Source organism: Streptomyces monomycini (assembly GCF_022271435.1).
Taxonomy (GTDB): domain Bacteria; phylum Actinomycetota; class Actinomycetes; order Streptomycetales; family Streptomycetaceae; genus Streptomyces; species Streptomyces monomycini.
Genome location: NZ_JAFIQY010000008.1, coordinates 171,533 through 228,762, shown reverse-complemented (window position 1 = coordinate 228,762; position 57,230 = coordinate 171,533). Strand labels below are relative to the sequence as shown.

Here is a 57,230-nt window from a genome sequence, read left to right as displayed (position 1 = left end):
ACGCGGGTGGCCCGGTCGGCGGCGGCGCGGTGGCGCAGCACGGTCTCGGCGGCCTGCCAGGCGGAGTGCAGGGTACGGGCGTCGTTCAGCTCGCGGCGCTGGGCGGCGGCGCCCTTCTCGGCGGCGGCGAGCGCCAGCGACGCGTGCCGGTAGGAGATCTCGGCGGAGATCAGCGCGCGGCGCTCGCGGACCCGTTCGGCGTCGGTGACCGCGTGCGCGGCGGTGGCGACCTGCTCGGCGAACTCGGCGGCGCGGCCGCGCTCCTCGGTGCCGCGGGCGTGCAGCCGCCGGGCGAGGGTGCGGGTGCGGCGTTCGGCGCCGGCGTGCACGTCACGGGCGGTCTCGCGCTGCTCGGCGGCGTCCGCGATGCGCGACAGGAGGTCCAGCGAACCGGCGGTGAAGTCGCGCTCGGCGGTCAGTTCGGCGCGGCGGCCGAGCTTGTGCGCGAAGCCGTGCACGAGGTCGGCGAGGCCGTCGGTGTCGCGGGTGTCGGTGACCGCGCGCAGCAGCAGGTCGGTGAAGTCGGAGTCGTTCTTGACGGCGAAGAGGCCGGCGGCCTCGCCCTCGTCGGCGTTCATCTCCCGCTGGTAGCGGAAGAGTTCGGGGTCCAGGCCCAGTTCGCCGAGGTGCTCGTTCCACCGCTCGTGGATCTCGACCCAGGAGACGTCCAGGTTGGGGTAGTTCTTGCCGGCCTCGACCAGGGCGTCGCGGAAGCCCTTCATCGTACGGCGGCGGCCCCGGGCACCGGAGAAGCCCTCGGCGGGCTCGCCGCGCGGCCGGACGACGGTGGCCTCGGCGACCGGCAGCGAGTCCAGGCTCATCCCGGGCCCCGGACGGAAGCTGTACCAGGCCTCGGCGAACTTGCGCGGGTCGTTGGAGACCTGCCGGCCGCGCCACTCGCTGACCTTGCCGACGACGATGGACTCGCCGGTGAGGGTGTGCTGCCACTCCAGGGCGACATGGCCGCAGTCGTCGGCGAGCAGGAACTTGCGCAGCACGCCGGAGCTGGCGCCGCCCAGGGTGTTGCGGTGGCCGGGCAGCATCACCGAGAAGATGAGCTTGAGCAGGACGGACTTGCCGCCGCCGTTCTCCAGGAAGAGGACGCCGGCGGGGGCGGGGCGGCGCGGCGGGCCGACCGGTTCGTCCTCGAAGAAGTCCGCCTGCGCCGGCGCCGGGTCGGGCACGGGCGCGCCGACTCCGCGCAGGTCCAGCACGGTGTCGGCGTAGCGCGCACCGGCGGGCCCGATGGAGTAGAGGCGGACCCGGGACAGCTCGTACATGGCGGCGGACTCTCGTTGTGTGGGCGGTCGGTGGTCGGTGGACCTGCGGTCGGTGTGTCCGGTGGCCGGGTGGTGCCCGGCGCCGGGTGGCTAGGAGGAGTGGAAGGGCAGTCCCGCGTCGGAGACCAGGTCGAGGTCGTCGGTGTCCTCGGCGGGCAGCAGGCTGGCGCTGCCGTCGCCGACGGGGACGACGCCCAGCTCCAGCAGTTCGGCCATGGCGGCGCTGCCCGCCATGTCACGCACCTGGAGCTGGTAGCGGGCGGTGGTGCGGTAGGCGCCGCCGGAGTCGTCGCCGGTGCGCTGGAGGAAGCCGGAGTCGACGAGGAAGGCGACGGCCTTGGCGATGATGCCGGTGGTCGAACCGGCGAGCCGCCGCGCGTCCTTGGTGGCGCCGGTGGCGCTGCGCCGCGCGTAGGTCCGCCAGGCGGCTTCGAGGCCGGGCGCGTCGGTGGCCGGGTCGGTGTTCTCGCCCTGTTCCTCGGCGCGCTCCTCCAGGCGGCGGCACGCCTGCCGGACGAACGCGTCCACGCCGTTGACGGTGATCCGGCCGATGTACCCGTCGTCGGCGAGGTCCTCGGGGCGCGGGAAGGCCATGGCGGCCACGGCGAGGTGGGCGAGGCCGTGCAGGAAGCGGTCGGCGGAGTCGGCGGACGCGCGGCGGGCGTAGTCACCCATGCGTACGGCGAAGACGGAGTCCTCGTCGGCGGTGACGGCCATGCCGGCGCGCGGGGAGACCTCCAGGACGACCAGGCCGAGGCCGGTCGCGACGGCATCGGCCAGACGCGCGAAGGCGGGCTCGTCACGGTAGCGGCGGAGCAGTTCGCCGTACTCGGCGTCCCGGGCGGGCAGCAGCTTGGGCTGGAGCCCGAAGGAGACCAGGCGCGCGGCGTCCGCGGCGTCGGCGGGCGTCACGGGCGCGGGGCCCGAAGGCGCGGCGGCGGGGCCGGGCACGGACCATCCCGGGTGCTCCGCCCCGGCGGCCGGGTCCCCCTGCGCCGGGGCTTCGGCGCCGTCCTCGACGCCCGTTCCGTACTCACTCACGCCCGTACCTCCATGCGAACTTCCTTGTGCCGCCGTGCTGTCGGCGTCCTGCGCGCGCCCTGTCCGGCCGCCGGCATCACGCCACCTCCGAGCGGTCGGCGGCCATGCCCGCCGCGTCCAGCAGGGCCTTGCCGACGATGAGGTCGGCGCCGCCGAACTCCTCGTCCTCCAGCACGGTGCCGTCGTCGACGGCGAAGAGCAGCTGCTGTTCACCCTGGCGGTAGGCGGTGCCGACCGGCGGGCTGGCCGCGTGCACCGCCAGCAGGGCGACCAGGTACGGCAGGTCCGGATCGCTGCGGCGGGCCTCGGCGAGCAGTCCGGACAGCCGGCGGGGCGCGTCGGCGGGCAGGTCGAGCAGGGCCTGGGCGGCTTCCAGCTGTTCCTCGGAGAAGCGGCTGTCGTCCGGGGTGGCGATCAGGTCCGGCTCGGGCATCTCGGCGCCGAGGTGCTCGCGCTCGACGGGCGGCTGGAACAGCAGGCCGACCAGGTCGCCGAGCCGTACGGAGGTGCCCGTACGGAAGCCCGTGCCGCGCGCGAAGAAGGCGTCGGTGACCCGGATCGCCTGCTCGACGGGGAGCGGCAGCACCGGGGCGACCAGCTGGCCGTACAGGTCGAGGCCGGAGCGGCCGGCGGGCGGCGCGAACGCCTGACGGTCCTGCTCGGCGCGGAAGAGCGGGCCCGCCTCCAGCAGCCGGGACTGGAGCTGGGTGTGCCGGCGGATGCAGTCCCTGACGATGTCGACCAGCTCGGCGGCGCGCCGCTTGTTCTCCTGGTCCTCGGTCTCGTCGCGGGCCTTGCGGATGTTGGTGAGGATCGCGTTCTCGTGGCGGTAGCGGTCGGCGACGTGGTCGAGGGCTTCGGCGATCATGTCGGGGACGGCGCGCAGCCAGTCCACCGCGCGGACGTTGCGGCGGGTGGCATCCAGGGTGCGGCGCAGCGTCTCGGCGTACTGCACGGTGCGGTAGCGGGCCTGCTCGGCGGCGAGCTGGGCGTCCGCCAGCCGGCCGCGGCTGATGAGCACCTCCAGCTTGACCTCGGCGGCGATCTGGGCGCTCGTCACGTCCGTGTCGAGGGCGCCGACCAGGACGTTGACGGCTTCGTCGGTCGTCCGGAGGTAGACCCCGCCGCCCGGCCCCGGGACCTCCTCGATGAGCTTGAAGTCGTAGTCCCGGCGGACGTACTCGCCCTCGGGGCCGAACGTGCCGTACACGGCGCGGAAGCCGCGGTCGACGCTGCCGACGTTGATCAGATTCTCCAGCACCCAGCGGGCGACGCGCTCGTGTTCGGCCGCGGGGCGGCGCGGGGTCTGCGCGGCGATGCGCGGGAGCAGCCTGGCCACTATCTGCTCGTGGTCGGCGCCGGTGTCGAAGTCCATGTGGAGGGTGACCAGGTCGATGGCGGCGAGCGCCACCTCCGCCATCGCGTACACCCCGTACTCACCGGCGAGGTTGGCCTTGCGCGCGTCCAGGTCGTGCAGCGGCGCGGTGCACGCGAGGGCGCGCAGCCGGCGGGCCAGGCCCTCGTCGGCGGCCGGGCCCGGCGCGGGCCGGGAGGGTCCTTCGGACCGGGCCACGCCGTTGAGCTGGGACGCAGCGGTCCCCGGGGCAGGAAAAGTCACGTCGCACAGCGTAGGCGCTCGCACTGACAACGGACGAAACGGCACGGGGCCGAGGTCAGTGCGTGGCGCCTCCGACGGCCTTGATGTCCGTATTTGTACGCGCTGCGGTGGCGGCGATCACACGCAGCCCCTCGGCGACGGCGCTCACCGCGAGTGAGGGCAGCGACCGGCCGGCGACCTGATGGGGAGCGTACGGCACGTGCACGAAGCCGCCGCGCAGCGCGGGCCGCTCGGTCGCGATCAGGTGCATCAGGTCGTAGAAGACGTGGTTGCAGACGAAGGTGCCCGCGGTGTTGGAGACGGAGGCGGGCACCCCCGCCTCCCGTACGGCGGCCACGCACGCCTTGACCGGCAGCGCGGCGAAGTACGCCGCGGGGCCGCCGGGGACGATCGGCTCGTCGATGGGCTGGGCGCCCGCGACGTCGGGGATGCGGGCGTCGTCGATGTTGACGGCGACCCGCTCCACCGTCAGGTCGGGCCGGCCGCCCGCCTGGCCGACGCAGAGCACGATGTCGGGGTCGTGCGCCGCGACGGCCTCGCGCAGGGCGGTGCGCGAGCGCCCGTAGACGCAGGGCAGTTCGACGGCGGTGATCTCCAGCCCGGCCGGTGGCTCGGCGGCGGCGGCCCGCACCGCCTCCCAGGAGGGGTTGGAGCTCTCGCCGCCGAAGGGCTCGAATCCGGTGAGCAGGATGCGGGTCGTCCGCGTCATGGCGTTCCCTGTGGTTCGTGAGCCGCGCGGTGCCCCCCGGTCCGTGTGCGGTTCGTGTCGTGCGGTGCGTGTCGTGCGGTGCGTGCGGTGTGTGTCGTGCAGTGGTGAGCGGGGCGGGCGGGCGCGGTCAGAAGGCGAACAGGGCCATGACCACGATGTTGCAGCCGAGCAGCACGCCGGCCGTGGGCAGTTGGGCCTTGATCGGCCCGTACTGGTCCTTCAGCTCCAGCAGCGCCGACGGGACGATGTTGAAGTTGGCCGCCATCGGGGTGACCAGCGTCCCGCAGAACCCGGCGAGCATGCCGATGGCCAGGACGGCGGGCGCGTCGCCGTGGAAGTGCTCGATGAGCACCGGCCAGCCGACCGCCGCGGTCATCACGGGGAAGGCGGCGAACGCGTTGCCCATGATCACGGTGAACAGGGCCATGCCGATGCAGTAGACGACGACCGCGACGTACAGGGAGTCCTCCGGCAGGACCGAGGTGGCGAGCTTGCCGACCTGGGTGCCGACACCGGAGAGCTGGAAGATGGTGCCCAGGGTGGCGAGCAGCTGCGGCAGCAGCATCGCCCAGCCCATCGACTCCAGCATGGAGCGCCCGGCCTGCACGGGGACCGATATCCGCTTCTCGCGCAGCATGATCATGCCGACGACGAGGGCGACGACGGCGCCGATGCCGAGCCCCAGGATGGTCTCGCTGCCCTCCTGGAGGATCGGTTCGCCGCCGATCGAGAGCTTTTTGACGAGGACCGCGCACACCAGCGCGACGACCGGGATGGCCAGCGCGGGCACGAACAGCTTGTTGCCCAGCTTCAGGGCGCTGGCATCGCGCTGTTCGGGCGTGGTGGTGCGCGGCGTACCGCGTCCGGTGAAGCCGAAGCCGGCCAGCAGCACCATGATCAGGACGGCCGCGCCCAGCGGTTCGGCCGGGGCCTTCTTCTCGACGACCCAGCTGCTGTAGATGAAGCCGGCGCCGAGCAGGCCCCAGAAGGCGGTGGTGCCCAGCCGCTTGGGGTTGCTGCGGTCGGTGAGCATCTGGGAGGCCATCACCAGGAAGCTCAGGCCGACGAGCCAGTAGAACCACTCTGCTTTGATCACTTGGCTGCTCCCTCGGCGACGGGCTCGATGTTGGCGGCGACCAGTTCGCGTTCCAGGTACCGGTCCAGGCGCAGCAGCCGCCAGCCGTGCACGGCGAAGGCGCACAGCGCGGAGGGGATCGCCCACAGCGCCAGGTGCAGCGGCTCCAGGTGGGTGTTGTACGTGGTGTTGACGAAGCTGGTGATCAGCAGGATCGAGCCGACCGCGAGGAAGACGTCCTCGCCGAAGAACAGCCCCACGTTGTCGGCGCTCGCGGAGAACGAGCGGACCTTCTCCCGGCCCTTCTCGGTCAGCCGCCCGTGCTTGCGCTCGGCGGCGCCCTCGGCCATCGGCACCGCCAGCGGGCGCACGGTCTGCGCGTGTCCGAAGACGTGCGTCAGCCCGACGGCCGCGCCGATCTGCCGCATGCCCAGGTAGAGGGCGAGGAAGCGGCCGGTGGTCAGCTTGGCGAAGCGGGCGATCAGCCGGCGGGCCTGCTCCTGGAGGCCGTAGCGCTCCAGCAGGCCGATCACCGGGAGGGTGATCGCGAAGATCGTCACCGCCCGGCTGCTCGCGAAGCCGGTGCCGAAGGCCGCCAGGACCTCCTGCGGCGACAGGCCGCCGAGCAGACCGGTGACGATGCCCGCCACGCCCACGACCAGCAGGGCATTGCGTTTGGTGGCGAAGCCGACCACGACCACGAGCACGCCGAGAAGCACGATCATGGGTCCGCCTTCCGCATACGGGACCCCACGCGGACCGTGAGGAGGATGCGAGGAGGTTAGGCGATTGTTCAACGATCCGACAAGGGGTTGACGGGAGCGAAACGTGAGTGCTCCTACACGCCCTCCTGCGCCGCTATGCGCTGGGCGTACGCCCCGGAGAGCTGCACCCGGGAATCCTCCAGATAGGCCTCCAGCAGCAGCTCCGCGGCGGCCCCGTTCCCGGCCTGGAGCTCTTCCAGGATCTGCCGGTTGCGGGTCAGGTACGGCGCGTGGAACCGGCGTGGATCGTCCATCACGTGGAAGACCAGCCGCAGTTCCGCGAGCACCCCGCGCATCAGCTCGTCGGTGCGCGGACTGCCCGCCAGGCCCGCCACCGCCTGATGGAAGCGGAGGTTCGCGGTGCCCAGATCACGCCAGGCGCGCTCCTCGAAGGCGGACTCGCCGGCCACCACGGCCGCCTCCATCGCCCCCACCGGGTGCGGCGGCTCGCCCAGGCCGCGTACCGCGGCGCACTCCACGAGCGTACGGACCCGGTAGATGTCGTCCAGGTCCGCCACCGTCACGATGCGCACGAAAACCCCGCGGTTGAGCTGGTGCACCAGCAGGCGCTCGTGCGTGAGCAGGCGGAACGCCTCCCGCAGGGTGTTGCGCGAGACCCCCAGGGCCCCGCCGATGCTCTCCTCGGACAGCCGCGCGCCGGGTGGGAAGTAGCCCTCGGTGATGCGGTCCCGGAGAATGTCGGCGACCCGCTCCGCGGTGCTGGAGCGCCCGAGGAGCACCCGGTCGCCCGCCAGCTCCGAGACCTCGGCGAGCCTGTGCCGGTCGCCCCGTGTCATCCCGCCCGCCATCGTCGTCCCCGCTTTCGCCCCGTACGTGCACCCCGTGTGCTGTGAGCGGCAGTCAATCCCAGATGGCAGAACGAGACAACACACCTCTTGTCGGATCGTTGAACGATCGCTTACGTTGGCCTGACCACCGGCCGGCCCGAGTGCCCTCAGGGGGAGAGCCACTACGGATACGGGCCGGCCGGCCTCGAACCTCTGCGAACTGTGCGCCGGCCCGTGCGGCGGCCACCTCCGGAACGGACTTGCGACTTCTATGAGCGACCCGGTGACCACCCCCCTCGTCGACCTCAACGCCGACCTCGGGGAAGGCTTCGGACGCTGGGAGCTCACCGACGACGAGGCCCTGCTGTCCGTCGTCACGAGCGCCAACGTGGCCTGCGGTTTCCACGCCGGGGACCCCAGCACCATGCGCCGGGTCTGCGAGCTGGCCGCCGAGCGCGGCGTGGTCGTCGGTGCCCAGGTCTCCTACCGCGACCTGGCGGGCTTCGGACGCCGCACCATGGACGTACCGCCGCGCGAACTGGCCGACGAGATCGCGTACCAGATCGGCGCGCTGGAGGTCTTCGCCCGCGCCGCCGGCACCCGGGTCGCCTACGTCAAGCCGCACGGCGCGCTCTACAACCGCTGCGTCCACGACGAGGCCCAGTCCGCCGCCGTCCTGGAGGGCGTACGGACCGCCGGCACCCCGCTGCCCATCCTCGGCCTGCCCGGCTCCCAGCTGCACGAGGCGGCCCGCCGCGTCGGTCTGCCCGTCGTCGGCGAGGCGTTCGCCGACCGCGCCTACACCCCCGAAGGCACCCTGGTCTCCCGCCGTGAACCGGGCGCCGTCGTCCACGACCCCGACGAGGTCGTCAAGCGCGCGCTGGGCATGGCCACGGAAGGCACCGTGACCGCCGTCGACGGCAGCACCGTGCGGATCGAGGCGCGCTCGCTGTGCCTGCACGGCGACACCCCCGGCGCCGCGGACCTCGCGCGACGGGTGCGCGACGAGCTGACCGCGGCCGGCGTGCGGATCGGCAGCTTCGCGTGAGCACCGGCACCACCGGCGGCCGTGCCCCGGCCGGCCGGTCGCGGCTGCCCCTGCGCCCCCTGCCGGTCGGCGACCACGGGCTGCTGGTCGAACTGGACGACGACACGGCCGTCGAGGCGTTCCACGCCGAGCTGCTGCGCCGGGCTGCCGCCGGCACCCTGCCCGCGGTCCGCGAGATCGTCCCAGCCGCCCGTACGGTCCTGCTCGACGGGCTGGCCGACCCGGGACGGCTGGCCGCCGAACTGCCCGGCTGGGACATTCCGCCGGCCACCGCCGGCGACCGGCCCGCCATCGAGATCCCGGTGCGCTACGACGGCCCCGACCTCGCCGACGTGGCCGCCCTGTGGGACACCACGCCCGAGGACGTGGTCCGTATCCACTCCGGTACCGAATTCCACGTCGCCTTCTGCGGGTTCGCGCCCGGCTTCGGCTATCTGACGGGCCTGCCGGAGCGCCACCACGTGCCGCGCCGCGCCACCCCGCGCACCAAGGTCCCGGTCGGTTCGGTCGCCCTGGCGGGCCCGTACACCGGCGTCTATCCGCGCTCGTCGCCCGGCGGCTGGCAGCTCATCGGCACCAGCGACGTCGAACTGTGGAATCCGGACCGCGATCCGGCGGCCCTGTTCTCCCCCGGCACCCGCGTCCGCTTCATCCCGGTTTCGACGGAATCCCAGGAGGCCTGATGACCGACCGTGCCTTCTGCGTCGTACGCGCCGGAGCCCTCACCACCGTCCAGGACCTCGGCCGCGCGGGCCACGCCCACCTCGGCGTGCCGCGCGCGGGCGCCCTGGACGAGCCCGCCCACCGGTACGCCAACCGCCTCGTGGGCAACCCGGAGACGTCCGCCACCCTGGAGACGACCCTTACCGGCTGCGCCGTACGGGTCCGCACGGACACCGTGGCCGCGGTGACCGGCGCGCCCTGCCCGGTCACGGTCGACGGCCGCCCCGCCGCCTGGGGCGCGCCGGTACGCGTCCCGGCGGGCGCGGTGCTGGACGCCGGACCGGCCACCGCCGGCCTCCGCTCGTACCTCGCCTTCGCCGGCGGCGTCGACGCGGAGCCGGTGCTCGGCAGCCGCGCCGCCGACCTGCTCTCCGGCCTCGGGCCCGCTCCGCTGTCCGACGGCGGCGTGCTGCCGCTCGGCACCCCGTACGGCCCGCCCGCCACCGTGGACGCCGTCCCGCGCTCGGGGCTGCCGCTCAAGGAACTGGTGCTGCCCTGCGTACTGGGTCCGCGTGACGACTGGTTCACCGACGCGTGCCTGCGCACGCTCGCCACCGGCCGTTTCCGCGTCTCCTCGGCGAGCAACCGCATCGGCCTGCGCACGGAAGGGCCGTCCCTGGAACGTCGCAAGGACGGGGAGCTGCCCAGTGAGGGCATGCCGCTGGGAGCGCTTCAGGTCCCCCCGAACGGCCTGCCCGTACTCTTCCTCAACGACCATCCGACGACGGGCGGCTACCCGGTCGTCGGCGCCGTGCCGGAGCGTTTCCTCGCCGCGGCGGCCCAGGCCGCACCGGGCACGTCCGTCCGATTCGTCCCCCGGCGCTCACGCGCCTCCGGCTGATCCCTCCGGCGTGCCGTAACCGCCGCCGCCCGGCGTACGGATCACCAGCACGTCCCCCGCGCCGATCTCCGCCACGTCGCAGCCCTCCAGGGCTTCCTCCGTGCCGTCGGCGCGGCGGACCAGGTTGGCGCCGGTCGCGCCGGGCCCGCCGCCCGCCATCCCGTAGGGCGGCACCCGGCGGTGGCCCGTGAGCAGCGCCACCGTCACGGGTTCCAGGAAGCGCAGGCGGCGTTCGACGCCCCGGCCGCCCCGCCAGCGGCCGTCACCGCCGCTGTCCTCGCGCACGGAGAAGCTCTCCACCCGTACGGGGTAGCGCCACTCCAGGACCTCGGGGTCGGTCAGCCGGGAGTTGGTCATGTGGGTCTGCACGGCGTCCGCGCCGTCGAAGCCGTCGCCCGCGCCCGCGCCGCTGGCGACGGTCTCGTAGTACTGCACCCGGTCGTTGCCGAAGGTGAGGTTGTTCATCGTGCCCGAGCCCTCGGCCTGCACGCCGAGCGCCGCGTAGAGCGCGCCGGTGACGGCCTGCGAGGTCTCCACGTTGCCCGCGACCGTGGCGGCGGGGAATTCCGGCGCGAGCATCGAGCCGGGCGGGATGCGTACCTCGACGGGTTTCAGGCAGCCGCTGTTGAGGGGGATGTCCTCGGCGACGAGCGTACGGAAGACGTAGAGCACCGCCGCCATCACCACCGAGCTGGGCGCGTTGGCGTTGCCGGGCAGCTGCTCCGAGGTCCCGGCGAAGTCCAGTACGGCGCTGCGGGCCGTACGGTCCACGGTCAGCGTGACCTGGATCACGGCGCCGCCGTCGGTCTCGTAGCGGTACGAGCCGTCCGCCAGGTGGGCGATGATCCGGCGAACCGATTCCTCGGCGTTGTCCTGGACGTGTCCCATGTAGGCGCGCACCACGTCCAGGCCGAACTGACCGATCATCTTGCGCAGTTCGCGGATGCCCTTCTCGTTGGCGGCGATCTGGGCCCGCAGGTCCGCGATGTTGGCGTCCGGCGCCCGGGACGGATACGGCCCGGCGGCGAGCAGGGCACGCGTCTCATCCTCGCGCAGCCGGCCGTCCCGTACCAGCAGCCAGTTGTCGAAGAGGACGCCCTCCTCCTGGATGGTGCGGCTGAAGGCGGGCATCGAGCCCGGGGTGATGCCGCCGATCTCGGCGTGGTGGCCGCGCGAGGCCACCAGGAACAGCAGCTCCGCACCGGCCTCGTCGAAGACCGGGGTGACGACGGTGACGTCCGGCAGGTGCGTCCCCCCGTGGTAGGGGTCGTTGACCGCGTACACATCACCGGGCCGCAGGTCTCCGTCCGGGCCGCGCCGCCGCCTGAGCACCTCCTTGATCGACTCCCCCATCGACCCGAGATGCACGGGAATGTGCGGGGCGTTGGCGATGAGGTTGCCTTCGTGATCGAAGAGAGCACAGGAGAAGTCCAGCCGCTCCTTGATGTTGACCGAGTGGGCGGTGTTCTCCAGACGGACGCCCATCTGCTCGGCGATCGCCATGAAGAGACTGTTGAACACTTCCAGCATCACCGGATCGGCGTCCGTGCCGACCGCCGGGGCGCCCGCGCGGGGCCCCGCCCGGGTCAGCAGCAGATGACCGCGCTCCCCCGCGCGGGCCTGCCAGCCGGGGTCCAGGACCGTCGTGGCGTCGTCCTCCGCGATGATCGCGGGGCCGGTGAGCGTGTCACCGGGACGCAGGTCGCCGCGGGCGAACAGGCCGGTGTCCTGCCGGCGTCCCTGCGCGAACATCCGTACCGTCGCGACCGGCCGCAGCGCCCCCGCCCGCTCTCCCGTCGGCACCTCGTGCCCGGCCGTGCCGCCCGCCGCGCCCACCGCCTCCACCGACACGGCCTCGGCGATCAGCGGCTTGTCCATCGTGAACCCGTACCGCGCGCGGTGCGCCCGGACGAACGCGGCGGCCATCGCCCGCGGCGTCTCCAGTGCCACGCCGATCGCGGAGTCCGTCCCGGCATAGCGGAGCATCACCCGCCCCCGGGTGGTGACGCTCTCCTCCGGGACACCGTCGTCGAGCAGCTCGCGGCGGGTACGGGCGGCCAGCCGGCCGCAGACGCCGTGCACCTCGGCGAGGTCCGTCGCGTCCGACTCCGGGTCGATCTCCACCTCGACGGCCTGTTCCCGCATGGCCGTCGCGTCGGCGACCCCGATGCCGTACGCGGACAGCACTCCGGCCAGCGGCGGTACGACGACCGTGCCGATGCCCAGGGCGTCGGCGACCGCGCAGGCGTGCTGGCCGCCCGCGCCGCCGAAGCTGGTGAGCGCGTAGCGCGTGACGTCGTAACCGCGCTGGACGGAGATCTTCTTGACCGCGTTGGCCATGTTCAGCACGGCGATGTCCAGGAAGCCGGCCGCGACCTCCTCGGGTCCGCGCCGGTCGCCGGTGGCCTCGGCCGCCTCCTCGGCCAGCCGGACGAAACGCTCCCGTACCGTCGCGTCGTCCAGCGGCTGGTCGCCGTCGGGCCCGAACACCGCGGGGAAGTGCGCGGGCTGCACGCGCCCCAGCATCACGTTGGCGTCCGTGACGGTCAGCCGGCCGCCGCGCCGGTAGCAGGCCGGGCCGGGGACCGCGCCGGCCGAGTCCGGGCCGACGCGGTAGCGCCGCCCGTCGAAGTGCAGCACCGAGCCGCCGCCCGCCGCGACGGTGTGGATGTTCATCATGGGCGCCCGCATCCGTACGCCCGCGACCTCGTTGCCGAAGATCCGCTCGAAGGAGCCCGCGTAGTGCGACACGTCGGTGGAGGTACCGCCCATGTCGAAGCCGATCACCCGGTCGTACCCGTCGCCCGCCTCGGCCGAGGAGCGGGCCATCCCGACGACGCCGCCCGCCGGGCCGGAGAGTACCGCGTCCTTGCCGCGGAAGTGCGCCGCCTCCCGCAGCCCGCCGTTGGACTGCATGAACATCAGCCGGACGCCGGGGAGTTGGCGGGCCACCTCGGTCACGTACCGGCCGAGGATCGGCGACAGGTAGGCGTCCACGACGGTGGTGTCGCCGCGCGGCACCAGTTTCATCAGCGGGCTGACCTCGTGCGAGCAGCTGATCTGTGTGAACCCGGCCTCCTTCGCCAGGGCGGCGACGGCCTTCTCGTGGTCGGCGCAGCGGTAGCCGTGCAGCAGGACGACCGCCGCGCTGCGCAGCCCGTCCCTGTGGGCCCGCGCCAGCTCCGCCCGCACCGCGTCCGTCTGCGGCGGCTTGACGACCGTGCCCCGCGCGTCCACCCGTTCCGGGACCTCGATCACCCGCTCGTACAGCGCCTCGGGCAGCACGATCCGCCGGTCGAAGATCCGCGGCCGGTTCTGGTAGGCGATGCGCAGCGCGTCCCGGAAGCCCTCGGTGGTGACCAGGACGGTCGGCTCGCCCGTGCGCTCCAGCAGGGCGTTGGTCGCCACGGTCGTGCCCATCTTGACGACGGCGATCCGCTCGGCGGGCACCGGTGCGCCGGGGGCGAGCCCCAGCATCGCCCGGATGCCGGCGACGGCGGCGTCCTCGGTGCTGCCGGGGCGGTGCGAGAGCAGCTTGCCGGTCACCAGCCGCCCGTCCGGCCGCCGCCCCACCACGTCCGTGAACGTGCCGCCCCGGTCGATCCAGAACTCCCAGCGTCCGGTCATGCCGCCATTGTGGCAGCGGGCCGGGCGGCGCCGGCGTTTCCGGCCACCGGCCCGCCGGGCGGGCACCGGTCCGCCGGGCGGACACCGGTCCGCCGGGCGGGCACCGCGGGCCGTCCGGAAACAGCCGGCGGCCTCCGGCGTAATTCATCTCATCGGTTTTACGCTCCCGCGATCCCCGCGCGGAAACGTCACTTCCGCGGTACGTCCATCACCTCGTAATAATTCCCGAATACCCTCCGCCACCTGCGGATTCTACTCAAACGGGTGTTGCTTCCCGGAATCCTTTTACTCTCCCTTGGTTTCCTGGGACCGTCGGGTCAAGAACACCCCAAGGACCCGCGCCTTGCGGGCCCGAGAGGCAGGAGAACCATGCAGCACGGCAGCGCCTTGCGCGAGGCGGTCGGGTCGCCTCGCACCACACCGCTCATCGGTATCTACGACATGTATTCGGCGTCCATCGCGGCCCAGCACTACGACGGCATGTTCGTCTCCGGATTCGGTTTCGCGGCATCCTATTACGGCCTGCCCGACATCGGATTCATCGCCTGGCCGGACATGGTGCAGTTCACCGAACGGCTGCGCCTGGCCTTTCCGTCCCACCACCTGCTGGTGGACATCGACGACGGCTATGTGGACCCCGAGGTCGCCTGCCACGTCGTCCAGAGCCTGGAGCGCGCCGGGGCCTCCGGCGTGATCCTGGAGGACCAGAAGCGCCCCCGCCGCTGCGGTCACGCGGACGGCAAGCTGATCCTCCCCCTGGAGGAGTACCTGGACAAGCTCAACCTGGTGCTGAGCAGCCGCACGGACCTGGTCGTGGTGGCCCGTACGGACGCCACGGAGGAGGCGGAGATCCTCCGGCGGGCCGCGGCGCTCGCCGAGACGGACGCGGACGTGGTCCTCGTGGACGGGGTGCGCAGCGTGGAGTGGATCGAACGCATCCGGACCGTCGTGGGCAGCAAACCCCTGCTGTTCAACCAGATCGCGGGCGGCAAGTCGCCCCGCCTGTCGCTGACCGAACTCACCGATCTCGGCGTGGACGTGGCGATCTACAGCACCCCCTGCCTGTTCGCCGCGCACGGCGCGATCGACGGAGCGCTGGCCGACCTGAAGAACGCCGACGGCCGGCTGCCCGTCACGGGCCAGACGGGCAGCGTCGAACTGCGGTGCGCCACCGAGCTGCTGGAGAAGAACATCAGCAGGCATCACGCCCACCGCGCACCGGCCCCCGTCTGAGAAGAGGCTGACCGTATGGCACCGAACCCCTTCCGGGGCGGCGCCGGGCGGCTCCGGGACCGCGGCACGCGGTCCCGGGCCGTGCGCCCGTCCACGCTGTCCCTCGCCGTCGCGACCGTACTGAGCGTGCTGTGGGGCGGCGCCGCCCAGGCCGCGGCACCGGGGCCGACGGTCCCGCCGCCGGCCCCGCCGTGCGACTCCCAGGACGACGAGGACGAGACCCCGCCGCCGCCCCGCGCGGGAACGTCCGTCGGCCTGCTGGTCGTCGACAACTCCTCGGCGGACTCCTGGCTGGAGGTCGACCGGACGCTCAACACCCTGCTCGCCGGCAAGGGGACGGCGGGCAGCGACCACGACGGAGGCGGCGGCGCCATCGACGTACGCACCCGGGACGCCAACGGCCCCGGCGCCGACCCGTCCCGCGTCGGCCACCCGCCCTGGCAGACCGGTGACGATGAGTGACCCGACACCGGCCGCCCGCACGGCGCGCCGGCTGGCACGGGCGGTCGATCCCTATGTGGCGGCCCTGCTCGGCACCGTCCTGTTCGCCACCGCGCTGCCCGCGACCGGAGCGGGCGCCGTGGCCGTGGACACCGCCGCCGACCTCGCCATCGGCCTGCTCTTCTTCCTCTACGGAGCGCGGCTGTCCACCCGCGAGGCACTGCACGGACTCCGGCAGTGGAAGCTCCACCTGCTGACCGGGGCCAGCACCTTCGTCCTGTTCCCGCTGCTCGGCCTGGCGGCCGGCGGCCTCGTCCCGTTCCTGCTCTCCGACCGGCTGTACACGGGACTGCTGTTCCTGTGCGTCGTCCCCTCGACCGTCCAGTCCTCGATCGCCCTGACCTCCACGGCCCGCGGCAACGTCCCGGCCGCCATCTGCGCCGGTACGTACTCCAGCCTGTTCGGCATGGCGGCCACCCCGCTGCTCGCGGCCTGGCTGATCGGCTCCGCCCTCAGCTTCTCGGTGGCGGGCCTGCTCTCCATCGCCACCCATCTGCTGCTGCCCTTCCTCGCCGGGCAGGTGCTGCGCCGCTGGCTCGGCGGCCTCCTCGGCCGTCACAAGAGACCCCTCGGCCTCCTGGACCGCGGCTCGATCCTCCTCGTCGTCTACACCGCCTTCAGCCAGGGCATGGAGCAGGGGATCTGGCACCAGGTCACCCCCGTCCGGCTGCTCGCCCTGCTGCTCCTGGCCGCGGGCCTGCTGGCCACCGCCCTCCTCACGACCTCGCTGGCCGCCCGACGGCTGGGCTTCTGCCGGGCGGACCGCATCACGATCGTGTTCTGCGGTGCGAACAAGAGCCTCGCCACCGGGCTGCCGATGGCCGCGGTGCTCTTCGGCGGCGCGGCCGGCCTGGTCGTCCTGCCGCTGATGCTCTACCACCAGCTCCAGTTGATGGTCTGTGCGGTCGTCGCCGCCCGCTGGGCCCGTCAGCCGGAAGGCACCCCGGCCACTCCGGAGCCGTCGCTGCGGCTGGGGCCGAGGACGGTCGAGGGCGAACCGTCGGCCTGAAACCCCCGTACGGGCGGGCGTTCGGGCGTAGGTGCGGACGCGGGTACGGGCGGCACGGCGGCGTCGTGGGCCGCGAGGAACGCTGCCACCGCCGGCTGCCACCCGTAGCCCTCCGCGCGCTGCCGGGCCGCCGCGCGGCGCTGCGCTTCGGGACGTCCCAGGACCCGCAGCACCGCGTCCGCGAAGGAGGGGCCGTCGTCGAGGGCGGTGTCACCACCGGGCCCGACCAGCCCCGCGAGGGCCGACGCGGCACTCGCCACGACCGGCGTCCCGCAGGCGAGCGCCTCCAGGGCCGCCAGTGCGAACGTCTCCGCCGGGCCGGGCGCCAGCGCAACGTCCGCACCGGCTTGGAGGGCGGCCAGCTCCCCCTGGTCGGCGACATGCCCGAGGAACGCCACGGGCAGCCGTTCCGTACGGGCCCGGGCCGTCAGGCGGGACCGCAGCGGCCCCTCCCCCGCGACCACCAGCGCCGCGTCGACACCGCGCCACCGCAGCTCCGCCAGCGCGTCCAGCGCACGCCCCGGCCGCTTCTCCGGTGACAGCCGCGAGCACAAGAGCAGGAGCACCTCGGCGCCGCCCGCGCACCGGCGCCGCAGTAGCGGGCTGCGCAGGGCGGGGTGCCGGGCCGTCAGGTCGACGCCCAGCGGCGCCCGTACGACGTTGCGCGCGCCGACCCGGGCGAACTCGGCCGCCGCCCATTCCGTCGTGCACACCACCCGGCTGTAGGTGTGTGCGGTCCGGGCGTTGATCCGGTCGGCGGCGGCGCGCGCCGGTCCGCGCGGTACGCCCCAGGTACGGAACACACCGTCCACGCTCTCGTGCGCCACCGCCACCGCCGGGACGCGGGCCCGCCGCGCCCATGCGCCGGTCCACCGCAGCGTCGTCCGGTCGGAGACCTCCAGGCGGTCGGGGGCCAGCGTCTCCAGGAGGCGCCGGACGTGGCGCCGGTCGGCCAGCACGCGGCACCCGCCCGTGCCGGGCAGGACCGGGCCGGGCAGCGTGATCACCCGTCCCTGACCGGTGTCCTCGTCGCCTGCGGCCGGTCCCGGCACGATCAGGACCGGATCGTGCCCGGCGGCTCGGTAACCGGCGCCCAGGGCCTCCAGGGCGGTACGCAGCCCGCCCGGCTCCGGCGTCACGAAGTTCGCGAGCCGTACGATGCGCAGCCCGGCTCCGACGTACCGGGTCTCGTCGAGAACGAACCGCGCGGGCGAGCCCGTCCCCGCCGTCATACGGCCACCGCCGTCCGGCCGGCGAGCACGTCCTCGTAATGGCCCAGCAGTTCGTCGCCGGCCACCTCCCAGGTGCGGTGTTCGACCGCCGCGCGGCCCGCGGCTCCCAGCCGCGCGCGCGAGGCCGGGTCACCGGCCAGCAGCAGGACCCCGTCGCGCAGCGCCTCCCCGTCGCCCGGCGGCACCAGCAGCCCCGTACGGCCGTGTTCCACGAGGCCCAGCGGGCCGCCAGCGGCAGGCGCCACCACGGGTACGCCGCCCGCCATCGCCTCCAGGACGGTCTGGCAGAACGTGTCGTAGCGGCCGGTGTGCACGAAGACGTCCAGAGAGGCGACGAGCCGCGCCAGTTCGTCGCCCGTACGGCTGCCCAGGAAGCGCACACCGGGCAGGGCGGCGCGCAGGCCCGCGGCGCTCGGCCCGTCCCCGATCACCACGGTCCGTACGCCGGGCAGCCGCGAGACGGGGGCCAGCAGCCGCACCTCCTTCTCGGGCGCGAGCCGTCCGACGTAGCCGACGAGCAGGTCACGGCCCGCGGCGAGCGAGCTGCGCAGCACCTGGTCGCGGCGGGCGGGGTGAAACCGCGTGGAGTCCACGCCGCTCGGCCACAGCCGCAGCCGGGGCACGCCGTGCGCGGCCAGGTCGTGCAGGGCGGAGGTGGACGGCGCGAGCGTCCGGTCGGCGGCGGCGTGCACCGTCCGCAGGCGCCGCCAGACCGCGGCGCCCCCGGTGCGCAGGTAGGCATGGGCGTAGCGGCCCAGGTCGGCCTGGTAGACGGCGACGGCGGGCACGCGTCGCCGCGCGGCGAGGGCCATCGCGCGGGCCCCGAGGACGAAGGGCCCGGCCAGGTGCACCACGTCCGGGTCGTGCCCGTCCAGCGCGGCGGCCGGCCGGCGGCCGGGCAGGGCGATCCGGACCTGCGGGTGGCCCGGGAGCGGCACCGAGGGCACCCGGACGACGGGGCAGGGGGCGCCCGGTCCGCCGTCCGGTGTCCCGTCGGCGCCCGTGGGGGCGACGACGAGCACGTCATGCCCGCGCCGGACCAGGTGCCGGGCGGTTTCGAGGGCGCCGAGGGCGACGCCGTTGACGTCGGGCGGGAAGGACTCGGTGACGATGACAACACGCATACCGCTGTTGTCGGCCCACCGGGCGTGGACCGGGCCACGGGGATCTTTCCAGCCGGGGAACGTCCCATGAGCGTTGGCGCCCGCGCCGGGGCACGGGCGCCCGGCGCGGACGGCCCGTGCGCCCTCACGCCCCGCGCGCCCCCCGCGGCTCAGAGCGCCGGCGCGTCCGGCCCGAACCGGCTGCGTACCGCCGTCTGCACCTCGGCCTCCTCGGCCGGATCGGCGGCCAGCCTGCGCAACTGCTCCACGACCCGGTCGTCACCGGTCGCCGCGTGCCGGGCGGCCAGCTCGCGGGTGCTCTCCTCGCAGTCCCACAGGCACTCGACGGCGAAGCCCGCCGGGAACCCGGGGTCGGTGACGGCCAGCGCGCCCGCGGCACGGCCTCTGAGGTGGGAGGAGGAGGTCTCGCGGTAGATGTGGCGCAGCACCGGTGCCGCGCAGGCCACGCCCAGGCGGCCGGCCCCGTCGACCAGCTCCCACAGGCCGCCCGCGTCCGGTCCCTCGGTCCGCACCGTACGGCGCAGGGCCGCCAGCACCAGGTCGGCGTCGCCCCGGCTGCCGCGGCGGGCCAGCATCGTGGCGCCGGCCGCGCCGAGGGGGTCGGGGCGCGGGGCCCACCGGCGGGCCCGTTCGACGGCGGCCACGGCGCGCATCCGCTCGAAGGCGGCGAGCGCGGCCTCGGCGAGCGGGCGGCTGGAGAAGGGGTCGGCGGCCGCGGCCTCGATGAGGTCGAGGGCCTCCGGGTCGCCGCGCTCGGCGAGGTGGCGCAGGGCGGCGGCACGGGCGGCGTCCGGGCCGGTGCGCGCGGCGCGCAGCAGCTCAGGGCGGTCCTCGGGGCCCGCGACGGCGGCCAGGCAGCGCGCGGCCGGGACCTGGCGCCACTCCTCCGGGTGCAGCTCCAGGCCCTGCTGGGCCCAGTCCAGTACTTCGGTGACGCTCCAGCCGGGGCGCGGCCCGCTCGGCCGCATCTGGCGCTGCCAGCGGTCGAAGCAGCCCTGTTCCTGGGCGGCGCGGATGCGTTCGCCGTAACGGGGGTCCTCGGCCCACAGCCGCCACGGGCGGGGCTCGAAGGCGTCGCGGACGGCGGCGGCCAGCTCGGCGTCGCCCTCGGGGGTGTGCGGGAAACGGGCGAGGACCGCGGGGGCGAGGGTCGCCAGTCCCGCGTCGTCGTCCCGCAGCGCGAGCTCGTCCAGGGCCCAGCGCCAGTTCGTGCCGGCGGCGGCGTAGCTGCGCAGCAGGAGGAGGGCGGCGTCCCGGCCGTACGCGGCGAGGTGGCCGAGCACGGCGAGGGCGAGGCCCGTGCGCTCCTCGCCGGGGTCGGTGAGGTCGTCGGGGTGGAAAAGATGCCGTTCGATCTCTTCGAGTCCGCCGTCGAGCTGCATGTAGAGGCGCGCGTAGTACAGGGAGCGGTTCTCGACCTGCCAGTCGCGGCGGGGGTCGCGCAGCACGCTGTCGTTCAGTGCCGCGAGCGCCTCGGCCCGCGGCGCCGCGAGGGCGTGCAGGGTCCCGTCGCCGCGGCCTCGCTGCAGGAGGCCGAGCAGGGTGCCACTGGGCGCTATGTCTGGATCGAACATGAGGTCAGCATCCGGTGCGGGGGACAGGCTGGCAACGGGATTTCCGCTGACCGGCATTCTTGCCGGTGACCACGGGTCGTATGCGTCGTTCCCACCATGGATCGGTGGGACCGAGCGCGCTACGGCGGCCGAAGCCTAGCCTGGAACGCCAGGTTCCGCTGATTCGGCCGAAGGTTGCCCCAGGGAGGCCGGGGGCATATGCCGAATGCACCACCGTATCGGGTAATGCCAAATCCCTTACGGGCGGTCGCAGCCTGTGCAACAGTCGTTACCGGCCCTTCCGTCAGACCAGGCCCCGGCGCCGCCTGATATCGGAGAACGTCATGCCGTCCCATCTGTTCGCGGACCGACCAGCCGCCCAGCCGCCCGAGCGCGACGTGGTCGAGGCCCTGATCACCCAGGCACGCCGGCTGCGGGGCGGCCTGGACGCCGTACGCCGGGAGACCTCGGCCGGCGGCGACGAGCCCGACGACGCCCGGCTGCGCTGGCAGCGGGCGCTGTGCGACCTCGCCGTCCACCACCTCGACGACCTCGGCGGACACCTGGACCAGCTCCGGGAGGGCCTGCCCGCCGACCCCGGGGCGGCCCAGGACACGGCGCAGGCGACGGACGACGACCGGCTGCCGGTGGCGCCGCCCGAGCCCGCGGGGCATCCGCGCGGCTCACTGCTCAGCCGGGTCGGCAGCGCCGAGTGGAACCTCCTCACCGACGAGGTGAGCTGGTCGGAGGAGCTGTTCGGCATCTTCGGCAGGGATCCGGCCGAAGGACCCCTGACGCTGGACGAGCTGCCTTCCCTGGTCTTCTGCGAGGACCAGCAGCTGCTGACCACGATGGTCACCGACTGCCTGGTGGACGGCCGGCCGATCGACGACGAGTTCCGCATCGTACGGAGCGACCAGAGCGTCCGTACGGTGCACATGGTGGGCGAGCCGGTGCTCGAAGCCGACGGCAGCACGGCCTGCATGTGGGCCGTACTGCGCGACGTCAGCGAGCTGCGCCGCAGCCAGCGGGCGGTGCGCGAGACCCGTGACTCGCTGCAGCGTCAACGGCACATGGCGCGGACCGAGCACCGGCTTGCGGTAGAGCTGCAGGAAGCCGTGCTGCCGCCGTGGCGCGGCTCCCTGCGGTTCCCGCAGGGCGGACCCGTCGCACTCGACCTCGCCGCCCGCTACCTCCCTTCCGGCACCAGCGCCCTGATCGGCGGCGACTGGTACGACGCGTTGCAGCTTCCGGACGGCCGGACCCTGCTGAGCGTCGGCGACCTGACCGGCCACGGCGCCACCGCCACGTCCGGCATGGCCATGGTGCTCGGCGCGCTGCGCGGCATGGCGGTGTCCGGTCAGGAGCCGGGCCCGCTGATGGGCTATCTGAACCAGTTGCTCGACACCTCCGCGCAGCCCGCCCTCGGCAGCGCGGTCTGCTGCCGTTTCGACCCCGCCTCCCGTCAGCTCGTCTGGGCCCAGGCCGGACACCCCGCCCCGCTGCTGTTCCGCGACGGCACGGGAAGCCCGCTGAACCCCCCGGAGGGCGTCCTCCTCGGCGCCACCACCGGAGCCGCCTACACGCAGCGGTGCGAGCAGCTGGAGCCCGGCGACCTGCTGGTGCTGCACACGGACGGCCTGGTGCCGCGCCGGTCGCACGGCGCGCTCGCGCCCCACGAGGGTGCCGCGCGCCTGCTGTCGCTGGCACCACGGTTCGCCGCGGCGCGCAACGCGCAGGACTGTGTCCGCGTCGTCGCCGAGGAGTTCGGCGGTGCCGAGCGCGAGGACGACGCGTGTGTGCTGATCGCCAGGGTGAGCGGGTAGCGGAAACCCTCGCGCGGTGTCCGTATGCCGCGCTGCCTGTACGACGCTGCCGGTACGACGCGATGTTTCGCACGGCCAGGACCGGGGTCACGGGTCTTGGCTCGCCTTGTTCTCGTCCGGTTCAGGTCCCGCCGGCAGCAGCCGGCGTCAGACCCGCAAGTTGCTGCCCACCGGGCCGATCCCCGGGCCCAGCCCCTTGTTGTTCTTGGCCTTCGGCATCACCCGCTGGATCTCCTCCCGCAGGTCCTGGATCTTGCCGTAGTTCGTGTACTGGTTGGTGAGCCGGTACATCTCGCGCAACCGGTCCCAGGTGCGGTGGGAGGAGTTCTCCTTGATGGACACCAGGGCCAGCCGGGCGTAGCGGTCGGCCTGTTCCGGGTCGTTGCCGATGAAGCAGGCCGAGGCCATCGAGAGGTAGTCGAAGATCGTCGACCGCTGCCGGCCGGCGTCCCGCAGCCGCAGCGCCTGCTTGGCGTGCGCCTGGGCGATCTTCGCCGCCCGCGGGTCGTGTTCGGCCAGCGTACGGAAGGCCAGCGCCTGCATACCGTGCATGTCCGCCTCGTCGAACATCTGCATCCAGCTCGGCGGCGGCACGTCGCCCCGGTCGGCGACGAAGAGTTCCTCCGCCTCGCCCAGGGTGCGCCGCATGGCCTGGCCCTGTCCCTTGCTCGCCTGGGCCCACGCCTCGATGGTGCAGAGCATCGCGCGGGTCCGCGGCAGCGTCTCGGCGCCGGAGCCGGACTTGGCCAGCTTCATCAGGTCCAGGGCGTCGTCGGGTCGGCCCAGGTGCACCATCTGGCGGGCCGCCCGGGAGAGCGCCTCGCCCGCGCGCGGCCGGTCGCCGCCCTCGCGCGCCGCGTGGGCGGCGATGACGAAGTACTTCTGGGCGGTGGGCTCCAGCCCCACGTCGTGGGACATCCAGCCCGCCAGGACGGCGAGGTTGGCCGCCACCCCCCAGAGCCTGCGCTGGAGGTGGTCGGGGTGGTGGTAGGCGAGCATCCCGCCCACCTCGTTGAGCTGGCCCACCACGGCCTTGCGCTGCAGCCCGCCGCCGCGGGCCGCGTCCCAGGCGCGGAAGACCTCGACCGAGCGCTCCAGGGCGTCGATCTCCTGCGACCCCACGGGGGCCGCCTCGTAGCGGTCGTAGCCGATCTGGTCGATGGAGTGGTAGTCGAACGGGTCGTCGAATCGGGGGGCGTCGGCTGCCAGCGCCGGGTCGGTGTGCAGCCAGTCGTGCATGGCGCTGCTGAGTGCGGAGCCCGCGGCGAGCGCCGCGCCCGCGCCCACCAAGCCGCGTCGGTTGAGCATGAGGTCCATTCCCGTGAATTCCGTGAGGACCGCCGCCGTTCGCTCGGGCGGCCACGGGAGACCGTCCGTGGCCTGTTTCCTCCCCGCGCGCCCGGAACGACCGAACCCGAGGTCCTCGATGGTTACGACACGGCCGAGACGCTCGGTGAACAGGGCGGCGAGCACCTTGGGCACCGGGTCGCGCGGGGTCTCCCCCGTGTCGATCCAGCGCCGTACCCGCGAGGTGTCGGTCGCCAGCTGCGGATGCCCCATGGCGGCCGCCTGCCGGTTGACCAGTCTCGCCAGCTCGCCCTTGGACCAGCCGGCCAGGCCGAAAAGGTCCGCGAGACGGGTGTTCGGCTCCCTGTCCACGTCAAGCCCCCAGGTTCCTCGACTGACTTGACAGTAACGGGCCGCCGAGGACGCCCGCGAGCATTCGCCAGGGTTCGCCAGGGTCCGCCAGATGGTCTGCCACCCGCGCCCGCGTGTTCTGTAGAAGTGCAGCCCCCGGCCCGGTGTCGGTACCGCATTCCCCAGGGTGCGGACACCGGATCCGGGGCCTTCGGGCCCCGGGTCGCCGGGCCGGGAGCCGCACTGCAACTCGTCGGCGCACGAAGGGATCTGTCTCACCCATGTACGCAGCATCGTCCGCCGTGAGCGCCCCGAACCGGCCGTACCGTCCGCAGCCTCCGGGAAGCGGGCCGTATCTCGACCCCTCCCAGTCGACGGGGGCGGTTTCCGGCCTCACCGGCGGCCGCAACCGGCGGGTGCAAGGGGGAGGCACCCAACCGCTCAGCGGGAGACTCGACTTGTCCGGCCCCCAGGGTGCTCAGCTGCGCGCCGCGGTCGCCTCCGTGCACCGCATCTGCCCCGAGTTCCATCCGGTCCAGGTGCTGCGCCGGAGCGGCAAGTCCGTCCTCCTGGTGGGCACCACCGGCCGTACGACCGCGGTCGCCAAGTGTTTACTGGACCGCTCCCCCGCGTGGGCCGAGCGATTCCGGCACGAAATAGCTGCATATCGGTCCTTCGTACGCCACCGTCCGCCGGTGCGCGTACCGAGGCTGGTCGCCGCGGATCCTGACAACTGCACCCTGGTCGTCGAGCGGATGCCCGGCCGGGTCGCCTCCCTCCAACGGCATCCGACCGAAGCACCGCCGCGCGCCGACGTACGGGCCGCACTCGGCGCGATCTGCCGGGTCAACCTCTGGCGGCCGCCGGCCGGGATGTTCGACGCGCCGCTGGACTACGCGGGCCGCATCGGGCGCTTCCACGACCTCGGCCTGCTGACCGACCGGGACCTGGGCGACCTGCAGAAGCTGCTGCACGGTCTGGCCCACACCCAGGGCCAGTTCTGCCACGGCGACGCGCTGCTGAACAACGTCCTGCTCTCCCCCGCCGGGCCGGTGCTGCTCGACTGGGACCACGCCGGCTGGTACCTGCCGGGCTACGACCTCGCCACCCTGTGGTCGGTGCTCGGTGACGCCCCTGTGGCGCGCCGCCAGATCAGCCAGCTCGCGCAGGCCGCGGGACCGGCCGCGCGGGACGCCTTCCTGGTGAATCTGATGCTGGTGCTCACCCGCGAAATACGGCGTTACGAAACCGCCGTGCAGCGCACCATGCGCGAGCCCACGCCGACGGGCACGCCGGGGCCGGGACACCCCGGTGCGCTGGCCGCGGGCGAGGAGCAGCGGCTGCTGCTGCGCCGGCTGCACGACGACTGCCAGATGGCACGCCGTGCGGTACGGGCGGCGGTCGGCACCCGCTGATCCGCGCAGGGGGCATGTGAGCGGCACGCCGTAAGGGCGTGCCGCTCACTCGTGCGGGCCGGGGGCCGCCGCCGCTCTCGTACGGGGTTCCGGGAAGCGCGCTGACATACGAAGCCCTTGGGGCGCACGGTGATTGACGGATCGTCGGCCAGGCGATAGCTGTAAGAATCCCGTTCCGCGCACGGCCGTATGCACACCATCCGTCAGACGCCCCGGCTCGTCCCGGTCGGCCACAGGAGGCTGCGTTGCGAGGATCCGACGAGAAGAGACCCCCCCGCTCCAGAGCGCTCAGGGCCGCCACCGCCGTCGCGGCGGCGGCCTTGGTGCTGCCCCTGGTCTCCGCCGCGCCGTCCGCCCCGGACGGGCAGCCCCGCGCCGCGGCGTCCCGGCCCGCCGCCGGCTCCCTCCAGCAGGCGTTCGCGGACGCCGCCGCGCGCCACGGCGTCCCGCGGGACGTGCTGCTGGCCGTCGCGTACATGGAGTCCCGCTGGGACGCGCACGGCGGCGCGCCCAGCGTCTCCGGGGGCTACGGCCCGATGCACCTGACCGACGCCCGTACGGCGCTGGCCGGGCGGCCGCACCACAGCGACGGTGACGAGGACCCGCGCGGCGACGACTCCCGTGCCCGCAAGCGGGCCCCCGCACAGCTCCCGGCCGCCGGCGCGCTGCCCGCCCGGCTGCGCACCCTGGAGCGGGCGGCGCGGCTGACCGGGCTGCCCGCCGAACGGCTGCGCCGGGATCCGGCGGCCAACATCCGCGGCGGTGCGGCGCTGCTGGCCGAGGAGCAGCGCCGCCTGGGGCCGCGCTCCGCCGACCCGGCCCGCTGGTACGGGGCCGTCGCCCGCTACCCGGGCGCGGACGACGCCCGGACGGCGGCGGGCTTCGCCGACGACGTGTACGACGTCCTGCGGCAGGGCCAGTCCCGTACGACCGACTCCGGCCAGCGGGTGACGCTGCCCGCCGCACCGGGACTGACGCCGGACCGGGCACAGCTCGGGCGCCTCGGGCTGCGGTCCGCCGCCCCGGCGGACGGTTCCCGCCTCGAATGCCCGCGTACGGTCTCCTGCGTGTCCGTGCCCGCGCCGTACGAGGAGTTCGGCGACGGTGACTACGGCAACCACGACAAGGCGGACCGGCCGCGGGACCAGCGGGTCGACGCCATCGTCGTGCACGACACCGAGGGGTCGTGGGAGACGACGCTGAAGCTCATCAAGGACCCGACGTATGTCTCCTGGCACTACACGATCCGGTCCGCGGACGGGCTGATCGCCCAGCACGTGCCGACCAAGGACGTCGCCTGGCACGCGGGGAACTGGTACGTCAACGCGCACTCCGTCGGCATCGAGCACGAAGGTTTCCTCGCGGCTCCGGACGCCTGGTACACGGAGGCGATGTACCGCGCGTCCGCGCGGCTGGTGCGCTACCTGGCGCACAAGTACGACCTGCCCCTGGACCGGCAGCACATCATCGGCCACGACAACGTGCCGGGCACCACCCCCGCCACGATCAAGGGCATGCACACCGACCCGGGCCCGTACTGGGACTGGGCGCACTACTTCCGGCTGCTGGGCAAGCCGTTCGTCCGTACGGCGGGCCCCAGAGGCGGCCTGGTCACCATCCGCCCCGATTACGACCGGCACCGGCCCCTCTACACGGACTGCGTCAAGCCGGGGCAGCCGTGCGCGCCGCACGGCTCGGCCGCGGTGCGCCTGCACACCGAACCGAGTGCGAGCGCGCCCCTGGTCGAGGACATCGGCCTGCGCCCGGACGGCAGCCCCTCGACGACCGGGGTGAACGACACCGGCGCCCGTGCCACCACCGGCCAGCGGTACGCGGTCGCGGAGCGCCGGGGTGAGTGGACGGCCATCTGGTACCTGGGCCGGAAGGCGTGGTTCCACAACCCGCCGGAGCAGCCCACCGCGGTCGACGCGAAGGGGCTGGTGATCACGCCGAAGGCGGGCCGGGCGGACATCCCGGTCTACGGCCGGGCGTACCCGGAGGCGGCGGCCTACCCGGCGGGCGTGCCGGTGCAGGCGGTCACGCCGCTCCCGTACAAGCTGCTGTCCGGCCAGCGCTATGCCGTCGGCAACCGGGTGCGCGGCGAGTACTTCTACGCCCCGACGTACGACCTGTCCCGGCACGCGGTCGTGCGCGGCCAGGATGTGTACTACGAGATCCAGGTGGGGCACCGGGTCGGCTATGTGCGGGCGGCCGATGTGGACGTGCGGTCCTCACAGCGGTAGGCGGCACACGGCATGCGGCGCCGTGCCGGGCGCTCGGCGGCCCGGCACGGCGTCCGGCCGCCGTCCGGGACCGCGTGTCCCCGGGATCACCCCTGCTGGAACATCTCCGCCGGCAGCGGCTTCAGGAGGGCGTACAGGTCGTCGGTGATCGGCCGGTCCCAGCTGGCGATGGTGACCAGGACGCCGTCGCTGCGGTCGAACTGGGCGCAGGAGATCCGGCCCTCGGAGCACTTGACGCGCTTGACGATCAGCAGGTTGTCGTCGTGCATGACCGGGGTGTCCTCGGTCTCGACGACGGTGACCGGCTCGTCGTTCTCCAGCGCCGCGAGGAGCTGTGCCACCTCGAACGGCACCTGGCCGTCGGCGAGGTCGCGCGCCGGGGAGCCCTCCGGGAGGTTGCCGATGATCATCGCGGGGCCGCGGCCGCCGAACAGGTCGTAGCGCAGGAAGACTCCCTGGCAGCTGCCGTCGGGGGCGGGCAGCAGTCCCGCTCCGAGATTGCCGGGCCAGTCCCCGGGGTCCATGGCGAGGACGTCGAAGTCAGGCCCGGCGGGCGTGGCTGCGCTGCGGCGGCGGAGGAAGGACATACCGCCATCGTACGTGGCCGCCGGCGGCCGGCGGGCCCGGCGTCAACGCAGCGGCGGCTCGGCCGGCGCGACGCCCGGGGCGGCCGTCTCCAGCAGCCGCGGCAGGCCCGCGTAGTCCGTGCCCATCTTGCGGCAGACACTGGACAGCAGACGGGTGACGACCGTCTCCGGGACGGCCAGCTCCTCGGCGATGCGGCTGGTGGGCCAGTCCTGCGCGAGGCGTTCGGCGGCCGCCCGCTCCTGGGCGGTGAGGGTCTCGGTGCCGGTGCTGTGCAGCTGGAGCGGGCGCAGGCCGGCCGCGGACAGCTCGTCGCGGGCGCGTTCCGCCAGGCCGTCGGCTCCGCAGTGGACCGCGCCCTCCAGCCCGCGGTAGAGGCGCTCGGCCGCGTCCTGGGGCAGGCCGGCCCGGCGCAGCGCCGCTCCGTGGTCGACCAGGGCTTCGGCCAGCGCGTAGCCGGCGGGTGAGTGCTCCAGTTCGCGTACGGCCTCGGCGAGCAGTTTGAGGGCCCGGCCGCCGCCGATCACGGTGGCGGCACAGTGCAGGGCCTCGCCGACGGCCGTCGCGGTGCCGAACCTGCGGGCCCGGCGTACGCCTTCCTCGGCCAGCTCGACGGCGCGCGGGCTGTCGGTGAGCGTCGTGGCGCGGGCGAGGTGCAGCTGCCAGGGGCACCAGGCGGGGTTGCGCATGCCGCGGGCCTCCAGCCGCCTGCCGACCGCCTTGAGGTGGTGTTCGGCGTGCCGGTGCAGGCCGCGGGCCAGCAGCAGTTCGCTGTAGACGGTGCGGGAGTCGGGGTAGACGACGGCGTTGGGCACGATGTCGCCGTAGCTGAAGTGGTCGGCGATCTCCTGGGCGTCGTCGACGCGGCCGCGGGCGAGCAGGATCTCGATGAGGATGCCGATGGCGTACCACCGGGCCGGTACCGCGCCGCCGACCCGCTCGGCGATCCGCAGCCCTTCGCGTACCAGGGTCTCGGCCTCGGTCAGCGCGCCGCGGCGGTAGCGGATGTAGCCGAGCAGGGCGTGGCCGAAGGCCAGGTGGGCGCCGCGCCAGCCCTTGCGCTCGCACTCGGCCATGCCGCGGGTGAACAGTTCCTCGGCGCGGCCTGGCTGGTCGCAGTACATGAACACCATGGCGACGGCGACCGGCACCTCGAACCCGCGGTTGTCCTCGGTCCAGCTGAGTCCGCCGACCAGGGCCGCCTCGGCGTAGCGCAGGGCGGTGGTGGCGGGCTCGCCGTGCACCACGCAGTCCCAGGCGCGCAGGCCGAGGATGTAGCGCTCGGCGAGGCCGTCGCCGGTGAGGTGGTCGGCGAGCCGGGCCAGCCTGCGGGAGCGGGCCGCGGAGTCCGGTTCGTCGGCGCGGAAGGCGCTCCAGACGAAGTTCTCGGCCTGCATCCGCAGCCGGGTGCCGGGGAGGCTGGTGCGGCGGGCCTCGTCGGCGGCGAGCGCCGCGGCCTCGGCGACCTTGTCGGTGTGGGCGAGTGCCTGGGCGAGCCGGTAGGTGACGGCTTCGCGCAGTTCGGGGGCGACATCCGGTTCTTCCAAGGCCTCGCGCAGGTAGTTGACGGTGACCTCGGGGGCGGAGAGGAAGGTGACGACGCCCAGTTCGAACAGGACGGCGGCGCGGTTCTCGGGCGAGGGCGGCTCGCGCAGGGCGCGGGCCAGGAAACGGCGGGCGGCGTCGGGCGCGCCGGCCCGTACGTACTCCCGCGCGGCCTGGCGCAGCCGGTGGACCACCCAGTCGTCGCCCTGGCAGGGCACCTCCAGCAGGTGCCGTGCGGCGACCGTCGGTCCCAGCCCGGCCTCCACCACCGCTTCGGCGGCCACGTTGTGCATGCCGACGCGCAGGGAGGCCGGGATCGCCCGGTGGACGGCGGTGGCGATCAGCGGGTGGGCGAACTGCAGGATGCCGTCGGGCGCCTCGGCCTGGGCCAGGATGCGTGCCTCGCGCAGCTGGGTGACGGCCTCGGCCGCGGACCCGGTGCCGAGCGCGGCGACACCGGCGGTGATGTCGGGCGTGGCCGAGGTGCCCAGGACGGCGACCGCCCAGGCGAGCCGGACGGCGGCGCCGCCGAGCTTGTCCATCCGGTCGATCAGGCCCTTGCCCTTGACGGCGGAGGCGATCTCGCGCAGGGCGGGCAGGTCGTCCCGGCCGCCCTGGAGGCCGCGCTCGCGGAGTCCGGCGGCGAGTTCCACGGCTTCGAAGGGGTTGCCGTCGGTGACCGCCCAGCATTCGGTGCAGAACTTGTCCTCGGCCGCCGCGCCGATCGCCTCGCGGACGATGCTGGTGACCGCGTCGCAGGTGAACGGGGTGAGGGTGAAGGGGCGGGTGGCGTGGCGTTCGGCGAGCTTGCGGAAGGGGGCGGCGTCGCGCGGCAGTTCTTCGGGGCGGTAGGCGACCACCACGAGCATCGGGAGGTCCTCGGCCCGGGGCGCGAACGCGGTGAGCCAGCTCAGGGACTCCTGGTCGGCCCAGTGCGCGTCGTCCAGGACCAGCACGGTGGGCGCCTGCTGCACGGCGAGGCGGGTCACCAGCCAGTCCAGGCCGTCGCGTACACCGGTCGGGTCGGGCACGCTGCCGCCCGCGTCGGCCACCAGACCGAGGGCCGGGGCGACGATGTCGTACCAGGTGCCCAGGACGGTGCGGGAGGCGGCCTCGTCGTATGCGGCCAGGACGGGCTGCACGAGCTGGCGTACGACGTGGAAGGCCATGCCGTGCTCCTGCTCGCCGCCGCGCGCGGAGAGCACGGTGCAGCCGTGCGCGGCGGCACGGGCGCGGACCTCGGCGAGCAGCGCGGTCTTGCCCATGCCGGCGGGTGCGGCGAAGGAGAGCAGTCCGCCGCGCCGGGTGGTGACGGAGCCCCCACCAGGGCCGCAGAGCCGGTCCAAGGCCGCCTCCAGCGCTTCGAGTTCGGCGTTCCGTTCGAGCAGGACACGCCGTGCGTTGCGCACCTGCTCCCATCCGTTGGCCATGACTGAATCCGTTCGCCGCGTGGGTGCTCCCGCCCGCCGCGAGTGCGGGCCCGTCCGGCCGCACTCTGCCTGCGATAGCGCAGAGCGTACGCCCATACGGACCCGCGGTAACCAGGATGAGTGACATGCTGCACGACGGGGGCCGGGCCGTGCTATAAGCACACGCGTTTACCCGTTCCGGCCCGCCCGGGGCACCCGTAAGCAGCCACTCTTACGGGTGAATCGGCGGTGCTCCGGAGGCAGTTGGCAGACCGGGACGCGGGTCAGTGGCGTCCCGACGTGAGCGCCCCCTCGGTACGCAGCCGGGCCACGAGGTTCCGGGCGGCCCGCTCACCGGAGGCCACGCTGCTGTTGGTGGTGGAGTGGCCCAGGATGTCGCCGCCGGCCGGCTGGACCCGGCCGCGCGGGTCGAATCCGGCCGCGAAGCGGGCGATGGCGCGGTAGTCCCCCGGCCGCCGGCCGATCAGGCACGGCGCGACGCGCCAGATGTGCGTCATGGTGGTGTGGCGCTCCAGTTCGGGCAGGATGCCCATCCGCCGGACGCCCGCCAGGACGTGGTCCACCACCTTGTCGTCCCCCAGGTCCCAGTTGCGGTCCGACCACGCGCCGCGCAGATGGGTCATGACCAGCCCCGCCCCTTCCGGTACGCGCTGCGGGGAGAGGTTGTGTTCCAGCACGAAGGCGCAGAGGTCCGGGTGTTCGACGCGGGACGCCTGCACCAGCATGGCCCGTTCCGCCGTCGGGCGGTCCAGCCCGAAGGCGACGTGGATGCTGCGGGCGTACGGGGCGTCGTCCAGGAACTCTCGCTGGTCGGGCGTGAGTTGGCCGTACAGCGGTGGTATCTGCGGCGGTGGTACGGCCAGGACGCAGGCGGCGGCGGTCTCCAGGTGCTCCGCCTCGCCCGGCCGGTGCCAGGTGACCGCCACCTCCTCGCCGCGGTCCTCGACCGAGGTGACCTGGGCGTGGTACTCGACGGTGAGCTGCCGGGCCAGCCCCTTGGGCAGGAAGCCGACGCCTTCCTTGGAGGTGAAGAAGCCGCCGCCGCACAGGATGACGTCGATGAAGACGAACGGCATCGCGGCCGAGACCTCTTCCGGCTCGCCCAGGCACAGCCCGGAGACGAGCGGGTCGAGCAGGTACTCCAGGGTCTCGGGCCGCAGGCCGCGGCGGGTGGCGTACTGATGGACGGACTCGAAGTCGGCCGCGGCCATCGGGGACATGTCGTGCGGTGTCAGCAACGGGCGTACGCGGCGGTAGTCGCGCAGCAGCTTGGCGATGTCGCCGAGGGGGAAGCTGGTCAGCAGTCCGCCAGTGGCGAGCTGCCGGCGGGAGCCGAGGCGGACGCGGTCCACCCGGCCGCCGCGGACCAGGCCGAACAGGTCGCTCCCGGGGACGACCTCGCCGGCCAGGCCGGCCGCGGCGACGAGGCGGATCAGTTCGCGGTAGCTGTGGATGAGGATGGTCGCCGCCCGGTTGACGGCGAATCCCGAGACGTTGACGGTGGCCATCCGGCCGCCGGCCAGCTCCGGACCGGCGCTCTCCAGGACGACGGTCTCGCAGCCGGCCTGCTGGAGCCGGAAGGCCGCGGACAGGCCGGCGATCCCGCCGCCGACCACGAGGACACGGGGCTTTGCACGCACAACGGTTCACCCTTCCTGCCGGTGCCCGGCCGCGCCCGCCGGGGGGGGCGCCGGTCCGGGTACCGGGACGTTGCGACAGGGCCTGAGGGTCCGAAGGGGCCGCCGGGAACGGGCCGGCCCCGTGGACCGCGGAGCCGGGGGACAGCGCTGTCCCCCGGGCTCACATCGCGGGACTCAGCTGGTCCCACCACCACGCGATCGGGCGCAGCGGCAGCGGTTCGAGACTCCCATCACTGGGCGAGTCCGCCCAGACACCGAACGCGGGCGCCGGATCGGGGGCGGCCCCCGGGTCGGACCGGTAGCGCGGGGTCACGGCGCTGTAGTCCAGGTTGCCCCGGATGAAGTGGTCCAGTTGGCCGAGGTAGCAGCGCACCTCGGGAGTGGCCCGTACGGCGGTCTGGTCCCGCAGGGTGACGTACAGGCACATCAGGCGGTCGTGCAGCGCGGCCGCCTGGATCATGGCTTCCTGGGGCGGCACGCGCAGCGCGTGTTCCAGGATGCCGACGAGGTTGGACTCCAGGGACTGCTCCTTGACCTCGCGGTGGTAGGAGTGGACGTCGTTGGCGAAGGTCACCAGCGCCGAGGCGATCTGGGTCAGGGCTCGTATTCGGGGTGTCTCGGCCGCCTCGCTGGGCAGCGAGGTGCCCTCCGCCATCTCGATGACGGCGATGGACGCCTTGGTGCCGCGGTCCCGTGGGCCGATGACGAGGTACTCCTCCAGGCTCGGTACGGAGCCCGAGGCCCGCTGGCCCATGCCGACGCACGCGGCGAGAAACCATTCGGCAACGCCGTCGACCCAGCGCCGTACGACCGTGCCGGTGGCGTGCCGCCGGTAGCGGTGCGAGACCTCGCCGAAGGCCGCGGTGTAGGGGTCGGGCGTCGGGCCGTCGGTGGTCTCGGGGTGGTCGGCTCCGTGGATGACCTGGACGGCCATCGGGAGGAAACGTTCCGGGTTCCGGCTGAAGAGCCCGCCGTCCAGATAGACGTCGTCCAGCAGCAGGCCCAGGCAGGACCAGTCGGCCCCGATCTGCAGCGGGTCGGTGGCGCCGTCGGGCGCGATCCGGCACGCCCACTCGGCGGTGCGGTTGGCCAGTACCTGTGCGTGGTGGAAGTCGTCGTCGCAGAACCCGAACCGCGCCATCCAGTCCACCACCCGCGCCTCGATGCCGGCGGTCTCGTGATGCGGCGCCGCCGGGATGGGGCAGAAGAGCTGGGGGACGACGACGGCGGCGTGCGGCGCCGTCGCGTCCGGGTCGTGCTCCGGACCGGTCCCCGGTAACGGGACCGCGGCCGGACGGGCGGCGGGAATCTCGTGTTCCGGGGCGCCGTAGCCTGTTGCCTGCATGGTTCTCTCCATGTTCACGGTGCTTGAGACGGCACTGCCTGCGCTGCGCCGCCGTCCGGCCTGCCGCGGGGCTCGCAGACCATGGGCAGCGGGCCCGGGCTCAGCACGGCCGCCGGGACCGGTCGTACGGTCCTGGCGGTCGGCGGGCGCAGGCGCCAGCGTGCGGCGATGGCGGCAAGGGCGAGCACGGCTTCGGTCATCGCGAAGTGGTCGCCGATGCACTTGCGGTTGCCGGCGGCGAACGGGAGCATCGCACCGCTCGGGATGCTCCCCGCGCGTTCCGGCAACCATCGGTCGGGGTCGAACCGTTGGGGGTCGGGGAAGGCCACCGGGTCCTGGTGCAGCACGTACGCGCTGTACAGGACGGTGCTTCCCGGTGCCAGCCGGTGACCGGCCAGCGTGGTCTCGGTGGTGGTGACGCGGGTCAGGGCCCAGCCGGGCGGATACATGCGCAGGGCTTCGGTGACCACGCGGCGGGCGTGGGTGAGCCGGGGCAGGTCCGCGGGGGCCGGCGGGCGGCCGGCGAGCACGGTGTCGACTTCGGCGTGCAGCCGGCGTTCCTCCTCGGGGTGGGCCGCCAGGAGGTGGAAAGTCCAGGCGAGGGCCAGCGCGGTGGTCTCGATCCCGGCCACCAGGAAGGTCATCAGCTGGTCGTGGGCCTCTTGGTCGGTGAGGGGTTCCTTCTGGTCGGTGAGCGGTTCCTTGTCGTGGGGTGCCTCCCGGGTGGTGGGCGGAGGGGTGGGGCGGCCGGGCGTCGAGCCGGCGGGGCACGTGTCCGGTGCGGAAGTGCCGTACGGGGACGGGTCGTTGCCGGTGGCGTTGCCGCCGTCGTCCGTGGCTTCGAGAAGTGTGGCCAGCAGGTCGTCGTGCTCGGCGGGACGGGCGCGGCGCTCGGCGATGATCTGATCGATGAGGTGGTGCAGCCGGGCCAGGGCCCGGTCGAAGCGGCGGTTGCCGGGGGTCGGGAGCTTGTAGAGCGGGCCGAGCGGGACGACCGCGCGCAGCAGCACGCCGCGCATGGCGGTGGCCAGGCATGCCCGTACCTCGGCGGCGAGGCCCGGGTCGAGGGAGGTGGACATCAGCACGCCGGTGGTCACCCGGGCGGAGAGGTCCATCATCGCGTCGGTGACGTCCAGTTCCCGGCCCGGCCGCCACTCCTCGACGGCCGCGCTGATCTCGGCGCTCATCACCGCGGCGTAGTCGGCGATCCGGGAGGGGCGGAAGCAGGGCTGGGCCAGCCGGCGCTGCCGGCGGTGCACGCGCTGCGGGCAGGTGACCAGGCCGTTGCCGAGCACCATGCGCATCGTGTCGTACAGCGGCCCGCCTTTGTCGTACGTGCGGGGGTCCATGAGGATCTGCTGCACCAGGGCCGGGTCGCAGGCCAGCCAGACGCGCTGCGGGCCGAGGCGGATCGCGACCAGGTCGCCGTGGGCGGGCATCGCGGCGAGGAATTCGAGCGGGCGCCGCCACAGGCGGAGCGCGTGCCCGAGCAGCGGGACGCCGCCGGGCGCGGTCGAGACGACCCAGGTGCCGGGTGCGGCGGCCGCGGGGCCGTGCGGTGCGCGGACGCCCGCCTCTCCACGTATTCCCATCGGGGACCACCTCGTTGATTGATCGGCCGGTGTCCCGGGCGGCCGTCGAGCGGGCCCGGGAGCGGAAGGACAGGTAGATGTGACGCACCATTACCTACCCGGGGCGCACCGCCGGTCCCCTGGACATACTTTCTGCGGGGGGCGCGTCGGAGTGGGGGTCAGCTCACCGGAGCGGCATACGCTGAAACGGTACGGCGCGCGCCGGAGCCGCTCCGACGTCGGCAGAAACCTTTTACTTCCGAGGTGGGCGCTCTCGGGCGCACAACCGTTCGTGCGGGCGCCGTGGCACGCCGGGGCCGTCCGCCCGAACGCGCCCTTCCACGCTGTGGTGACGCGCGACGGGGGTGAGTGGTATAGGGGCACGCGCCGGCCGCCGGCGGCCGGCCCCCGCGCGGCCCTCCGGCGGCGGACCGACGGCGCACCGAAAGCGAATCATCCACCTTTCCGATCACCTCCTCTTCGTACCCTCCACGTCTGCTTGAGTTCACTTGGGCCGCTCCGGGCCGGATACCCGTCCCTTTGTGTCGGCCCTCTTCGTTCCGCATGTATGCCTGACACTCCTGTGGATCAGCCGGCCCGACGTCTCGGCCGGCGTTTCTTCAAGCCCGTTGGCATCTCCGACTCCCCCGCAACCGACCGGCCGCCGGCCGAAGCGGAATGCGAGCGGGAATACTTCCGGCCGGAACTCTCCGCCGATCTGCTGGACCGCCTCGGCGCGGAACTCGACCGGATCAAGGCGATGTGGTCGCAACCCGCCGAAGCCGAGTGCGGCGCCGGGCCCCGGCGGTGCTGAGGGCGGCCAGCGCCGCCTGACAGCCCGGGCCTCGACGCCGCCGCCCAGCCCGCAGGGAAGTTGCCGTGTACGATCCCCCCACCCTCCACCTGCTGATGCCGTCCACCGCCGACGGGTACCGGATCCCCGCCCAAGTCACCTCCGAGCCCGATCTGACGGCCGCCTTCGGCCTCGCCGACGGTCCCCTCTTCCGTGACCAGCCGGCCCACGAGAGCCTGGCCGACGCCTACGACGCCTACGGCGCGGAGCCGATGGTCGTCCCCGACGACCTCGACGCCGAGCTGGCGCAGCTGCTGGACACCGCCGAACAGCCGCCGGTCACCGCCGGTCTGCCGGTGTCCGAGCGGCACAGCCACCGCAAGCCGTCCTTCCTGCGCGCCGCCCGCGCCGGCCGGGAGGGCGACACCCGGTCGTGGCGGCGCACCCTGAGCCTGGTCACCGTCACCCTGACGTCCGTGATCGTGATGGCGGTCGCCCTGCTCGCCGCGGTGGCGTCCTACCCGCCGCTGCGGGCCCTGGCCGGCGAGGCCACGTCACCGCGCATCGCCCAGCTGTGGCCGCTGCTGGTCTACGGGCCGTGGATGGCCGCCATCCTGTCCATCCTGCGGGCCCGCACCCACCGGCGACGCACCGCGCACTCGTGGTGCGTCGTGATCTTCTTCGCGGCCGTGGCCACGGTGCTGTGCATCGCCAAGGCCCCCACCACCCCGGCGGGGATCACCGTGGCGGGGCTCCCGCCGGTGACCGTGCTGCTCTGCTTCCACCAGCTGATCCGTCAGCTCGACCCCGACACCCCGGCGGCGGCCACCCGGCACGCGTACTCCAACCGCGGCGCCCACCGGCACCGTTCCGGCCGCTGAGACCCGGCAGCCGTCCGCGTCCCGGCGCCCTCCGTGCGGAGGGCGCCGGGACGCGGACGGTCATTGTTTTTCGGTTTTTGTTTTTCCGGTCATTTCTTCTTTTGTGGTGCGGCCGCGTGCGGGTGCCCCGGAACCACTCCGCGCCCACGCCCCCCATGCGCCCGGCTGTACGGAGGAAACTCCGCAGCAGAAACGTTGTTTGAGCCGGCCGAGCGTATCCGGCAATTCCGTTATTCGTTGGTTGAGGCGTGAAGCCGTGCGTCAGTGCCCGACGAAGGAGTGTGCAGCGATGGCAGTGAGTTGGGCGAAGAGAATCGCTGTCACCGAACCCGCCCCGAAGCCCGTCCGCTACGCCCGCTATCTGGCCCCGCACTGGCAGGGGCTGCTCCGGGTGGACAGTGAGAACGGCATCGGCATCGTGCCGGCCGTCGCGTTCTTCGGCGTGCTCGCCTCGGTCCTCTTCGGCGCGGGGGGCGCGGGGGTGGCGCTGCTGGTCGACATGGCCGTGGACCGCGGCCACATGGCGCGCGCCTGGGTGACGTTCGACCTCCTGGTGGTCGTGACGCTGTCCCTCTCGTACTGGCTCGTCGGCCGGTACGGTCTGCGGTTCTACGACATCGACCCGGCCACCAACGACCTGTGGCGGCTGATCACCGTCGCCAACACGGCCTGGCGGTCGCTGCCCCGGGCGCACCGTACGGCCCAGAAGCCGCGGCTGCGTGCCGTGAACACCGCCGCCCGCATCCTGCTGGCCGATCCGGGGGACACCCGTACGCACCAGATGCTGCACGCGCACGCGGACGTGCTGCGGCACCTGGCCACCACGGTCCTCGCGGACACTCAGCAGGCCCAGCCGCCGGAGCCGCCCACCGCGTACGCGTCCCGCGCGGCCGACCCGGCTCCGCGCGCCGAGCCCGCCCCGGCCCCCGCCGTCGCGAACTCGCTGGAGCGGGCGCGTTCCATCCCCAACCAGCACTGATCCGCGGCCCGTCGCCGGATCGCGCGGGCCCCGGTCCGCTTTCCTGCGTGCTGTTCCGGTCGTTGCTGGTGTGCCCGCCGGAGCGGCGGAGCGCGCCCGCCGGGAATCGGGCCTTGTGGGCGGTGCGTACCCGGGCGGGGGCCGGGACCTGACCTTGGCCGGGTCTGGTGGCCGTACCGTCGCGTCCCGGGAAGCGGGCTCCTAGGGTGGGACGCCGGAACCGGAACTCTTTCCGTCCGCTCCCAGGAGGTTCCCGTGAGCGTCAGCGCCAAGGGCACGTACCTGATCAAGAACGTGAGCAGCGGCCTGTATCTGACCGTCAAGGGCCACACCAAACAGTCCCCCGCGGACATCGTCCAGGAGCGGCTGTACGACTGGCCGCAGCGGGCCGCCCAGGCATGGCGGCTGGAGTCCGCGCCGGGCGGCGAGCGCACCTTCCGGATGCAGAACCAGCACAGCGGCGGCTACCTCCAGGTCCGCAGGTGCGGCAAGGACAAGGGCACGCCCCTGGTCCAGGAGCATCTGGAGGAGAACACCCCGGCGTACCGCAGCCAGTCGTGGCAGCTGGTCGAGGAGGACCCGTACCGGGTCGCCAACCTGCACAGCGGCCTGTGGATGAACGTGCGCGACAACGCGGCCGCGGTGGGCGCGGTCGTCGACCAGTCGACGGAGAACACCGGTGCCTACCGCACCGCCGAGCAGTGGACCTTCGAGCCGGTCGAGGCGCGCGGCGGCGACCCGGTCTTCGACGCGCTGTCCGGGCTGCTGGTGGAGCCGGGCGGCGGCATCATCTCCACCGTCACGCACGTCTTCAAGGCGTCGCTGGAGGCCGCCGGAGGCGTCTTCGGCACCGTCGCCAAGTACGTGCCGGGCGACACCACGCCGTTCGTACGGTTCGAGGGCTTCCGTGGTGACGAGGTCATCCGGTTCTCCTCGCGCAACCGTGTCGAGGAAGGGCCGCGGAAGATCAGTGCGCGCTTCCCGCACCTGCCCAAGGAGTTCCACGGCGGCTTCGACTTCGTCACCCGGGCCCCGCGGCGCAGCGGCCGGACCTACCTCGGGGTCAAGGGTGACCTGACGGTCGCCTTCTCCGACAAGGACAACGACGGCATCGACCGGACCGAGGAGTACTTCCCGTCCCGGGAGCTGGAGCCGTACGGCCGGGTCCTGGAGGCGACGCCCGCGCGGCCCGACGACTCGCAGTACCTGCTGTTCTGCGAGCAGCAGACGGTGCTGATCGACGGCCGGTTCCGCGCGCCGGACCTCCGCGAGGTGCAGCCGGTGCCGCTGGGCCAGCTGCCCAAGGGATGGACCGCCCCGGACGCGGTGGCCTCCGCCACCGTGGGCGACGAGGTGCACTTCTTCGCCACCAAGGGCACCGAGTACATCGTCTTCACCCTGCGCGATCTCGTCCAGGGGCCCGCGCCGGTCCTGCACGCCTATCCGTTCCTGCTGGGGCTGTGGGCGTAACGCGGCGGCCGCGCGCGGCCGGATGACCGGCGGCCGTCTCCGTCCGGTCATCCGGTCCGCCGGGCCCGGGGCGCGGGCCGCGGCGCGTCAGGTGAGGTCGAACTCGCCGTCCCGGGCGCCGAGGACGAACCCGCGCCACTCGGCCGGTGTGAAGACCAGCGCGGGTACGTCCGGAGTGCGCCGGTTGCGCATCGCGATCCAGCCTTCCACGAAGGCGACCTGCACATCCCCCATCCCCTGGCTGCTGGACTGCCAGGCGGCGCCGGTCAGGTCGGGCTGCGGCCCGGTCCCGTCCGCGAGCCGCTGTTCCATGATGCCCTCGGCCACGTCGCTGCTCCTCCCGGTTCGGCGTGGCGGTCAGCCTAGTCACCCCGCCCGGTGTCGGACAGGGTGCGCTTCAGGTGGCGGGCGGCTCGGCGCCCACCAACCACATCGAGAAGAACTGGGACCCGCCTCCGTAGGCGTGGCCCAGGGCCCGGCGCGCGCCGGGGACCTGGTGCTCCCCCGCCTGCCCGCGCACCTGGAGGGCCGCCTCGGCGAAACGGATCATGCCGGAGGCGCCGATGGGGTTGGCGGAGAGCACCCCTCCGGAGGGGTTGACGGGCAGGTCGCCGTCGAGCTCCGTCACTCCGGACTCGGTGAGCTTCCAGCCCTCGCCGGGCGCGGCGAAGCCCAGGTTCTCCAGCCACATCGGCTCGTACCAGCTGAAGGGGACGTACATCTCCACCACGTCGATCTCCCGGCGCGGGTCCGCGACCCCGGCCTGCCGGTACACGGCCGCGGCGCAGTCCTTGCCCGCCTGCGGGGAGACGAAGTCCTTGCCCGCGAAGAGGGTCGGTTCGCTGCGCATCGCCCCGCCGTGCATCCAGGCGGCGGGCCGGGGCGCCCGCCGCGCGCCCGCGCGGTCGGTCAGGACCATCGCGCAGGCGCCGTCGGAGGACGGGCAGGTCTCGGAGTAGCGGACCGGGTCCCAGAGCATCGGGGACGCCTGGACCTTCTCCAGGGTGATGTCGTGTTCGTGGAGGTGGGCGTACGGGTTCTTCAGCGCGTTGCGGCGGTCCTTGTACGCGACCAGGGAGCCGACCGTGGCAGGTGCGCCCGTACGCCGCATGTAGGCGCGGACGTGCGGCGCGAAGAAGCCGCCCGCGCCGGCCAGCAGCGGCTGCTGGAAGGGGACCGGGAGCGACAGGCCCCACATGGCGTTGGACTCGGACTGCTTCTCGAAGGCCAGGGTCAGGACGGTGCGGTGCACGCGGGCGGCGACGAGGTCGGCGGCGACCAGGGCGGTGGAGCCGCCGACCGAGCCGGCGGTGTGCACCCGCAGGATCGGTTTGCCGACCGCGCCGAGCGCGTCGGCCAGGTACAGCTCGGGCATCATGACGCCCTCGAAGAAGTCGGGGGCCTTGCCGATGACCACGGCGTCGATGTCCTGCCAGGACAGTTCGGCGTCGTCGAGGGCGCGCCGGGCCGCCTCGCGGACGAGCCCGGCCAGGGAGACGTCGCGGCGCGCGGCGACGTGCCGGGTCTGGCCGATGCCGACGACGGCGACGGGCTCCTTGGACACCGCGGCCCTGGACGCTCCGGGCCGGGGCGTTCCGCTCCCGGGTGCTCCACCCTCGCTCATCGCGGCTCCCCTTCCAGTACGGCGACCAGGTTCTGCTGAAGACAGGGCCCCGACGTGGCGTGCGCCAGCGCCCGCCGCGACGCGCCGCGCCGGACGGCCTGGGCGGCCTCGCCGATCCGGATCAGTCCGGTGGCCATCATGGGGTTGGCGGCGAGCGCGCCGCCGGACGGGTTGATCCGTACCCGGTCGTCCAGCCGCAGCGCCTTGCGGAGGACGACCTCCTGCGCGGTGAAGGGGGCGTGCAGTTCGGCGCTGTCCACCGGCTGTTCGAAGGCTCCGGCGCGCTCCGCGGCCAGCCGGGTGGACGGCGAGTCGGTGAGGTCCCGTACGCCGAGTGCGTGGGCCTCGACACGGTGGTCCATGCCGCGGATCCAGGCGGGCCGGTCGCACAGCCGCCGCGCGGTGTCGCCGGCCGCGAGGACGACGGCGGCGGCGCCGTCGGTGACGGGCGGGCAGTCGGCGGTGCGCAGGGGCCGGACGACGTACTCGCCGGGCGGCACCGGGCCGCTGTGCCGGGCGTGCGGGTTGGCGGCCGCGTCGGCGCGGGCGCGTGCCGCGATTCCGGCGAGCGCCGCCTCGTCCGTGTCGCCCGCGTCGATGAGGGCCTGGGCCTGGAGGGCAGCGAGGGAGACGGAGTCGGGCCACAGGGGCGCGAGGTAGTACGGGTCGAGCTGGCGGGTGAGCACGTCGCGGACCGCGCCGGACGAGGACTTGCCGTAGGCGTACACGAGCGCGGTCTCGGCGGTGCCGGTCAGCAGCTTGACCCACGCCTCGTACAGCGCCCAGGCGCCGTCCGTCTCGACGTGCGACTCGGCGATGGGCGGCCAGGCGCCGACGCTGTCCAGCGCCATCGTGAAGGAGAAGGCCCGCCCGGCCAGGTAGTCCGACGACCCCGAGCAGGTGAAGTCGATCTCCCCGGCCCGCAGCCCGGCCTGGCCCAGGGCGTCCTGGAGCACCGGCAGCAGGAGTTCCGCCTCGGAGACCTCGGCGGTGTCGCGGGCGTGGTCGCTCTGTGCGAAGGCGACGACCGCGACCTCGCGTCGCTCCGCGGCCGGGCCGGGTGTCGCGGACATCAGACCAGCTCCTTGTAGCTGTCGTAGTCGGCGTCGGGTTCGCCGGTGGGCCGGTAGTGGTCCGGGTAGCGGCCGTCGCCGCGCCACACCGGCTCCACCCGCAGGCCCATGCGTACCTCGTCATACGGAATGCCGCCGATGCGGGCGTGCAGGGCCAGGTCGGCGCCGTCCAGGGCGATGTGCGCGTAGACGTACGGCACGTCGATGTCGAGGTTCTTCGCCTTGATGTTCACGATGCAGAAGGTGGTGACGGTGCCCCTGGGGCCCACCTCGACCTGGTCCCGGGTGGCCACGCCGCAGGTGGGGCAGGCGCCGCGGGGCGGTACGTACACCTTGCGGCAGGACGGGCAGCGCTCCCCGACGGTCCGGTGCCCGGCGAGGGCGGCGAGGTAGCGGGACTGGGCGCGGCCGGGTGAGTAGGTGTAGTCGAGGCGGGCGGGGGCGGTGATGCCGGTGACGGGGTCGGTGAACTCGCCGTCGTGCGGTGTGGCGTCTCCCCTCCCGTCACCCTCGTACGGCTCGAAGCACGCGATGTCGGTGATGGCGCCGGTACGTTCCGCCGCCCAGCGCACCCGGACCCGCATCCCGGTGCGTACGGCGTCGGGGCCGGGCGCGTCCAGGGCGTGCAGGAGGGCCGTGTCGGCGCCGTCGAACCGGACGAGCACCCAGGCGAACGGCGTGTCCAGCGGCTGGTGGGGGCGCGGGGCCGGGTTCCAGGACCAGGTGGTGACGGTCCCCGTGGTGCCGACCTCGACGAGGTCGCGTATCTCCTCGGCGGTGGCCGGGTCGTACTCGACGGGGGGCACCAGCACCCGCCCGTCCCCGGTCCGGACGCCCAGCACGACGCGCTCGCGCAGCCCGGTGAGGAAGGCGCTCTGCACGGGCCCGAGGGACCGGGTGAAGGGGAACTCGACGACGAGCGGGGCCGACAGCACCTCCGGGGCGTCGGCGTCGGGGGTGCGGGAGGTCGGGGGCATACGGGCTCCTCGCTTCCGTACGGGGGGGCGGCGGGCGCGGCCGGGGGCACGGCGGCGGGTCGGGCACGGTCTGGCCCGGCGCGCCGGGTCGGGCGCGGCCAGGGCAGGCGCAGCCGGGTCGGGCACGGCCAGGGCAGGCGCAGCCGGGTCGGGCACGGCCAGGACAGGCGCAGCCGGGTCGGGCACGGCCAGGACAGACACGGCCGGGTCAGGCGCGCCGGAAGACGGGCGGGCGCTTCTCGGCGAAGGCCCGGGCGCCTTCCCTGGCGTCGGCCGTGTCGAAGACCGGCCAGCCACGGGCGAGTTCGGCCGCCAGGCCGTCCTCCTCGGTCATCGCGGCGGTCTCGTAGACGGACGCCTTGACCGCCTCGACGGCGAGCGGGCCGCAGTCGTTGATCAGCGCGGCGGTCTCCAGGGCCTTGCCGAGCGCGTCACCGTCCGGCACGACGTGGCCGATCAGCCCGATGCGCGCGGCCTCCTCCGCGCTGTAGGGGCGCCCGGTGAGCAGCATCTCCAGGGCGTGGGTGCGCGGGATCTGGCGGGCGAGGCGGACGGTGGAACCCCCGATGGGGAACAGGCCGCGCCGTACCTCGAAGAGCCCGAACGTGGCGCTCCGCCCGGCCACCCGGATGTCGGTGCCCTGGAGGATCTCCGTACCGCCGGCGACGCAGGGCCCTTCGACGGCGGCGATGACCGGCTTGCGCGGGCGGTGGTGGCGCAGCATCGCCTTCCAGTGCAGGTCGGGGTCGGCCTTCAGGCGCTCGCGGTACGGCTCGCCGTCCATGCCCCGGCCGGCCAGCGCTTTGAGGTCCATACCGGCGCAGAAGGCGCCGCCCGCGCCGGTGAGCACCACCGAGCGCACCGAGTCGTCCTCGTCGGCGGCGACCCAGCCGTCGTACAGGCCCACCAGCATCGGCAGCGACAGCGCGTTCTTCGCCTCCGGCCGGTCGAGGGTGAGCACCAGGGTCGCGCCTTCGCGCGTCACGGTCAGATGTTCGGTCCCGCCCATGCGTCCTCCTGTCCGGGCGGCCGCGGGCCGTGCCCGCCGCCGCCGAGAGCCGCCCGTCCGCCCCGGAACGTAGAACAGGTTGCAGGAGCCGGGGGCCGACTTCAAGAGTTTTCTGACAGACAGTCAGTTTCCGGCGCCGCGCCCCTTCCCCCGTACGGCGTGCGGCGCTCTAATGACCGCGAGCCGACGCCGCCGCCCGTTCTGGAGGAGACGTGGAATACAACCTCGCCGATCTGTTCGAGTCGGTGGTCGACACGGTTCCCGGACGTGAGGCGCTGGTGTTCCTCGACCACCCCGGCACCGGCGCGGCGCGCCGTCTCACGTACGCGGAGCTGGACCGCGCCGCCAACCGCCTCGCCCACCACCTGCGCGACCACGGCGTCACCCCCGGCGCGCACGTCGGCCTGCACCTCTACAACGGCGTCGAGTACCTCCAGACCCTCTACGCCTGCCTGAAGATCCGCGCCGTACCGGTCAACGTCAACTACCGCTATGTCGAGGACGAGCTGGCCTACCTCTACCGGGACGCCGACCTCGTCGCCCTGGTCTTCGACGCGGAGTTCACCGGACGGGTCGCGGCCGCCCTGCCGCACGCGGACCGGCTGCGCCACCTCGTACGGGTGGGCACACCGCCCGCCGGCGCCCCGGAGCCCGCCGTCGCGCCGGTGCCGTTCACGGACGCCGAGGCCTCCGGCTCGCCCGGCCGCGACTTCGCTCCGCGCTCCGGCGGCGACCGGCTCGTCATCTACACCGGCGGCACCACCGGCATGCCGAAGGGCGTGCTGTGGCGGCACGAGGACATCTTCTTCTCCGGCATGGGCGGCGGCGCGCCCACCGGTGAACCGGTACGGCACCCCGCGGAGCTGGCCGAACGCGTCGCCGCCGGCGGCGAGGGGCTGGTCTTCTTCCCCACTCCCCCGCTGATGCACGGCACCTCCACCCTCACCGCGTTCATCGCCTTCCACTTCGGCCAGAAGGTGGTCCTGCACCGCAAGTTCGTCCCGGAGGAGGTGCTGCGTACCGTCGAACGGGAGAAGGTCACGAGCATCTCGCTGGTCGGTGACGCGATGCTGCGCCCGCTCGCGGACGCGCTGGCCGGCCCGCTGAAGGGCACGGACTGCTCCTCGCTGTTCAGCGTCAGCAGCTCCGGGGCGGTCCTCTCGGAGACCGTACGGGAGCAGTTCGCCGCACTGGTGCCGGGCGCCCTGCTGCTCAACAACTTCGGCTCCTCCGAGTCCGGCTTCAACGGCACCGCCACCGAGGACTCGGGTCCCGGCCGGGGCTTCCGGTTGCGCGTCAACGCGCACACGGCAGTGGTCGACCCGGCCTCCCCCGCGCACGCCCGGGTGGCGGCGGGCGAGGTGGGGCGGCTCGCGCTGCGCGGACACGTACCGCTCGGCTACTACAACGACCCGCGCAAGACCGCCGAGACGTTCTTCGAGGCGGACGGCGAACGGTGGGTGCTGCTCGGCGACATGGCGACCATCGACGAGGCGGGCATCGTCACCGTCCTCGGCCGGGGCTCGCAGTGCATCAACTCCGGCGGCGAGAAGGTGTACCCGGAGGAGGTCGAGCAGGCGCTGAAGGCACATCCGGACGTCTACGACGCGCTGGTGGCCGGAGTTCCGGACGCGCGGTGGGGCAGCCGGGTGGCCGCGGTCGTGCAACTCCGCGACGGCGCCGCGCCGCTGGATCTGGCAGCGGTGCAGGACCATTGCCGGACGCGGCTGGCCGGTTACAAGATCCCGCGTTCGGTGGTCTGCACCGAACACATCCGGCGCTCCCCGAGCGGCAAGGCGGACTACCGGTGGGCGAAGGCGGTGGCTTCCGGAGCGGGCGCTTCCTAGGCGGAGCGCGGTCCGCGGGCGCTCCGGGGCCCGCGAGGTGCGGCCTCCCGCCGGCACCGGCGGGCGCGGTCCCGGCGGGACCCGCCCCGCCCCGGACGGACCGGGCTCCGGCCGCCGCCCCGACGGCGGCCGGAGCCCCTGACCGGCTGGTTCAGGCGGTACGGCGGTGGTGGCGGCGCGGCCCACACGACCGGGAACCGGTGTGCGCCGCGCCGGGCCGGGGTATGACGGCGAGAATCTTCGACATGAGGGGGTTCTCCTGAGTGGGAAGAAGGGGACACCCGCACGGTTGCCCGCACCCCGCACAAGGTCGACAACCGGTCCCCGCGCTTCACCCGCTTGGCACACGCCGCGCCCCCCGAATGCAGCAGCGCGGGACCCGCGAATGCAGCAAGCCGTGGCCCGCGCCGAGGGTGGGAAGGGACCCGGTGGCGGTTCTAACCTGAAGCATGGACTTCGACGGCGTGGAGCCCGCAGACGCCCTCTCCGGCACGTACGGCATTCCGGTACGGCTCGACCCCGCTGAGCACGATCCCCGCTCCGGTACGGACGCGCTGTGCGCGGCGGGGCCGGTGGTGCCCGTCCTGCCGCCCGGCGGGGTGTCCGCCTGGCTGGTGACCCACCATCAGGCCGGGCGTGCGGTGCTGGCCGACAGCCGCTTCGTCAAGGACATCGGCGCCTGGCGCGCCTGGCGCAGCGGTGAGGTCCCGCGCTCCTGGCCGCTGGCGCCGCTGCTGACCGTCGCCAACATGACCACCGCGACGGCGGGCGACCACACCCGGCTCCGGGCACCGCTGGCCCGCGCGTTCACCGTGCGCCGCGTGGAGCGGCTCGGACCGCGCGTCGAGGAGCTGGCCGGAGAGCTGCTGGACGGGCTCGCCGCCGCCCGGCCCGGGGAGCCGGTCGAACTGCGGTCCCGCTACGCCCACCCGCTGCCCATACGGGTCATCTGCGAGCTGTTCGGCGTGCCCGGCGACCGCCGCGACCGGCTCCGGTCGCTGTGCGGGGCCCTGTTCGGCGCCCCCTCGGACCCGTCCGGGGCGCACGCGGTCCACCGCGAGCTGCGCACCGCGCTCGCCGGTCTCCTCGCCGAGAAACGGGACCGTCCCGGGGACGACCTGACGAGTGCGCTGGTGGCACCCGGCCCCCAGCCGCTGAGCGGCACCGAACTCGTCGACACGCTGCTGCTGATGCTGGTCGCCGGGCATGAAACCACCGTGAACCTGCTGGTCAACGCCGTGCACGCGCTGCTGACCCACCCTGGCCAGCTGGCCCTCGTACGCAGCGGGCAGGTGTCCTGGAGTGCCGTGGTCGAGGAGACGCTGCGCTGGGACCCGCCGGTCGCCCACTTCCCGTTCCGCTACGCGCTGTGCGACGTGGACGTGGCCGGCCGGACCGTTCGCGCGGGCGATCCGGTGATGCTCTCGTACACCGCCTTCGGCCGCGATCCGCGGCAGCACGGGGCCGGGGCCGGGCGTTTCGACATCACCCGGGCCCCCACCCGGCATCTCACTTTCGGGCACGGCATCCACCACTGCCTCGGCGCGCCGCTCGCCCGGCTGGAAGCGGCCGTCGCCCTGCCCGCGCTCTTCGCCCGCTTCCCTGACCTGTGCCCGTACGATCCGGGGCGGCCGCCCGTCCGCCGTCCGTCACTGATCTTCAACGGGATCGGGGAACTGCCGGTGCTCCTCGCGCCCGGTTCGTGACGTTCGCGATGGCGCCTGGCGGCGGGGCCGTCAGGACGCCCGAGCCGGTGCCGACGCCGGGACCGGGGCCCCGACGCCGCACACGGACCGTACGGAACGGGCCAGTGCCACCGTGTGCAGGGCGTCCAGGCGCTGTTCGCGGCGTACGTGAGCGGCGGCGCCCACCAGCGAGGGAACGCAGCGCGGCGAGGTGCGCGCCGCACCGGACGCGGCGATCGCCCGTACCAGGGCGTCGTTGACGCGGTTGATCTCCTCGCGCACCTCGCCGAGCTCCGGCCGCTCGTCCGGCGCCTGTGTCGGGTCCGCGGTCCACCGGCGGTGCAGGCCGCGCTGCACGGTCTTGTTCGCCTCGATCTGGTCCCGGAAGATCCGCGCGGTCCGCCGCGGGTCGGTGCCGAGTTCCGCCGCCTGCCGCGCCATCGCGTCCAGCACCTGCTGCTCACGCACCGGATCGTCGACGGGGCTGCCGGTGCCCCACTTCGCCGCGGCCACCAGGTCGGCGGTGGCCAGGCGTCGGGCGGACAGGACGGCGAGGGGTCGCAGCGCATCGGCTTCCTGGGGTGCCGCGGCCTCCCTGGGGGCCGCGGCGGTCTCCGGCAGCACCGCGGCTGCTTCCCGGGGTGCCGCGGCGGGATCGGCGTGCGCCGACGCGGGCCGGGGCCGGGTGCCGGACGGGGCAGTCCCGGCACCCGCCGACGCCGGGGCCGGTACGGCGGTGAGGAGGACGGTCGCGACGCCGCCCGCGATCGTCAGCCGGCGCAAGGACGTTCGCGCGTTCAGTACCACCGTCGGCCTCCCGGACACCGGCACGGACTCGGACCTGCCCCGGCGATCCTACTGACGGCGGCACGGGAGCGAGGAGACTTCCCCGCTCCCGCCCTTCGTCGCTGCGCGGCGCTCAGCGCCGCGCGTGCAGAATGCGGTGCTCGAAGTGGGCGAAAGCGACCTCCTGTCGCCATTCGAGGGCGGCTTTCAGGTTCTTGGCGAGGAACCGCGTGCAGGCCGCGCGTGGCCGATGCCCGCCCGGACGCTCCATGCGGCACGGGCGCGCCAGTTCGTACGCGCGCTTCCCGTTGCTCCGGTCGCCCCACAGACTGCGGCCCGGGAGGAAGGCGTGCTCCAGGGATGCCCGCGCCAGGTCCTTCAGTTCGCGGTACCGCAGGCCGTAGGTGCCGAACGCGTACTGGTACTCGGTGCTGATGTCGCTGCGCGAGATTCCCGGGTCGTCGGTGGCGAGCACGACCGGTACGCCGTAGCGCCGGTACAGCGGGAACGGGTGGTCGGCACCGGAGACGCCGAGGATCTGCCGGTTGCTCGTGAACGGCACTTCCACCGCGATGCCGCGCCGTGCCATGGTGCGCAGGAGGGCGGGGGCACCGTCCTCGTGCGCCACGTCGACGCCGTGGCCGATGCGCTCCGCGTGCCCGGTGCGCACCGCCTCGTTGATGTGGAAGCGCAGGTCTTCGGGCTTGACCAGGCCGGGGACGAGTTCACCGGCGTGCAGGGTGATGTGGGCGCGCGGGTAGACGCCGTGCAGGTAGTCCAGCATCCGCATGTGGAGGCGGTAGTTGCGCAGCGCGTTCCGCTCGTCCTCCGGCTGTACGAGGTTCACCGCGACGTACCGGTGGTCGCGTTCGGCGAGGCGCATGGCGAGCGCCATCTGGGTGAAGACCCGCTCATGCGTACCGCTGCGCGACACCTGCGAGATGTAGCGGATGGTCAGCCGGCAGCCGGGGCCCGGTCTGCGGGTGTCGCAGCCGGCCGCCTCGCGGAACCGCGCGGTGCCCTTGTCGATCTCCCGGCCCGCCTCGCGTACGAGCCGGTCCAGCTTGCCGCCCGCCACCAGCAGTTGGTGCATCCGGCGCAGGTCCGCGTGGTAGCCGACCTGTTCGGCCAGTTTCTTGCCGCCCCCGGAGGCGGGCGTCAGCATCGTCTCCAGGTGGAACTGGTTCTGCCGGGCCGCCGTGTTCGCCACGTCGGCCAGCAGCTCCCCGCCATGGCGCCAGCTGACCTCGCCGAACTTCCCGAAGGCGGCGAAGAAGTGGTCGTGGCCCGACTCGCCGGACGCCGACGAGAAGTCCTGCATCGACCAGGCCCGCAGGATCTGCCGGTGGAAGGCCCGGTCCTTACGGGCCTGCACCGCCGGACGGGTGCCCGGGCCGCACGGGGCGGGCCTGGCGGTCATCGTCTTCGTCTCGATGCACAGGCCGTCGTCCCCGGCCAGCTTGATCAGCAGCTCGGTCGAGGCCGCGCCGGACAGGTGGTTGTGCAGGTCGGCGCCCTTGGGCAGGCCGCGGAAGAAGGCGCGCAGGGCGGCCGGCCGCTTCCGGATCCCGTCGAGGTAGGCGGAGACCCGGCGTTCGGCACCGGTGGGTGCGGAGGCCGCGCCCGGGAGAGCCGCGTGCGCGGCGGACGCGCCCGGGGCCGCCGGATCCGAGAGGGCCGGGGCCGGGGCGGCGGTCGTGTCGGGGGCCGGCGGCGCGGCGAGCGCGGAGGACGGCAGCAGCGACAGCACAGCCAGGACGCCCGTACCGAGGACGAGCGGAGCGGACCGGCGGCGCCGTCCGCGATGGCGAGAGATAGAGATCACGCGCTCATCCTGGCGATCTCGGCGGTCCGGACGGCGACGGCAGGCGGGTGTGCGTCCCCTTGGGTGAACAAGATCCCGCCCAGGTGCGGGAGGGCCGCGCGGCGCCGTGGCCGGGAGGCGCGGACTTTCTCCCCGGCCACGGCAGTCGGTCAGCCGATCCGGGTCATCGTGGACTCGTAACCCCCGCCACCCGGATAGACCCAGGCACCGTCGAGAGTGTCGCCGTCCGCGGTGAAGGTGCCCCTGAAGTACGCGGGTGAGCCCTTCGCGCCGCCCCAGATGGTCAAGGTGTCCCCCGCCAACTCGTACACGTAGTCGAAGGTGTGCCCTTCGTTGTCGTAGAAGCGCGATGCGATGTCCTCCCCCGGAGCCTGAGCGCCGAAGGGGTTCTCCCTGCCGATCACCTCGATGCCGGTGATCCGCCGGCCGTGCTGCTCCAGCTCGACCTCCTGCACCAGGAAGAACCCGCCGTCCAGGCGGCGGTAGGTGACCGTACCGGTCGCCCCGCCGTCGACCCGCCAACGGCCCAGGAGCCGCCGCTCCAGCGCCCCGATCTCCTCGTCCCTCCCGCCCGTCCCCGCCGCTTCACCGTTTCCTGCCTGCTGCTCCGTCACAACCGTTCCTTTCCTTGGCGTCATGGCTCGTACGACCGGCGGGCCCACGGAAAGGAATCGGGGGGCCGATGTGACTCGCGTCACTGTCCGGCCGGCCCGTCCTCGACGTCGGCGGGTGTCAGGACGGAGGCGAGGCCGAGGGCGGGCAGCAGGTCCGGAGCGAAGGTGGTGATCTCGGCGATCCGGCCGCCTTCCACGCGCAGTACGTCGATGTTCACCGCGGTGTACGACGGCGCGCCGGTCCGCCGTACGTAGTTCGCGACGGCCGGCTGCCGGTTCACGGCGAGCGGTACGGCGAACCAGTCGCCCCACGCCTGGTCCCCTTCCAGGACCGCGCGCCACATGCCGATGACGGCCGCCCGTCCGTCGAACACCAGGTGGGCGGGCGGCATGGTCTGCCGGACGTCCGCACGCAACAGGGCGGCCAGCGCCGGGACGTCGGCGGCTCGCGAAGCGGCGACGAACCGCTGGAGGAGCGCGCGCTCGGCCTCGGTGGGGCCGGTGGCGCCCCGCCCCCAGTCGGCGCGCCGCTCGGGCAACTGCTCGCGCAGCGTGGCACGGGCGCGTTGCAGCGCACTCTTGACCGCGGCGACGCTCAGTTCGAGCATTCCGGCCGTCTCCGCGGCGGGCAGGCCCACGACGTCGCGCAGGATCAGCACGGCCCGCTGCCGTGGCGGCAGGTGCTGAATCGCCGCCAGGAAGGCCAGTTCGACGGTTTCCCTGGCGATCGCCGCGGCCTCCGGGCCGCTGCCGTCCGGCGCGGCCAGGTCCAGCAGCGCGTCGGGGTAGGGCTGGAGCCAGGTCACCTCGGCCGGGACGGAACGTTTCGGCATGCCCGCGCCGTCGACCGCCACCGCGATCTCCCTGCTGCGGGCCGGGCTGGACAGCGCGTCCAGACAGGCATGCGTCGCGATCCGGTACAGCCAGGCACGGAAGGTCCCCCGCCCCTCGAAGCCCGCCCTTCTGCGCCAGGCGCGCAGCAGCGCTTCCTGTACGAGGTCCTCCGCATCGGCGAACGATCCGAGCATCCGGTAGCAGTGCACGCGCAGTTCGTGCCGGTAGCACTCGGCGAGCCGCGCGAACGCCTCCTCGTCCCCCGCCAGGACCGCGGCCTCCGCCCGCTCGTCCTCCCCGCGCCAGTCCTGGCCCGCACGCCCTTGCGCACCCATGTCCGCCCCCTCCTCGCGCCGCACCACCGCCCGCCCGGGCGATCACGATACGGCCGGGAGGGGGGTGGCGGCGGTGCGGAGGTCGGCCGGGACCGGGTCGGACCGGGGGCGGGCCGGGGTCGAACCGGGTCCGACGGACCACGGCCCCGACCCCGGCCCGCCCTCGGCCCCGACCCCGGCCCCGGTCAGGCTCGGTCAGTCACAGCCGGCCCCGATCGCACCCGATCACACCCGACTACGGCTGTTCGGCCCCGACCGGCCCCCACCCCCCGACCGGCCCAGATCAGTCACGATCCGACACGCTGGTGACGCCCACATTGGCGTTCTGGGCGAGGCCGTCGACCGGGAACAGGAACCCGCTCTTCGACGGCGATCCGGACGTGCCGTGGCTGCCGGAGGCGGGGCGGGTGCCCGCCCCGTCGTCCGAGTCGGCGTGCGCCGCGGCGGGCAGCACCGCGCCGGACAGGGCCACGGCGGCCAGCAGACCGAACGCCGCACGGATGGTCGTACGAAGTGATGTACGCATGATGTTCCTTTCGAGGGTTGCGCGGTCAGCGCACCACGGGAGAGGGACACCGTCGCGGCATTGGTCCGTCCGTGGGCGCGTACGACGGGCCGCGCCCGGGAATCCTCAAGGATTGGGCACCAGGAACGTCCGGACCGCGTCGAGGTACTCCAGCGGGCGCTCCTCGTGCACGAGATGGCCCGCCCCCTCGACCGTAAGCAGACGACAGTCCGGGATGCGCTCGGCCATGTCCTGGAGCTGCTGCTGCGGGATGTGGCTGGTGGGGCCGCCGGCGATCACCAGGGTCGGCGCGGTGATCTTCGCCAGGCCTTCCCACCACGCGGGGTCCGGCGCGTTGCGCTGGGCCACCACGGCCACCTTGGCCTGCCAGTCGAAGGCCGGTGGTCCCGGCGGCGGATCCGGTATCTCCTGCGGCGGAGACGCCGGGAGGGGCGGGGCGGCCTCCTCCAGCACGAGCCGCTCCACCAGCTCCGGGCGGTCGGCGGCCAGCAGCAGCGCGACGACCGCGCCGACGGAGTGCCCGACGAGCGCCACGGGCCCCAGCCGCAGTTCCCGGAGGAACCCGGCCACGTCGTCGCGCCACTGCTCGAAGCCGTACTCCCCCGGCCAGTCGCTGTGCCCGTGCCCCCGGAGATCCAGCGCGTACACCCGGTGGGTGGCCGCGAGCTGGCCGACCACGCCGCGCCAGTCCTCACCGTCCTCGCCGAGGCAGTGCAGCAGCACCGCCGGAGGTGCGTCCGCGTCCCCCCAGCACCGGTACGCCAGGCGGACGTCACCGACCTGCACTTTCTGAACGTCACTCATGCGCTCGAAGCTACCCGCACAGGAGTTCGTCACGCCCCTTGACGCGTTCCGCCGTCCGCTGATTACTTGGAGCGCACTCAGCCACCGACTGATCGGTCGGGACACGGAACGGTGACGCACATGCCGGTTGCACGAAGATCGGGTACGCGATGAGCAGCGGCACAGGCACATTCGGCCCGTACGCGGACGCGGGCGCGGTCGACGCCGTGCGGCGGCTGTCCGCCGACGAGCTGCGGGCCCGGCAACTGGAACGGCTGCGCGCCTCGTTGCGGCACGCGTACGAGAACGTGCCCTTCTACCGGCAGTCCTTCGACCGGGCCGGGCTCCGCCCCGAGGACTGCCGGTCGCTCGCGGACCTCTCCCGTTTCCCCTTCACCGTCAAGGACGACCTGCGGGCCCACTACCCCTTCGGGATGTTCGCCGTGCCGCAGGACCGGATCCGCCGCATCCACGCCTCCAGCGGTACGACGGGCCGTCCGACGGTCGTCGGCTACACCGGGCAGGACCTGGCCGTCTGGGCCGACGTCGTGGCCCGTTCGCTCCACGCGGCGGGCGGCCGGCCCGGCCACACGGTCCACATCGCGTACGGGTACGGGCTGTTCACCGGCGGCCTCGGCGCGCACTACGGCGCCGAACGGCTCGGCTGCACGGTCGTCCCGGCCTCCGGAGGCATGACCGCGCGGCAGGTACGGCTCATCCAGGACTTCCGCCCCGAGATCATCATGGTGACGCCGTCCTACCTGCTCACCCTCCTCGACGAGTTCGAACGGCAGGGCGTCGACCCGCGGACCACCTCCCTGCGGACTGGCCTGTTCGGCGCGGAGCCGTGGACGGAGGAGATGCGCCGCGAGATCGAGGAGCGCTTCGCGATCGACGCGGTGGACATCTACGGCCTGTCGGAGGTGATGGGCCCCGGTGTCGCGCAGGAGTGCGCGGAGACCAAGGACGGACTGCACATCTGGGAGGACCACTTCTATCCGGAGGTGGTGGATCCGGTCACCGGTGACCCGCTGCCGGACGGCGAGCACGGCGAGCTGGTGTTCACCTCGCTGACCAAGGAGGCCCTGCCGGTGGTCCGCTACCGCACCCGGGACCTGACCCGGCTGCTGCCCGGCACGGCCTGGCCCGCCTTCCGCCGGATGGAGAAGATCACCGGCCGCTGCGACGACATGATCATCCTGCGCGGCGTGAACCTCTTCCCCGCCCAGATCGAGGAGATCGTGCTGCGCACCCCGGGCGTCGCGCCGCACTTCCAGCTGCGGCTGACCCGGGAAGGCCGGATGGACCACCTGACCGTACGGGCGGAAGCACGCCCGGACGCGACCCCGGAGGACCGTACGGCCGCCGTCGGCCGGATCGCCCGCGGCGTCAAGGACGGCATCGGCGTCTCGGTCGCCGTGGACATCGTCGACCCGGACACCCTGGAACGCTCCGTCGGCAAACTCAAACGCATCGTGGACGCCCGCGACTGAGAGGCGGGCGGCAGACCGTCCGCCACAGCCGCGGCCGGGGAGTGTCAGACCCCTGCGTCATGCTCACGGTATGAACGAAGACACTTTCTGGCGGCTCATCGAGGAACACAGACCCGAACGACCGGACCCCGACTCCGAAAGGCTGGCGGCCGCGCTGACCGAACACCTGGCCCGGTCCCCGGTCCACGTGGTCACCGGCTTCGCCGAGCGGCTGTCCTGGGCGCTCTACCGCCTGGACCGCAGAGAACTCGGCCTGGGCCTCTCCGGTGACTCGTTCCTCTACACACGCGCCGCCGTCGTGGCCGCCGGCCGCGAGGTGTTCGACGCTGTCCTCCGGGACCCGGACGCCTTCGCCCCGTTCGCCGCCGACCTCATCTGGGCCGAGAGCCTGCTCTACGTACCGGACCAGGCCTACGAACGCATCACCGGCGAAGAATGGGACCGCAACACCCGCTACTCCTACGAGTCGTACGCGAACGCCGCCGGCTGGGCCGCCTGATCTCCGGGGCGCTGATCTCCGGGAGCGGCGGCCCGTGCCCGGAGTGAACGACGGAGGCACGACACCATGAAGACGGACGCGGGCCTGACGGACACCGACCTGATCGCCCTGGACGACGCCACCCTCGACGGCCCTGGCCCACTCTGACACTCGCCGAAGGTGACCAGGGTCCGTCTTCGAACAGGCCTCGTCCCGAGCAGGAACGAGGCGAGAAAGACCGCTGCTCCGCATGCGGTGGCGGTCTTGTCGTACCTGGTCGCGACGCGCCACCGCTCGCCGGCCACTGCGGCCCGGTCCGCGGCTACTGCCTGGACGTGCCGTTTGCCGCACCTTGATGACGCCGCGCGCGGATGTTCCAAGGCGAGTGGGGCACGACCGGGCTCAGGCGGAGGCGCGGGCGATGGTGCCCGCGGTGAGCGTGGCCAGCATCTCCCGCAGGGCCGTCACGAAGTCCAGGGTGAACGCGGTGAGTGAGGGGTCGGCTTCGTAGGCGGCGAGCATCGCCGGGGAGGGCCGTGCGTGGGTCCACACGGCGCCGACGGCCATGATCATGGCAGCGGTCAACTGCGGTGCACTGTCGCCCACCTCAGGAAGGTGCTGGTGGGCCAACGCCGCGATGCCGGCGACGTTGGCCACGGCCGCGCGCTTGTAGCGGGCGGCCACCTGCGGGGAAACGTTGTGTTCCAATACGCCCGCCTGCGCGCTCAGCAGGTCGCACAGGATCCGGCGTTCAGCGAGGGAGCCCGCGATGACGGCGGCGAACTGCTCTGCACGCCGGCTCGCCGGAGCGTCCTGGTCGATGCCGGCCTGCCCCAGGGCAGGCAAGTCGGCCACCCACTGCCGCCAGGCACGGTCGAGCAGTTCCAGCAGGATCGCCTCACGCGATTCGAAGTAGCGCAGCACATTGGACTTCGCCAGCCCGACGCGGCGGCTCAGCTCGTTCAGGCTGATCTGGCCGATGGGCATCTCTTCGAGCATGGCGGCGGCGGTGTCGAGGATGGCCTGGCGCCGCATCTCGCGCTGCTCCGCACTGCGCGCGCGCTGGAAGTTCGTCATGCCCCCAGGTTACAGACTGCCGGTCTTTTGACATCAGACCGGCGGTCTCCTACGTTGGGGCGCAGCCAAACAGACCACCGGTCTGAAAAAGGGGCAGGTCTTGGGCTGCGCACCAGGAACGACGCCCACAGGAAGTTCCTTGCGGCTCGGTGCCGCCGGCGCCTTCAGCGGCATGCGCCCGGGCATCGTCCAGGTCGCCACCGAAGCCGCCTACGCCGAGGACACCCTCGGCATGCTCTTCCAGCTCGGTGTCACGGCCCCGCCGAGCGCCGCATGACCGAGCACGGAATCCACGAACCCGAGGAGCGTGACGACGGTGAACCACTGGACCCCCGACGACATCCCCGATCAGACCGGCCGCACCGCGCTGATCACCGGCGGGAACGGCGGGATCGGATCAGAGACCGCCCGCGCGCTCGCCCGGCACGGGGCCCGCGTCATCCTGGCCGGCCGCAGCCGGACCAAGCTGGACCAGGCCGCGGAGGCCATACGCGCCGCGACCCCCGAGGCCCGGACGGACACCCTCGTGCTCGACCTCTCCGACCTTTCCTCCGTCCGCGACGCGGCCACCCGAATCGCCGAGACCGAGACGGTCGACCTGCTCTTCAACAACGCCGGCGTGATGAACCTGCCCGAGCGGCGGACCACCCGCGACGGCTTCGAGATGACGGTCGGCACCAATCACCTCGGCCACTTCGCCTTCGACGCCCAGGTCTGGCCCGCCGTGCGCCGCTCGT

Annotated in this window: 48 protein-coding genes (2 of these 48 running past the window's edge); 19 read left to right on the top strand and 29 right to left on the bottom strand. The window is 73.5% G+C overall.

Annotation, left to right across the window (positions count from 1 at the left end):
- The 7 genes from JXZ78_RS13305 to JXZ78_RS13275 form a co-directional block, all read right to left on the bottom strand.
- Positions 1 to 1,280, bottom strand: partial view of a coiled-coil domain-containing protein gene (locus JXZ78_RS13305; protein WP_238783080.1) — the start only. Its footprint begins 3,538 nt before the window's first position; only the first 1,280 of its 4,818 coding nucleotides appear in the window; it begins with the start codon at positions 1,278 to 1,280; its stop codon lies off the left edge, out of view.
- 90 nt (positions 1,281 to 1,370) lie between these two features.
- Positions 1,371 to 2,231, bottom strand: coding sequence for a hypothetical protein (locus JXZ78_RS13300; protein WP_238783086.1), 861 nt, complete (start codon positions 2,229 to 2,231; stop codon positions 1,371 to 1,373).
- A gap of 166 nt (positions 2,232 to 2,397) precedes the next feature.
- Entirely contained in the window at positions 2,398 to 3,939 is a 1,542-nt protein-coding gene (locus JXZ78_RS13295) for a membrane protein (protein WP_030018124.1), read from the bottom strand.
- 55 nt (positions 3,940 to 3,994) lie between these two features.
- A complete protein-coding gene (gene pcp, locus JXZ78_RS13290; protein ID WP_030018125.1) occupies positions 3,995 to 4,648 on the bottom strand; it encodes a pyroglutamyl-peptidase I in 654 nt (217 codons plus the stop codon).
- Between the two features lie 127 nt (positions 4,649 to 4,775).
- Entirely contained in the window at positions 4,776 to 5,744 is a 969-nt protein-coding gene (locus tag JXZ78_RS13285; protein ID WP_030018126.1) for a DUF979 domain-containing protein, read from the bottom strand.
- Positions 5,741 to 6,448, bottom strand: a complete 708-nt coding sequence (locus JXZ78_RS13280) for a DUF969 domain-containing protein (protein WP_030018127.1) — start codon at positions 6,446 to 6,448, stop codon at positions 5,741 to 5,743. Before JXZ78_RS13280 ends, JXZ78_RS13285 begins: the two co-directional genes overlap by 4 nt.
- A gap of 113 nt (positions 6,449 to 6,561) precedes the next feature.
- The gene (locus tag JXZ78_RS13275; protein ID WP_030018128.1) at positions 6,562 to 7,296 is read right to left on the bottom strand and encodes a GntR family transcriptional regulator; all 735 of its coding nucleotides are present in this window, start codon (positions 7,294 to 7,296) and stop codon (positions 6,562 to 6,564) included.
- 250 nt (positions 7,297 to 7,546) lie between these two features.
- On the opposite strand from JXZ78_RS13275, the gene JXZ78_RS13270 reads away from it, so the two are divergent.
- The 3 genes from JXZ78_RS13270 to JXZ78_RS13260 are packed head-to-tail and all read left to right on the top strand — an operon-like array spanning position 7,547 to position 9,887.
- Positions 7,547 to 8,323, top strand: a complete 777-nt coding sequence (locus JXZ78_RS13270; protein ID WP_030018129.1) for a LamB/YcsF family protein — start codon at positions 7,547 to 7,549, stop codon at positions 8,321 to 8,323.
- 50 nt (positions 8,324 to 8,373) lie between these two features.
- Positions 8,374 to 9,006: a 5-oxoprolinase subunit PxpB gene (gene pxpB / locus JXZ78_RS13265; RefSeq protein ID WP_078623993.1), complete on the top strand. Its 633-nt coding sequence runs from the start codon at positions 8,374 to 8,376 to the stop codon at positions 9,004 to 9,006.
- On the top strand, positions 9,006 to 9,887 hold the full coding sequence (locus JXZ78_RS13260) for a 5-oxoprolinase subunit C family protein (protein WP_030018131.1): 882 nt from the start codon (positions 9,006 to 9,008) through the stop codon (positions 9,885 to 9,887). The genes pxpB and JXZ78_RS13260 overlap by 1 nt, the downstream gene beginning before the upstream one ends.
- On the opposite strand, the gene JXZ78_RS13255 is transcribed toward JXZ78_RS13260, so the two are convergent.
- Positions 9,870 to 13,514 carry a hydantoinase B/oxoprolinase family protein gene (locus JXZ78_RS13255; protein ID WP_030018132.1) on the bottom strand — a complete coding sequence of 1,215 codons (3,645 nt, stop codon included), beginning with the start codon at positions 13,512 to 13,514 and terminating at the stop codon, positions 9,870 to 9,872. The genes JXZ78_RS13260 and JXZ78_RS13255 overlap by 18 nt on opposite strands.
- Positions 13,515 to 13,883: 369 nt before the next feature.
- Between JXZ78_RS13255 and JXZ78_RS13250 the strand changes: the two genes are divergently transcribed.
- From JXZ78_RS13250 to JXZ78_RS13240, 3 genes are read left to right on the top strand one after another with little or no spacing between them, the layout of a single operon-like run.
- A complete protein-coding gene (locus JXZ78_RS13250; RefSeq protein ID WP_030018133.1) occupies positions 13,884 to 14,747 on the top strand; it encodes an isocitrate lyase/PEP mutase family protein in 864 nt (287 codons plus the stop codon).
- 15 nt (positions 14,748 to 14,762) lie between these two features.
- Positions 14,763 to 15,209, top strand: a complete 447-nt coding sequence (locus JXZ78_RS13245) for a hypothetical protein (protein ID WP_033037135.1) — start codon at positions 14,763 to 14,765, stop codon at positions 15,207 to 15,209.
- Positions 15,202 to 16,257 (top strand): bile acid:sodium symporter family protein, encoded by a 1,056-nt coding sequence (locus JXZ78_RS13240; RefSeq protein WP_030018135.1) that lies wholly within the window; start codon positions 15,202 to 15,204, stop codon positions 16,255 to 16,257. Before JXZ78_RS13245 ends, JXZ78_RS13240 begins: the two co-directional genes overlap by 8 nt.
- On the opposite strand, the gene JXZ78_RS13235 is transcribed toward JXZ78_RS13240, so the two are convergent.
- From JXZ78_RS13235 to JXZ78_RS13225, 3 genes are all read right to left on the bottom strand, one after another.
- A complete protein-coding gene (locus JXZ78_RS13235) occupies positions 16,176 to 17,489 on the bottom strand; it encodes a glycosyltransferase (protein WP_078623988.1) in 1,314 nt (437 codons plus the stop codon). The genes JXZ78_RS13240 and JXZ78_RS13235 overlap by 82 nt on opposite strands.
- Positions 17,486 to 18,613, bottom strand: a complete 1,128-nt coding sequence (locus tag JXZ78_RS13230; RefSeq protein WP_030018137.1) for a glycosyltransferase family 4 protein — start codon at positions 18,611 to 18,613, stop codon at positions 17,486 to 17,488. The genes JXZ78_RS13235 and JXZ78_RS13230 overlap by 4 nt, the downstream gene beginning before the upstream one ends.
- 149 nt (positions 18,614 to 18,762) lie before the next feature.
- The gene (locus tag JXZ78_RS13225; protein ID WP_030018138.1) at positions 18,763 to 20,187 is read right to left on the bottom strand and encodes a hypothetical protein; all 1,425 of its coding nucleotides are present in this window, start codon (positions 20,185 to 20,187) and stop codon (positions 18,763 to 18,765) included.
- A 323-nt stretch (positions 20,188 to 20,510) separates the two neighbouring features.
- On the opposite strand from JXZ78_RS13225, the gene JXZ78_RS13220 reads away from it, so the two are divergent.
- Positions 20,511 to 21,992, top strand: coding sequence for a PP2C family protein-serine/threonine phosphatase (locus JXZ78_RS13220; RefSeq protein WP_030018139.1), 1,482 nt, complete (start codon positions 20,511 to 20,513; stop codon positions 21,990 to 21,992).
- A 147-nt stretch (positions 21,993 to 22,139) separates the two neighbouring features.
- On the opposite strand, the gene JXZ78_RS13215 is transcribed toward JXZ78_RS13220, so the two are convergent.
- Entirely contained in the window at positions 22,140 to 23,651 is a 1,512-nt protein-coding gene (locus tag JXZ78_RS13215; protein ID WP_030018140.1) for a DNA-binding protein NsdB, read from the bottom strand.
- 260 nt (positions 23,652 to 23,911) lie between these two features.
- On the opposite strand from JXZ78_RS13215, the gene JXZ78_RS13210 reads away from it, so the two are divergent.
- A complete protein-coding gene (locus JXZ78_RS13210) occupies positions 23,912 to 25,045 on the top strand; it encodes an aminoglycoside phosphotransferase family protein (RefSeq protein WP_030018141.1) in 1,134 nt (377 codons plus the stop codon).
- 245 nt (positions 25,046 to 25,290) lie between these two features.
- Complete coding sequence (locus tag JXZ78_RS13205; RefSeq protein ID WP_030018142.1) at positions 25,291 to 27,288, top strand: peptidoglycan recognition protein family protein; 1,998 nt, start codon at positions 25,291 to 25,293, stop codon at positions 27,286 to 27,288.
- Positions 27,289 to 27,374: 86 nt separating this feature from the next.
- On the opposite strand, the gene JXZ78_RS13200 is transcribed toward JXZ78_RS13205, so the two are convergent.
- The 5 genes from JXZ78_RS13200 to JXZ78_RS13180 all read right to left on the bottom strand — a co-directional run bounded on the left by JXZ78_RS13200 (position 27,375) and on the right by JXZ78_RS13180 (position 35,425).
- Entirely contained in the window at positions 27,375 to 27,875 is a 501-nt protein-coding gene (locus JXZ78_RS13200; RefSeq protein ID WP_030018143.1) for a hypothetical protein, read from the bottom strand.
- A 42-nt stretch (positions 27,876 to 27,917) separates the two neighbouring features.
- Positions 27,918 to 30,848 (bottom strand): ATP-binding protein, encoded by a 2,931-nt coding sequence (locus JXZ78_RS13195; protein ID WP_030018144.1) that lies wholly within the window; start codon positions 30,846 to 30,848, stop codon positions 27,918 to 27,920.
- Positions 30,849 to 31,111: 263 nt separating this feature from the next.
- Positions 31,112 to 32,488: a protoporphyrinogen/coproporphyrinogen oxidase gene (locus tag JXZ78_RS13190; RefSeq protein WP_030018145.1), complete on the bottom strand. Its 1,377-nt coding sequence runs from the start codon at positions 32,486 to 32,488 to the stop codon at positions 31,112 to 31,114.
- Between the two features lie 160 nt (positions 32,489 to 32,648).
- Complete coding sequence (locus tag JXZ78_RS13185; RefSeq protein WP_030018146.1) at positions 32,649 to 33,833, bottom strand: terpene synthase family protein; 1,185 nt, start codon at positions 33,831 to 33,833, stop codon at positions 32,649 to 32,651.
- Between the two features lie 14 nt (positions 33,834 to 33,847).
- Positions 33,848 to 35,425 carry a cytochrome P450 gene (locus JXZ78_RS13180; RefSeq protein WP_030018147.1) on the bottom strand — a complete coding sequence of 526 codons (1,578 nt, stop codon included), beginning with the start codon at positions 35,423 to 35,425 and terminating at the stop codon, positions 33,848 to 33,850.
- 562 nt (positions 35,426 to 35,987) lie between these two features.
- Here JXZ78_RS13180 and JXZ78_RS13175 point away from each other — a divergent pair.
- From JXZ78_RS13175 to JXZ78_RS13160, 4 genes are all read left to right on the top strand, one after another.
- Positions 35,988 to 36,218 carry a hypothetical protein gene (locus JXZ78_RS13175; RefSeq protein WP_030018148.1) on the top strand — a complete coding sequence of 77 codons (231 nt, stop codon included), beginning with the start codon at positions 35,988 to 35,990 and terminating at the stop codon, positions 36,216 to 36,218.
- Between the two features lie 65 nt (positions 36,219 to 36,283).
- On the top strand, positions 36,284 to 37,078 hold the full coding sequence (locus JXZ78_RS13170) for a DUF2637 domain-containing protein (protein ID WP_030018149.1): 795 nt from the start codon (positions 36,284 to 36,286) through the stop codon (positions 37,076 to 37,078).
- 289 nt (positions 37,079 to 37,367) lie between these two features.
- Positions 37,368 to 38,057 (top strand): hypothetical protein, encoded by a 690-nt coding sequence (locus tag JXZ78_RS13165; RefSeq protein ID WP_030018150.1) that lies wholly within the window; start codon positions 37,368 to 37,370, stop codon positions 38,055 to 38,057.
- Between the two features lie 255 nt (positions 38,058 to 38,312).
- The gene (locus JXZ78_RS13160) at positions 38,313 to 39,527 is read left to right on the top strand and encodes an RICIN domain-containing protein (RefSeq protein WP_050502083.1); all 1,215 of its coding nucleotides are present in this window, start codon (positions 38,313 to 38,315) and stop codon (positions 39,525 to 39,527) included.
- An 87-nt stretch (positions 39,528 to 39,614) separates the two neighbouring features.
- On the opposite strand, the gene JXZ78_RS13155 is transcribed toward JXZ78_RS13160, so the two are convergent.
- The 5 genes from JXZ78_RS13155 to JXZ78_RS13135 form a co-directional block, all read right to left on the bottom strand.
- Entirely contained in the window at positions 39,615 to 39,839 is a 225-nt protein-coding gene (locus JXZ78_RS13155; RefSeq protein WP_033037148.1) for a DUF397 domain-containing protein, read from the bottom strand.
- 85 nt (positions 39,840 to 39,924) lie between these two features.
- On the bottom strand, positions 39,925 to 41,091 hold the full coding sequence (locus tag JXZ78_RS13150; protein ID WP_030018153.1) for a thiolase family protein: 1,167 nt from the start codon (positions 41,089 to 41,091) through the stop codon (positions 39,925 to 39,927).
- A 56-nt stretch (positions 41,092 to 41,147) separates the two neighbouring features.
- A complete protein-coding gene (locus tag JXZ78_RS13145) occupies positions 41,148 to 42,224 on the bottom strand; it encodes a thiolase family protein (RefSeq protein WP_030018154.1) in 1,077 nt (358 codons plus the stop codon).
- Positions 42,224 to 43,201 carry an OB-fold nucleic acid binding domain-containing protein gene (locus JXZ78_RS13140; protein WP_050502084.1) on the bottom strand — a complete coding sequence of 326 codons (978 nt, stop codon included), beginning with the start codon at positions 43,199 to 43,201 and terminating at the stop codon, positions 42,224 to 42,226. The genes JXZ78_RS13145 and JXZ78_RS13140 overlap by 1 nt, the downstream gene beginning before the upstream one ends.
- A 208-nt stretch (positions 43,202 to 43,409) precedes the next feature.
- Positions 43,410 to 44,210 (bottom strand): crotonase/enoyl-CoA hydratase family protein, encoded by an 801-nt coding sequence (locus tag JXZ78_RS13135; RefSeq protein ID WP_030018156.1) that lies wholly within the window; start codon positions 44,208 to 44,210, stop codon positions 43,410 to 43,412.
- Between the two features lie 212 nt (positions 44,211 to 44,422).
- Here JXZ78_RS13135 and JXZ78_RS13130 point away from each other — a divergent pair, with 212 nt between their 5' ends.
- Together JXZ78_RS13130 and JXZ78_RS13125 are read left to right on the top strand one after the other, a co-directional pair.
- Complete coding sequence (locus JXZ78_RS13130) at positions 44,423 to 46,057, top strand: acyl-CoA synthetase (protein WP_030018157.1); 1,635 nt, start codon at positions 44,423 to 44,425, stop codon at positions 46,055 to 46,057.
- Between the two features lie 449 nt (positions 46,058 to 46,506).
- On the top strand, positions 46,507 to 47,763 hold the full coding sequence (locus JXZ78_RS13125) for a cytochrome P450 family protein (protein WP_050502085.1): 1,257 nt from the start codon (positions 46,507 to 46,509) through the stop codon (positions 47,761 to 47,763).
- 30 nt (positions 47,764 to 47,793) lie between these two features.
- On the opposite strand, the gene JXZ78_RS13120 is transcribed toward JXZ78_RS13125, so the two are convergent.
- The 6 genes from JXZ78_RS13120 to JXZ78_RS13095 all read right to left on the bottom strand — a co-directional run bounded on the left by JXZ78_RS13120 (position 47,794) and on the right by JXZ78_RS13095 (position 53,466).
- Positions 47,794 to 48,543 carry a chorismate mutase gene (locus JXZ78_RS13120; RefSeq protein WP_275127754.1) on the bottom strand — a complete coding sequence of 250 codons (750 nt, stop codon included), beginning with the start codon at positions 48,541 to 48,543 and terminating at the stop codon, positions 47,794 to 47,796.
- A 118-nt stretch (positions 48,544 to 48,661) separates the two neighbouring features.
- Positions 48,662 to 50,350 carry an adenosine deaminase family protein gene (locus tag JXZ78_RS13115; RefSeq protein ID WP_033037150.1) on the bottom strand — a complete coding sequence of 563 codons (1,689 nt, stop codon included), beginning with the start codon at positions 50,348 to 50,350 and terminating at the stop codon, positions 48,662 to 48,664.
- A gap of 152 nt (positions 50,351 to 50,502) precedes the next feature.
- A complete protein-coding gene (locus tag JXZ78_RS13110) occupies positions 50,503 to 50,967 on the bottom strand; it encodes a hypothetical protein (protein ID WP_050502086.1) in 465 nt (154 codons plus the stop codon).
- Between the two features lie 80 nt (positions 50,968 to 51,047).
- On the bottom strand, positions 51,048 to 52,136 hold the full coding sequence (locus JXZ78_RS13105) for an RNA polymerase subunit sigma-70 (protein WP_050502087.1): 1,089 nt from the start codon (positions 52,134 to 52,136) through the stop codon (positions 51,048 to 51,050).
- A gap of 283 nt (positions 52,137 to 52,419) precedes the next feature.
- On the bottom strand, positions 52,420 to 52,662 hold the full coding sequence (locus tag JXZ78_RS13100) for a hypothetical protein (RefSeq protein WP_030018163.1): 243 nt from the start codon (positions 52,660 to 52,662) through the stop codon (positions 52,420 to 52,422).
- Positions 52,663 to 52,767: 105 nt separating this feature from the next.
- A complete protein-coding gene (locus JXZ78_RS13095; RefSeq protein ID WP_030018164.1) occupies positions 52,768 to 53,466 on the bottom strand; it encodes an alpha/beta fold hydrolase in 699 nt (232 codons plus the stop codon).
- A gap of 149 nt (positions 53,467 to 53,615) precedes the next feature.
- Between JXZ78_RS13095 and paaK the strand changes: the two genes are divergently transcribed.
- Together paaK and JXZ78_RS13085 are read left to right on the top strand one after the other, a co-directional pair.
- Positions 53,616 to 54,938 carry a phenylacetate--CoA ligase PaaK gene (gene paaK, locus JXZ78_RS13090; RefSeq protein WP_050502088.1) on the top strand — a complete coding sequence of 441 codons (1,323 nt, stop codon included), beginning with the start codon at positions 53,616 to 53,618 and terminating at the stop codon, positions 54,936 to 54,938.
- A gap of 70 nt (positions 54,939 to 55,008) precedes the next feature.
- A complete protein-coding gene (locus tag JXZ78_RS13085) occupies positions 55,009 to 55,437 on the top strand; it encodes a DUF4240 domain-containing protein (protein WP_030018166.1) in 429 nt (142 codons plus the stop codon).
- Between the two features lie 381 nt (positions 55,438 to 55,818).
- Here JXZ78_RS13085 and JXZ78_RS13080 read toward each other — a convergent pair whose 3' ends face one another.
- Positions 55,819 to 56,493 carry a TetR/AcrR family transcriptional regulator gene (locus tag JXZ78_RS13080; RefSeq protein ID WP_030018167.1) on the bottom strand — a complete coding sequence of 225 codons (675 nt, stop codon included), beginning with the start codon at positions 56,491 to 56,493 and terminating at the stop codon, positions 55,819 to 55,821.
- 139 nt (positions 56,494 to 56,632) lie between these two features.
- Between JXZ78_RS13080 and JXZ78_RS13075 the strand changes: the two genes are divergently transcribed.
- Both JXZ78_RS13075 and JXZ78_RS13070 read left to right on the top strand, forming a co-directional pair.
- Positions 56,633 to 56,770: a hypothetical protein gene (locus tag JXZ78_RS13075; protein WP_157851470.1), complete on the top strand. Its 138-nt coding sequence runs from the start codon at positions 56,633 to 56,635 to the stop codon at positions 56,768 to 56,770.
- Positions 56,771 to 56,809: 39 nt separating this feature from the next.
- Positions 56,810 to 57,230: the 5' portion of an oxidoreductase gene (locus JXZ78_RS13070; RefSeq protein WP_050502089.1), read on the top strand. Its footprint extends 530 nt past the window's final position; 421 of the gene's 951 nt are visible here — the first part of the coding sequence; its start codon is at positions 56,810 to 56,812; its stop codon lies off the right edge, out of view.

Coding starts and splice junctions, on each gene's coding strand:
- pcp (WP_030018125.1), bottom strand. CDS start 4,648: ATGACGCGGACGACCCGCATCCTGCTCACCGGATTCGAGCCCTTCGGC.
- JXZ78_RS13280 (WP_030018127.1), bottom strand. CDS start 6,448: ATGATCGTGCTTCTCGGCGTGCTCGTGGTCGTGGTCGGCTTCGCCACC.
- JXZ78_RS13275 (WP_030018128.1), bottom strand. CDS start 7,296: ATGGCGGGCGGGATGACACGGGGCGACCGGCACAGGCTCGCCGAGGTC.
- JXZ78_RS13270 (WP_030018129.1), top strand. CDS start 7,547: ATGAGCGACCCGGTGACCACCCCCCTCGTCGACCTCAACGCCGACCTC.
- JXZ78_RS13260 (WP_030018131.1), top strand. CDS start 9,006: ATGACCGACCGTGCCTTCTGCGTCGTACGCGCCGGAGCCCTCACCACC.
- JXZ78_RS13255 (WP_030018132.1), bottom strand. CDS start 13,514: ATGACCGGACGCTGGGAGTTCTGGATCGACCGGGGCGGCACGTTCACG.
- JXZ78_RS13250 (WP_030018133.1), top strand. CDS start 13,884: ATGCAGCACGGCAGCGCCTTGCGCGAGGCGGTCGGGTCGCCTCGCACC.
- JXZ78_RS13245 (WP_033037135.1), top strand. CDS start 14,763: ATGGCACCGAACCCCTTCCGGGGCGGCGCCGGGCGGCTCCGGGACCGC.
- JXZ78_RS13240 (WP_030018135.1), top strand. CDS start 15,202: ATGAGTGACCCGACACCGGCCGCCCGCACGGCGCGCCGGCTGGCACGG.
- JXZ78_RS13235 (WP_078623988.1), bottom strand. CDS start 17,489: ATGACGGCGGGGACGGGCTCGCCCGCGCGGTTCGTTCTCGACGAGACC.
- JXZ78_RS13230 (WP_030018137.1), bottom strand. CDS start 18,613: ATGCGTGTTGTCATCGTCACCGAGTCCTTCCCGCCCGACGTCAACGGC.
- JXZ78_RS13225 (WP_030018138.1), bottom strand. CDS start 20,187: ATGTTCGATCCAGACATAGCGCCCAGTGGCACCCTGCTCGGCCTCCTG.
- JXZ78_RS13220 (WP_030018139.1), top strand. CDS start 20,511: ATGCCGTCCCATCTGTTCGCGGACCGACCAGCCGCCCAGCCGCCCGAG.
- JXZ78_RS13210 (WP_030018141.1), top strand. CDS start 23,912: ATGTACGCAGCATCGTCCGCCGTGAGCGCCCCGAACCGGCCGTACCGT.
- JXZ78_RS13200 (WP_030018143.1), bottom strand. CDS start 27,875: ATGTCCTTCCTCCGCCGCCGCAGCGCAGCCACGCCCGCCGGGCCTGAC.
- JXZ78_RS13195 (WP_030018144.1), bottom strand. CDS start 30,848: ATGGCCAACGGATGGGAGCAGGTGCGCAACGCACGGCGTGTCCTGCTC.
- JXZ78_RS13185 (WP_030018146.1), bottom strand. CDS start 33,833: ATGCAGGCAACAGGCTACGGCGCCCCGGAACACGAGATTCCCGCCGCC.
- JXZ78_RS13180 (WP_030018147.1), bottom strand. CDS start 35,425: ATGGGAATACGTGGAGAGGCGGGCGTCCGCGCACCGCACGGCCCCGCG.
- JXZ78_RS13165 (WP_030018150.1), top strand. CDS start 37,368: ATGGCAGTGAGTTGGGCGAAGAGAATCGCTGTCACCGAACCCGCCCCG.
- JXZ78_RS13155 (WP_033037148.1), bottom strand. CDS start 39,839: ATGGAACAGCGGCTCGCGGACGGGACCGGGCCGCAGCCCGACCTGACC.
- JXZ78_RS13145 (WP_030018154.1), bottom strand. CDS start 42,224: ATGTCCGCGACACCCGGCCCGGCCGCGGAGCGACGCGAGGTCGCGGTC.
- JXZ78_RS13140 (WP_050502084.1), bottom strand. CDS start 43,201: ATGCCCCCGACCTCCCGCACCCCCGACGCCGACGCCCCGGAGGTGCTG.
- JXZ78_RS13135 (WP_030018156.1), bottom strand. CDS start 44,210: ATGGGCGGGACCGAACATCTGACCGTGACGCGCGAAGGCGCGACCCTG.
- JXZ78_RS13125 (WP_050502085.1), top strand. CDS start 46,507: ATGGACTTCGACGGCGTGGAGCCCGCAGACGCCCTCTCCGGCACGTAC.
- JXZ78_RS13105 (WP_050502087.1), bottom strand. CDS start 52,136: ATGGGTGCGCAAGGGCGTGCGGGCCAGGACTGGCGCGGGGAGGACGAG.
- JXZ78_RS13100 (WP_030018163.1), bottom strand. CDS start 52,662: ATGCGTACATCACTTCGTACGACCATCCGTGCGGCGTTCGGTCTGCTG.
- JXZ78_RS13095 (WP_030018164.1), bottom strand. CDS start 53,466: ATGAGTGACGTTCAGAAAGTGCAGGTCGGTGACGTCCGCCTGGCGTAC.
- paaK (WP_050502088.1), top strand. CDS start 53,616: ATGAGCAGCGGCACAGGCACATTCGGCCCGTACGCGGACGCGGGCGCG.
- JXZ78_RS13085 (WP_030018166.1), top strand. CDS start 55,009: ATGAACGAAGACACTTTCTGGCGGCTCATCGAGGAACACAGACCCGAA.
- JXZ78_RS13080 (WP_030018167.1), bottom strand. CDS start 56,493: ATGACGAACTTCCAGCGCGCGCGCAGTGCGGAGCAGCGCGAGATGCGG.